Origin of the sequence: Pseudomonas sp. SJZ077 (assembly GCF_007993905.1) — a bacterium.
GTDB classification, from domain to species: Bacteria; Pseudomonadota; Gammaproteobacteria; order Pseudomonadales; family Pseudomonadaceae; genus Aquipseudomonas; species Aquipseudomonas mandelii.
Window position 1 is genome coordinate 285,946 of record NZ_VIUJ01000003.1, and the last position, 47,590, is coordinate 333,535.

General features: G+C 57.6%; 40 protein-coding genes and 1 pseudogene (1 of these 41 cut by a window edge). 22 read left to right on the forward strand and 19 right to left on the reverse strand.

Annotated features, from left to right (window positions below; all coding sequences use genetic code 11):
• Together FBY01_RS08300 and FBY01_RS08305 are read left to right on the forward strand one after the other, a co-directional pair.
• Nucleotides 1-601: the 3' portion of a calcium/sodium antiporter gene (locus FBY01_RS08300; protein WP_077747414.1), read on the forward strand. The gene continues 458 nt to the left of window position 1, outside the view; the window shows 601 of its 1,059 coding nt (coding positions 459-1,059); its start codon lies off the left edge, out of view; the stop codon is at nt 599-601.
• Complete coding sequence (locus tag FBY01_RS08305) at nt 598-978, forward strand: carboxymuconolactone decarboxylase family protein (RefSeq protein ID WP_010463373.1); 381 nt, start codon at nt 598-600, stop codon at nt 976-978. The genes FBY01_RS08300 and FBY01_RS08305 overlap by 4 nt, the downstream gene beginning before the upstream one ends.
• Before the next feature lie 101 nt (nt 979-1,079).
• Here the strand turns inward: FBY01_RS08305 and FBY01_RS08310 are convergent, their stop codons facing one another.
• On the reverse strand, nt 1,080-2,021 hold the full coding sequence (locus FBY01_RS08310) for an AEC family transporter (RefSeq protein ID WP_010463375.1): 942 nt from the start codon (nt 2,019-2,021) through the stop codon (nt 1,080-1,082).
• 246 nt (nt 2,022-2,267) lie between these two features.
• Here FBY01_RS08310 and FBY01_RS08315 point away from each other — a divergent pair, with 246 nt between their 5' ends.
• Nucleotides 2,268-2,774 carry a hypothetical protein gene (locus FBY01_RS08315; RefSeq protein ID WP_145306984.1) on the forward strand — a complete coding sequence of 169 codons (507 nt, stop codon included), beginning with the start codon at nt 2,268-2,270 and terminating at the stop codon, nt 2,772-2,774.
• Between the two features lie 207 nt (nt 2,775-2,981).
• On the opposite strand, the gene garD is transcribed toward FBY01_RS08315, so the two are convergent.
• The 4 genes from garD to kdgD form a co-directional block, all read right to left on the reverse strand.
• A complete protein-coding gene (gene garD / locus FBY01_RS08320) occupies nt 2,982-4,535 on the reverse strand; it encodes a galactarate dehydratase (RefSeq protein ID WP_145306986.1) in 1,554 nt (517 codons plus the stop codon).
• 11 nt (nt 4,536-4,546) lie between these two features.
• Nucleotides 4,547-6,004: an MFS transporter gene (locus FBY01_RS08325; protein ID WP_224795491.1), complete on the reverse strand. Its 1,458-nt coding sequence runs from the start codon at nt 6,002-6,004 to the stop codon at nt 4,547-4,549.
• Nucleotides 6,005-6,079: 75 nt separating this feature from the next.
• The gene (locus FBY01_RS08335) at nt 6,080-7,525 is read right to left on the reverse strand and encodes an aldehyde dehydrogenase family protein (protein ID WP_077747412.1); all 1,446 of its coding nucleotides are present in this window, start codon (nt 7,523-7,525) and stop codon (nt 6,080-6,082) included.
• Nucleotides 7,526-7,583: 58 nt separating this feature from the next.
• Nucleotides 7,584-8,495, reverse strand: a complete 912-nt coding sequence (gene kdgD, locus FBY01_RS08340) for a 5-dehydro-4-deoxyglucarate dehydratase (protein ID WP_010463384.1) — start codon at nt 8,493-8,495, stop codon at nt 7,584-7,586.
• A 236-nt stretch (nt 8,496-8,731) separates the two neighbouring features.
• On the opposite strand from kdgD, the gene FBY01_RS08345 reads away from it, so the two are divergent.
• The 3 genes from FBY01_RS08345 to FBY01_RS08355 all read left to right on the forward strand — a co-directional run bounded on the left by FBY01_RS08345 (nt 8,732) and on the right by FBY01_RS08355 (nt 10,864).
• Nucleotides 8,732-10,033 carry a phospholipase gene (locus FBY01_RS08345; RefSeq protein WP_145306988.1) on the forward strand — a complete coding sequence of 434 codons (1,302 nt, stop codon included), beginning with the start codon at nt 8,732-8,734 and terminating at the stop codon, nt 10,031-10,033.
• Between the two features lie 14 nt (nt 10,034-10,047).
• Complete coding sequence (locus tag FBY01_RS08350) at nt 10,048-10,239, forward strand: hypothetical protein (RefSeq protein ID WP_010463387.1); 192 nt, start codon at nt 10,048-10,050, stop codon at nt 10,237-10,239.
• Nucleotides 10,240-10,519: 280 nt separating this feature from the next.
• Nucleotides 10,520-10,864 (forward strand): hypothetical protein, encoded by a 345-nt coding sequence (locus FBY01_RS08355; RefSeq protein WP_145306990.1) that lies wholly within the window; start codon nt 10,520-10,522, stop codon nt 10,862-10,864.
• A 140-nt stretch (nt 10,865-11,004) separates the two neighbouring features.
• Here FBY01_RS08355 and FBY01_RS08360 read toward each other — a convergent pair.
• A pseudogene (locus FBY01_RS08360) lies at nt 11,005-11,187 on the reverse strand (FCD domain-containing protein); the annotation flags it as partial.
• A 123-nt stretch (nt 11,188-11,310) separates the two neighbouring features.
• On the opposite strand from FBY01_RS08360, the gene FBY01_RS08365 reads away from it, so the two are divergent.
• On the forward strand, nt 11,311-11,709 hold the full coding sequence (locus tag FBY01_RS08365) for a hypothetical protein (RefSeq protein ID WP_145306992.1): 399 nt from the start codon (nt 11,311-11,313) through the stop codon (nt 11,707-11,709).
• 42 nt (nt 11,710-11,751) lie between these two features.
• Here the strand turns inward: FBY01_RS08365 and FBY01_RS08370 are convergent, their stop codons facing one another.
• From FBY01_RS08370 to FBY01_RS08385, 4 genes are all read right to left on the reverse strand, one after another.
• Nucleotides 11,752-12,498: a FadR/GntR family transcriptional regulator gene (locus FBY01_RS08370; RefSeq protein ID WP_178113226.1), complete on the reverse strand. Its 747-nt coding sequence runs from the start codon at nt 12,496-12,498 to the stop codon at nt 11,752-11,754.
• 253 nt (nt 12,499-12,751) lie between these two features.
• A complete protein-coding gene (locus tag FBY01_RS08375) occupies nt 12,752-14,479 on the reverse strand; it encodes an ABC transporter ATP-binding protein/permease (protein WP_010463398.1) in 1,728 nt (575 codons plus the stop codon).
• Nucleotides 14,480-14,575: 96 nt separating this feature from the next.
• Nucleotides 14,576-15,136 (reverse strand): response regulator transcription factor, encoded by a 561-nt coding sequence (locus FBY01_RS08380; RefSeq protein WP_007901386.1) that lies wholly within the window; start codon nt 15,134-15,136, stop codon nt 14,576-14,578.
• The gene (locus FBY01_RS08385; protein WP_010463401.1) at nt 15,129-16,391 is read right to left on the reverse strand and encodes an ATP-binding protein; all 1,263 of its coding nucleotides are present in this window, start codon (nt 16,389-16,391) and stop codon (nt 15,129-15,131) included. Before FBY01_RS08385 ends, FBY01_RS08380 begins: the two co-directional genes overlap by 8 nt.
• 343 nt (nt 16,392-16,734) lie before the next feature.
• Here FBY01_RS08385 and FBY01_RS08390 point away from each other — a divergent pair, with 343 nt between their 5' ends.
• Nucleotides 16,735-17,451, forward strand: coding sequence for an SIMPL domain-containing protein (locus FBY01_RS08390; RefSeq protein ID WP_010463403.1), 717 nt, complete (start codon nt 16,735-16,737; stop codon nt 17,449-17,451).
• 219 nt (nt 17,452-17,670) lie between these two features.
• Here FBY01_RS08390 and FBY01_RS08395 read toward each other — a convergent pair whose 3' ends face one another.
• Nucleotides 17,671-18,039, reverse strand: a complete 369-nt coding sequence (locus tag FBY01_RS08395; protein WP_083375030.1) for a DUF6124 family protein — start codon at nt 18,037-18,039, stop codon at nt 17,671-17,673.
• 1,005 nt (nt 18,040-19,044) lie between these two features.
• Between FBY01_RS08395 and FBY01_RS08400 the strand changes: the two genes are divergently transcribed.
• From FBY01_RS08400 to FBY01_RS08435, 8 genes are all read left to right on the forward strand, one after another.
• Nucleotides 19,045-20,670, forward strand: a complete 1,626-nt coding sequence (locus tag FBY01_RS08400; RefSeq protein WP_010463407.1) for an ABC transporter substrate-binding protein — start codon at nt 19,045-19,047, stop codon at nt 20,668-20,670.
• 307 nt (nt 20,671-20,977) lie between these two features.
• Nucleotides 20,978-22,579: an ABC transporter substrate-binding protein gene (locus FBY01_RS08405; RefSeq protein WP_010463409.1), complete on the forward strand. Its 1,602-nt coding sequence runs from the start codon at nt 20,978-20,980 to the stop codon at nt 22,577-22,579.
• Nucleotides 22,580-22,751: 172 nt separating this feature from the next.
• Nucleotides 22,752-24,170 carry an OprD family porin gene (locus FBY01_RS08410; RefSeq protein WP_010463411.1) on the forward strand — a complete coding sequence of 473 codons (1,419 nt, stop codon included), beginning with the start codon at nt 22,752-22,754 and terminating at the stop codon, nt 24,168-24,170.
• Nucleotides 24,171-24,248: 78 nt separating this feature from the next.
• Nucleotides 24,249-25,844 (forward strand): ABC transporter substrate-binding protein, encoded by a 1,596-nt coding sequence (locus FBY01_RS08415; RefSeq protein WP_077747406.1) that lies wholly within the window; start codon nt 24,249-24,251, stop codon nt 25,842-25,844.
• Between the two features lie 72 nt (nt 25,845-25,916).
• A complete protein-coding gene (locus tag FBY01_RS08420) occupies nt 25,917-26,927 on the forward strand; it encodes an ABC transporter permease subunit (protein WP_038978933.1) in 1,011 nt (336 codons plus the stop codon).
• 7 nt (nt 26,928-26,934) lie between these two features.
• Complete coding sequence (locus FBY01_RS08425; RefSeq protein ID WP_370654429.1) at nt 26,935-27,864, forward strand: ABC transporter permease subunit; 930 nt, start codon at nt 26,935-26,937, stop codon at nt 27,862-27,864.
• Between the two features lie 10 nt (nt 27,865-27,874).
• Nucleotides 27,875-28,843, forward strand: coding sequence for an ABC transporter ATP-binding protein (locus FBY01_RS08430; protein ID WP_010463418.1), 969 nt, complete (start codon nt 27,875-27,877; stop codon nt 28,841-28,843).
• The gene (locus tag FBY01_RS08435) at nt 28,843-29,823 is read left to right on the forward strand and encodes a peptide ABC transporter ATP-binding protein (RefSeq protein ID WP_010463420.1); all 981 of its coding nucleotides are present in this window, start codon (nt 28,843-28,845) and stop codon (nt 29,821-29,823) included. The genes FBY01_RS08430 and FBY01_RS08435 overlap by 1 nt, the downstream gene beginning before the upstream one ends.
• Nucleotides 29,824-30,000: 177 nt before the next feature.
• Here the strand turns inward: FBY01_RS08435 and FBY01_RS08440 are convergent, their stop codons facing one another.
• From FBY01_RS08440 to FBY01_RS08465, 5 genes are all read right to left on the reverse strand, one after another.
• Nucleotides 30,001-30,252 carry a hypothetical protein gene (locus FBY01_RS08440; protein ID WP_145306994.1) on the reverse strand — a complete coding sequence of 84 codons (252 nt, stop codon included), beginning with the start codon at nt 30,250-30,252 and terminating at the stop codon, nt 30,001-30,003.
• 179 nt (nt 30,253-30,431) lie between these two features.
• Nucleotides 30,432-31,616 (reverse strand): MFS transporter, encoded by a 1,185-nt coding sequence (locus tag FBY01_RS08445; RefSeq protein ID WP_145306996.1) that lies wholly within the window; start codon nt 31,614-31,616, stop codon nt 30,432-30,434.
• Complete coding sequence (locus tag FBY01_RS08450; RefSeq protein WP_256664401.1) at nt 31,609-32,643, reverse strand: hypothetical protein; 1,035 nt, start codon at nt 32,641-32,643, stop codon at nt 31,609-31,611. Before FBY01_RS08450 ends, FBY01_RS08445 begins: the two co-directional genes overlap by 8 nt.
• A gap of 14 nt (nt 32,644-32,657) precedes the next feature.
• Nucleotides 32,658-34,043: a DUF6002 family protein gene (locus FBY01_RS08455; protein ID WP_145306998.1), complete on the reverse strand. Its 1,386-nt coding sequence runs from the start codon at nt 34,041-34,043 to the stop codon at nt 32,658-32,660.
• A 377-nt stretch (nt 34,044-34,420) separates the two neighbouring features.
• On the reverse strand, nt 34,421-36,004 hold the full coding sequence (locus FBY01_RS08465; protein ID WP_145307002.1) for a peptide chain release factor 3: 1,584 nt from the start codon (nt 36,002-36,004) through the stop codon (nt 34,421-34,423).
• A 364-nt stretch (nt 36,005-36,368) separates the two neighbouring features.
• Between FBY01_RS08465 and FBY01_RS08470 the strand changes: the two genes are divergently transcribed.
• From FBY01_RS08470 to FBY01_RS08485, 4 genes are read left to right on the forward strand one after another with little or no spacing between them, the layout of a single operon-like run.
• Nucleotides 36,369-37,085: an ABC transporter permease gene (locus FBY01_RS08470; protein ID WP_145307004.1), complete on the forward strand. Its 717-nt coding sequence runs from the start codon at nt 36,369-36,371 to the stop codon at nt 37,083-37,085.
• A 20-nt stretch (nt 37,086-37,105) separates the two neighbouring features.
• Nucleotides 37,106-37,999, forward strand: a complete 894-nt coding sequence (locus FBY01_RS08475) for a glycine betaine ABC transporter substrate-binding protein (RefSeq protein WP_145307006.1) — start codon at nt 37,106-37,108, stop codon at nt 37,997-37,999.
• A 12-nt stretch (nt 38,000-38,011) separates the two neighbouring features.
• Nucleotides 38,012-38,665 carry an ABC transporter permease gene (locus tag FBY01_RS08480; RefSeq protein ID WP_010463438.1) on the forward strand — a complete coding sequence of 218 codons (654 nt, stop codon included), beginning with the start codon at nt 38,012-38,014 and terminating at the stop codon, nt 38,663-38,665.
• A complete protein-coding gene (locus FBY01_RS08485; protein WP_010463440.1) occupies nt 38,662-39,819 on the forward strand; it encodes a betaine/proline/choline family ABC transporter ATP-binding protein in 1,158 nt (385 codons plus the stop codon). Before FBY01_RS08480 ends, FBY01_RS08485 begins: the two co-directional genes overlap by 4 nt.
• Nucleotides 39,820-39,880: 61 nt before the next feature.
• Here FBY01_RS08485 and FBY01_RS08490 read toward each other — a convergent pair whose 3' ends face one another.
• A complete protein-coding gene (locus FBY01_RS08490; protein ID WP_238706146.1) occupies nt 39,881-41,350 on the reverse strand; it encodes a DUF2599 domain-containing protein in 1,470 nt (489 codons plus the stop codon).
• An 854-nt stretch (nt 41,351-42,204) separates the two neighbouring features.
• Here FBY01_RS08490 and FBY01_RS08500 point away from each other — a divergent pair.
• The gene (locus tag FBY01_RS08500) at nt 42,205-43,368 is read left to right on the forward strand and encodes a type III PLP-dependent enzyme (protein ID WP_010463443.1); all 1,164 of its coding nucleotides are present in this window, start codon (nt 42,205-42,207) and stop codon (nt 43,366-43,368) included.
• A gap of 75 nt (nt 43,369-43,443) precedes the next feature.
• Here FBY01_RS08500 and FBY01_RS08505 read toward each other — a convergent pair whose 3' ends face one another.
• Nucleotides 43,444-44,220, reverse strand: a complete 777-nt coding sequence (locus FBY01_RS08505) for a tetratricopeptide repeat protein (protein WP_145307008.1) — start codon at nt 44,218-44,220, stop codon at nt 43,444-43,446.
• Nucleotides 44,217-44,897, reverse strand: coding sequence for a Fe2+-dependent dioxygenase (locus FBY01_RS08510; protein ID WP_010463447.1), 681 nt, complete (start codon nt 44,895-44,897; stop codon nt 44,217-44,219). Before FBY01_RS08510 ends, FBY01_RS08505 begins: the two co-directional genes overlap by 4 nt.
• Nucleotides 44,898-45,102: 205 nt before the next feature.
• On the opposite strand from FBY01_RS08510, the gene FBY01_RS08515 reads away from it, so the two are divergent.
• A complete protein-coding gene (locus FBY01_RS08515) occupies nt 45,103-47,418 on the forward strand; it encodes a TonB-dependent siderophore receptor (protein WP_083375039.1) in 2,316 nt (771 codons plus the stop codon).
• The last annotated feature ends 172 nt before the right edge of the window (nt 47,419-47,590 follow it).

Below are 47,590 nucleotides of genomic sequence, written 5' to 3' on the forward strand. Positions count from 1 at the left end.
CGGAACGCCCCAGGCACCGTGGTTCAGCAGCGTACTGATGATCGTCGCCGGACTGGCGATGCTGGTCTACGCCGGCCATTTGTTGCTGGGCGCCGCCGTGGCGGTTGCGACCGATCTGGGTCTGTCGGAGCGGGTCATCGGCCTGACCATCGTCGCCATCAGCACCTCCCTGCCGGAACTGGCCACCTCATTGATCGCGGCCTTGCGCGGTCAGCGGGACATTGCCGTGGGTAACGTGATCGGCAGCAACCTGTTCAACCTCCTGGGCGTACTCGGCCTGACCGCGCTTGTCGCCCCCTCGCCGCTGTCGGTCTCGCCCAATGCCCTGGATTTCGACCTGCCGGTGATGCTCGGTGTGGCGGTGCTGTGCCTGCCGCTGTTCTACACCGGTTACCGGGTGACCCGCGCCGAAGGTCTGCTGTTTTTGGGGTTGTATCTCGCTTACGGTCTGCACGTGGTGTCGTTCACCACCGGCATGCCCCTGGCCGGCAAGCTTGAACACTTGATGCTGTTTTTTGTCCTGCCGGCGCTGGTGGCGTTTCTGCTGTTCACATCGCTGCGCGCCTGGCGTCGCCAACACCACAAGAGGGAAATGCCATGACTGACAACAAAAAGCCTGGTGTAGAAGTCCGCCGCCAGGTGATGGGCGATGCGTTCGTCGACCGCGCACTGGGCAATGCCACTGAGTTCACCCAGCCGCTGCAGGACTTCGTCAATGAACACGCCTGGGGCGCCGTGTGGAACCGCGAAGGCCTGCCGCTGAAAACCCGCAGCCTGATCACCCTCGCCGCGCTGACAGCGTTGAAGTGCCCGCAGGAGTTGAAAGGCCACGTCCGCGGCGCGCTGAACAACGGCTGCACCGTGGAAGAGATTCGCGAGGCGTTGCTGCATTGCGCGGTGTACGCCGGTGTGCCGGCGGCGATTGATGCGTTTCGGGCGGCGCAGGAAGTGATCGACAGCTATCAGAAGCCTGAGTGAGTCTTCAAAAGTTGTGGTGACAGGACTGGCGCCTTCGCGGGCAAGCCTCGCTCCTACAGGGCGAGGCTTGCCAGCCCTGGACACCAGCGAAAATCCCGACGCTAGATCCACTCCCCCCACTGCAACAAAAAGATTCCGACATTGGTGGTGACCGCCGCCATCAACGTGGTGATCACGATGATCGCCGCCGCCAGTTCATGATTGCCGTTGGCCTGGCGGGCCATGACAAAACTGGCCGCGGCGGTCGGGCTGCCGAAGTACAGAAACAGAATCCCCAACTCAGCCCCGCGAAATCCCCAAAGCCATGCCCCCAACGTCGCCAACACTGGCAAGCCGATCATCTTCACCAGACTTGAGCTGAGCGCCATCTTGCCGCTTTTGCGCAATGCTGCCAGTGATAGCGTGCCGCCGATGCAGATCAACGCCAACGGCAACGTGGTTTGCGCCAGGTACTGGCCAGACGTTTCCAGCCACCCCGGCAAGCCGATCTTGAAATAGGCAAAGGGCGCCGCCGCCAACACGCTGATGATCAGCGGGTTGACCATCACGCTTTTGCAGATGCTCCACGGATCGGACTTGATCACCGGGCTGTACACCGCCAGCACAATGGTCGAGAGCGTGTTGTAAAACAGGATCACCAGCGCCGCGAGAATCGCCCCGAGAGAAATCCCGTAATCGCCGTACATGCTGGCCGCCAACGCAAGGCCGATGACTCCGTTGTTGCCGCGAAAAGCGCCTTGGGTATAAATCCCTCGATCTTCACGCGGGCACTTCCAGATCGCCCAGCCCCAGGCGATGGCAAAACACGCCAGGGTGGCCAGCGAGAAGTAGATCAGCAGCGCCGGTTGCAACGCGGCGTGCAGGTCGGCATGCAGGATGCCTAGAAACAGCAGCGCCGGCATGGTGACGTTGAACACCAGGGCCGACGCGGTGTGGATGAAGTTGTCGTTGATCCAGTCGATGCGCTTGAGCAACACCCCTAGAAACAGCATGGCAAACACCGGCGCGGTGATGTTCAGGGTTTCGAGGAAGATAGCCAGCATGCCGGGGGGAACCTTGGGTGGGCGTCGTTAGGGGGCTAATGATAAGCGACTGGGGACCTTTGCGTGTGAGAGAACGACTTCGCTGACATGGTCACGTCCTGCACTGATTTTCTATAAATCCCACTGATTTCGAGCTGATATTTATGTGGACCGTTCGTCGCTACTGTCAGATCTGACAGTAGCCAATGCTTAGTCATCGGGCACTTAATAATCCCGCAAATAAAACAAATTACAGGAGTAAAAAATATGTCAGTTAAATCAACAGGCGATAAATTTTCAGGCGCTTCAAAAACCGGTACTGTCTCAGAGAACAAGGAGGACTGGGAAAGAGAACCCCTCCAGTCTTTTTTGTTGCAACTACCCGTGCAATTCAGTAACAATTTAATCGTTACTGTCGAAGATCAACCGGACGATAAAACGTCAGGAATAGTAAAAGCTCCCGATGGGGCGGGCTTCGGCGATAAAAGTCTATATTTGCCAAGTGGTTCCAGATTGAAATTTTCATTTGGAAACTATGTGAATAGCCTGAGGTTCCAGATCAAGGCAGCTGGCGGCAATGAAAGTGGTACTGCCTATATTATTGCAATGAAGAAAGAAGAAGTCGTATACGGCGCCCCTATCAGTTCCGAAGACAAAGCGTTCGAAATTGCAGAAATACCCTTTGACGTACTATTGATCGCCGGCTTTTCTGGCAAATTATCCGTGACCGCTGGCAACCTTTATCTGGATAATCTGGCGTGGTCATTGGTTTAGTCTGAGGCATCCATAAAAAGCTAAAAGCACCGCATTAACACTTGATCGACAAGGTATTTAGGGTGCTGATCGAAAGCCATCCTCCATTGCTACTGACGATCAGTAATCGCTGTAGCGATGGAGAGGCGGCGCGCCTTATCTGCCGGTGAATTCTACTTGGGTGATCGCATTCCGAGTCGAATCCAGCATAGTTCACCCAGCGCTATCTCATGTTATCGGCGCCGGGTTGAACAGGGTGATGTCGTTATGCAGTTTGTGCTGCTCGGCCCACGTCTGCTTCTTGCCGCTCGCCACGTCCAGGTAGTAGTGGAACAACTCCCACCCAAGGTCTTCAATCGAAGCGCGTCCGGTCGCAATCCGCCCGGCATCGATGTCGATCAGGTCCGGCCAGCGCTGTGCCAATTCGGTCCGGGTCGATACCTTGACCACCGGCGCCATCGCCAAACCATAAGGCGTGCCGCGCCCGGTGGTGAACACATGCAGGTTCATCCCCGCCGCCAACTGCAACGTCCCGCAGACAAAATCACTGGCCGGGGTCGCGCAGAAGATCAGCCCTTTGCGCTTGAAGCGCTCGCCAGGGCCGAGCACGCCATTGATCGCACTGCTACCGGATTTGACGATCGAGCCCAAGGACTTTTCGACAATGTTCGACAACCCGCCCTTCTTGTTGCCCGGCGTGGTGTTGGCGCTGCGGTCCGCCTCACCCTTGGCCAGGTAACGGTCGTACCAGTCCATTTCCCGCACCAGCTCCTGAGCAACCCCCTCAGTTTCCGCGCGGGAGGTCAGCAGATAAATCGCGTCGCGCACCTCGGTGACTTCGGAAAACATCACCGTCGCGCCAGCGCGCAACAACAAATCAGAGGCATAACCCAGCGCAGGGTTGGCGGTGATGCCGGAAAACGCATCGCTGCCGCCGCACTGCATGCCCAGGATCAGCTCGGACGCCGGCACAGTTTCCCGGCGACGCTGATCGAGCTTCTTCAAACGGGTCTCGGCCAGCGCCATGATCTGCTCGATCATCTCAGTGAAACCGTGACTCGAATCCTGCAAGCGGTACAACCACGGCTCGCTCAAATCCACCGAGCTGTCGCCCTCGTGCATCACCTGCCCGGCCTGCAATTTCTCGCAGCCCAGGCTGATGACCAAGGCTTCGCCACCCAGGTTCGGGTTGCGCGCCAGATTGCGTACGGTGCGGATCGGGATGTACGCGTCAGTGGCAGTGATCGCCACCCCGCAGCCGTAGCTGTGGGTCAGCGCCACCACGTCATCGACGTTCGGGTACTTGGGCAGCAATTCATCCTTGATGCGCTTGACCGCATGGTCGAGCACGCCGGTCACGCACTGGACGGTCGTCGTAATCCCGAGAATATTGCGCGTGCCAACGGTACCGTCGGCGTTGCGATACCCCTCGAAGGTGTAACCGTCCAGCGGTGCCTGGGCCGCCGGTACTTCGGTGGACAGCGGCAGGCTGTCCAGCGGTGGCGCGGTGGGCATGCGCAGTTGATCTTCCTTGACCCAGCTGCCGCGCGGGATCGGCTGCAACGCATAGCCAATGGTCTGGCCGTAACGAATCACCTGGCCGCCTTCGGGAATGTCCTCGAGGGTGACTTTATGGCTCTGCGGCACGAAGTCCACCGTCACCAGGCCATCTGGAAACTCGGTACCGGCCGGTACGCCTTGGTCGTTGACCACGATCACGACGTTGTCCCGCTCGTGCAGGCGGATGTAGCGCGGCGAGTCGGAATGTTCAATCAACTGCATGACGCCGCTCCTCAGGAATGCGCTTGAGACAATTTGTTATTGGTTTCAGGACCGCTGACTGGCGGCTCTTTCAGCACCACACGTTTGATCGGACCGACGATCACCAGGTAGCTGAACACTGCAACCAGTGCGTTGCAACCGACAAACACCAGCGCCCATTTGAACGAACCGGTGGAGCTGATGATGTAGCCGATCACGATCGGGGTGGTGATCGAAGCGATGTTGCCGAAGGTGTTGAACAGGCCACCGCTCAGGCCGGCAATCTGTTTCGGCGAGGTGTCGGACACCACCGCCCAACCCAGCGCACCCACGCCTTTGCCGAAGAAGGCCAGGGCCATGAAGCCGACGACCATCCACTCGACATCAACATAGTTGCACGCCACGATGCTGCTGGAGACCAGCAAACCCGCGATGATCGGTGCCTTGCGAGCGAAGGTCAGGGAATGGCCCTTGCGCAGCAGGTAATCGGAAATCACTCCGCCAAGCACCCCCCCGATAAAGCCGCAGATCGCCGGCAACGAAGCAATGAAACCGGCCTTGAGGATGGTCATGCCGCGTTCTTGCACCAGGTACACCGGGAACCAGGTCAGGAAGAAGTACGTGATGCCGTTGATGCAGTACTGGCCCAGATACACGCCGAGCATCATGCGGTTGGTCAGCAACTGGCGGATGTAGTCCCACTTCGGACCGTCGCCTTTTTTGCCTTTGCCTTTGTCCTGGTCCATGTCGACCATGCCGCCGTTGTCGGCGATGTGCTTGAACTCGGCGTCGTTGATCATCGGGTGCTGGCGCGGGCTGTAGATCACCTTCAGCCAGATCCCCGAGAAGATGATGCCGATCACGCCCATGACGATAAACACGTGCTGCCAGCCGAAGCTGTAGACGATCCAGCCCATCAGCGGTGCGAACAACACGGTGGCGAAGTACTGCGCCGAGTTGAAGATCGCCGAGGCCGTGCCGCGTTCAGCCGTCGGAAACCAGGCCGCGACGATACGGGCGTTACCCGGGAAGGATGGCGCTTCGGCCAGGCCCACCAGGAAGCGCAGCATGAACAGCGCAACCACTGCGGTGGACATGCCGAATTCGCCGACATAGCCCTGCAGAACGGTGAACAGCGACCAGGTGAAAATGCTTAGCGCGTAGATCTTTTTCGAGCCGAAACGGTCCAGCAGCCAGCCACCGGGAATTTGCCCGGCCACGTAAGCCCAACCGAATGCAGAGAAGATGTAACCGAGGGTGACCGCGTCGATGCCGAGGTCTTTTTGCAGGCTGGAGCCCGCAATGGCGATAGTGGCCCGGTCGGCGTAGTTGATCGTGGTCACCAGGAAAAGCATGAGCAAAATCAAATAGCGGACGTGAGTCGGCTTGGTCGCTTGCATGTACATGTACTCCCACTGATTATTTTTATGCGCGGGTGAATCTTTGGTTTTTCTGTGGGAGCAAGCCTGCTCACGATGGTGGTCAACGATGACGCGGGGCATCAGGTTTACCGCCGCGTCCTCAAGACCTTCGCGAGCAGGCTCGCTCCCACAGAGGGTGTTGCGTTACGAACCGATGTAGCTGGTCTTCACGACCGTGTAGAACTCTTGCGCGTAGCGACCTTGCTCGCGGGAACCATAGGATGAACCTTTACGCCCGCCGAATGGAACGTGGTAATCCACGCCCGCCGTCGGCAGGTTGACCATCACCATCCCGGCCTGGGAGTGGCGCTTGAAGTGGTTGGCGTACTTCAGCGACGTGGTGGCGATGCCCGCCGACAGACCGAATTCGGTGTCGTTGGCCATGGCCAGTGCGGCCTCGTAATCGGCGACGCGAACGATGTTCGCCACCGGGCCAAAGATCTCTTCACGGTTGATGCGCATCGCAGCTGTGCTGTCGGCAAACAGCGTTGGCGCGAGGTAGTAGCCTTCGGTGTCGCAAGTCACCAAGCCACCGCCGCTGACCAGACGAGCACCTTCGGACTGGCCAATGTCGATGTACTTCATGTCCTGTTCAAGCTGCGCTTGCGAGACGACCGGACCGATGTCGGTGCCGGTTTTCAACGCGTGACCGACCTTGATCGACTTCATGCGCTCGGCCATGGCTTCGACGAACTTGTCGTGAATCCCGGCGGTGACGATGAAGCGGCTCGACGCCGTGCAACGCTGACCGGTGGAATAGAACGCGCTCTGCACCGACAGCTCGACCGCTTGCTTCAGGTCGGCATCGTCGAGAATGATCTGCGGGTTCTTGCCACCCATTTCCAGCTGAACCTTGGCCTGACGCGAGACGCAGCTGACGGCGATCTGACGACCGACACCGACAGAACCGGTGAAGCTGATGCCGTCGACTTTCGGGCTCTGCACCAGCGCATCGCCAACCACGCGACCGCTGCCCATCACCAGGTTGAAGACGCCGGCCGGGAAGCCTGCGCGGGAGATGATTTCCGCCAGCGCCCAGGCGCAACCCGGCACCAGATCGGCCGGTTTCAGCACGACGCAGTTGCCGTAGGCCAAGGCCGGGGCGATTTTCCACGAAGGGATCGCGATCGGGAAGTTCCACGGGGTGATCAGGCCAACGACGCCCAAGGCTTCGCGAGTGACTTCGACGTTCACACCCGGGCGCACCGACGGCAAGTAGTCGCCGGACAGACGCAGGCACTCACCGGCGAAGAACTTGAAGATGTTACCGGCGCGGGTCACTTCGCCGATGGCTTCAGGCAGGGTCTTGCCCTCTTCCCGGGCCAGCAAGGTGCCAAGCTCTTCGCGGCGGGCGAGGATTTCGGTGCCGACTTTATCCAGTGAATCATGGCGAGCCTGAATGCCCGAAGTCGACCAGGCCGGAAACGCAGCGCGAGCGGCGTCGATGGCGGCGTGGACCTGGGCCAGATCAGCCTTGGCGTAGTCGCCGATAGTGTCGGTCAGTTCGGACGGGTTGATGTTGGCGCAGTAATCACTGCCCGCCACCCATTCACCGTTGATGTAGTTATCGAAACGCTTTGTATCAGCCACAACAATCTCCTCACGCAAAAGGCCGCTGATTGCTCAGCGGCCTTATTAATCGGGTGTGTTACTGCGCACCTTGCTTGTCGATCAGCGCGGCCAGAGCTTCGTACTCTTCTGGCAGCAGATCGGTCAGCGGTGCACGCACAGGACCTGCGTCATAACCGGCAATTTTTGCCCCGGCCTTGACGATGCTCACCGCGTAACCGGCTTTGCGGTTACGGATGTCCAGGTACGGCAGGAAGAAGTCGTCGATGATCTTGCCAACAGTGGCGTGATCTTCGCGGGCAATGGCGTGGTAAAAATCCATCGCCGTTTTCGGGATGAAGTTGAACACCGCCGAGGAGTAGACCGGTACGCCCAATGCCTTGTAAGCAGCGGCATAGACTTCAGCGGTCGGCAAACCGCCCAGGTAGCTGAAGCGATCACCGAGGCGGCGACGGATCGATACCATCAACTCGATATCGCCCAGGCCATCCTTGTAGCCGATCAGGTTCGGGCAGCGCTCGGCCAGGCGTTCCAGCAATGGCGCGGTCAGGCGGCAGACGTTGCGGTTGTAAACCACCACGCCGATGTTCACCGATTTGCACACGGCTTCAACGTGGGCGGCAACGCCGTCCTGGCTGGCTTCGGTCAGGTAGTGCGGCAGCAGCAACAAGCCTTTGGCGCCCAGGCGCTCGGCTTCCTGTGCGTATTCGATGGCCTGGCGAGTGGAACCGCCCACACCAGCCAGAATCGGCACGCTGTTTTCGCAGGTGTCGACGGCGGTCTTGATGATTTCCGAATATTCGCTGGCCGCCAGAGAGAAGAACTCACCGGTGCCGCCTGCGGCGAACAACGCCGTGGCGCCGTATGGGGCCAGCCATTCGAGACGCTTGATATAGCCCGCGCGATGGAAGTCGCCCTGAGCATTGAAATCGGTGACCGGGAAAGACAGCAGGCCAGAAGAGAGGATGGACTTCAGTTCTTGTGGATTCATTATTCGAACACCCTGGGTAGCAACGTTTGTGTGAGAAAAGCGTTCAGCCTGTGGCCGAGTTGTAGGTCATCGTACAACTTAAATAATAACCGTCAACTGCATTTCATCGTCGCGCCTGGAAATTTGTGTCGGAAGAAGATTTTCTTGACGTAGGAAGTTTCTCACCTAAGCTCTGATTGGCTGTATATACATACAGTCATCTTGAATCATACCGACGACATATCAAGGAGCCAGAAATGTCAGGTCTACACGCTCAACCGCAGGAAAAACCAGAACAGATCATCGCGAACCTGGACGATCTTTTTACTGAAGACGGTATCGCCGTCACCGCCAACAGTTCGCTTATGCTGCAGCTCGGCGAACATCACGACGCACCTCAAACAACTAACGCTACGCCTGGCAAAGCCTTGAAAGGCAAGCCACAGCTGAGGTTTGAGGGCGGCGAGCACACGGCCATCGGTGACGGTACGTTGCTGCGTTTTATCAAGGACGCGCCCGCTGTGCCCGCCTCGCAGGTAGCGCTGCATTTACCCAATGGACTGGCGCTGACATATGGTCAGATCGTCGCCCTGGGCGGTGACTTTTATGGCATTCCCGATCAACCAGTCAGCGAAGGCGCCACGCCTGCCGACCGCGTCCAGCGCTTTACCAATGCCTTCAACTCGCTGGCGGTGCTGCCGGCGTCCAATGCCGAAGCCAAGCTGATCCTCGGCGTCATGCAGAAGGAAATCGCCGCCGTTAAACAGGCAATCAAAGACGGCAAACAGCCTCACGAGGCGTATGACGCACTCGGAGATACGTTGTCAGAAGAGTGGAACAGAATCACGGGCGGCGGCAGTTTCGTCTCGGCGCTGTTTCCCTTGGGGCGCTATCTGAAACTGGCCGCCAATAATGCTGACCACTTTGCCGAATGGGCGCTGCTGGCCTATATCTCCGGGCACACGGCAGCCCTGCAACAAGCGGTGAAGGCTCACAGCAGCAACGATGAAAAGCAGCTGGAACTGGCATACGCGATGAACGCGTTTGCCGATCACTACCTGACCGACCTGTATTCTGCCGGCCATTTGCGCGTGCCGCGTAAACAGTTGGCTGCGGTGGTCACGCCCAGTGATCTGGGCTCACTGATTACCCGCTTCATGCACGACGAAGACAGCAAGTTCGGCCTCAATGTGCGCAACGGCACCGGCGATCACTGGCGTGGGTACGGTGACAAACGCTACTTCGACGCCATCGACAGCGCCAATCGTGTCCAGGTGAATCAGGCGGTGCAGGTGTCGGCGGATGAAGTGTTTGCGGCGTATCTCAGCGGCACCGTCACGGTTCCCGATAATTTTGGCGCCTTGAAAAAGACCCCGGATCTGCAATCCGTATTGAATCCTGCGAACAACTTTTCACCGTTGTTCCGGGTTGAAGGCAGCAAAGTGCTGCGGCGCAAGGACGTCAACAACCTGAACGACACCGCCACCGTCGATGACTGGTGGGGCTGGAGTACTTACTTGCTGCTCAAGGATTACAACCCCACTGGCAACGTGGCTTGATAAGGAGATTGATGATGACGATTAAATTGAAACTGGAACTGGCTTCAGGGCAATCGCTGGAGGGTGCGCCGTTGGAGTTGTTGTCCAAGGGTGTGCCCATTGCCCGCGGAGTTGTGGATAAGCAGGGGGGTGTGACCTTCGAGGTTAAATCGGCGAAGACTGAATTGGCGGTACGGGTGGATCGTTCAGTTCTGAAAACCGGCTGAGGCGATTGCCCCATCACGAGCAGGCTCGCACCCATTAGTCTTTGGTATTCCACTGATTAGATCCCAAATGGAAGCGAGCCAGCCTTTGAACGCAAATCTCGGGACAAGTAAACACACGACACAAAACACTGACCGTTCGTCTGAACTGTAAATTCTGACAGTAGCACGACATCAACTGCGGTGACTTAATCACCTCAGGAGTTAACGAACCGGCCCCTTAGAACGCTTATAAAAGAGCGTTTATCAAAATGGTTCGACTTATTGTTGAAGGACTTTATTCATGACAGTACAAAAGAACGACTTGGCGCCCCCAAAAGTTAAAAATGTTAAAGAAGGTGTTTTGAGCGTTAGCCAAATTATTGGATCAGTCTCAATAACAGTGGAACCCATCGCAGATGCGAACAAGGGGGATGAATTAGCATTTATTGTAAAAACCTCTACAGGCAAATCCATCGTGTATTCAGTGACTATAGAAATTCCATCAGATGCATACGGATACGGAGCCGAAAAAAACTTCTTCGAAACAGGTTTGGCAGAAGGCGCCAGTGTTGAAGTGCAATACACTGTGACAAGAGATGGGGAAGTGAGACACTCCCCTAAGGTGGAATTTAGGCTCGTACAATAAGAGACGCGGACAGTTCTGTTAAATAGATTACTGTCCGCTATGGCCACTGAGATCTTCTACAGCGCACGCACCACCTGATTAACCCGGCGCTTTGGAATATTGCGACTTATACAAAACTCAGCTATCGGCGATAAAAAGCATTAACGCTGCGCCTCAGCCTCTTCATGCGCATGGCGCAGCCGCTCGCGGCTATTGGTCAAATGCAAACGCATCGCCGCCCGCGCCGCATCTGAATCCTGGCGCACAATCGCGTCGTAAATCTCTTCGTGCTCACGGCTCAGGCGACTCATGCGCTGTTGATCGTCATGGGCTACGCGTGCGGTCCAGCGCGTAACGACCCCTGGTCGCAACTGTCATTTCTGACAGTAGCCAACATTAAAAGCATCTGATGAACTGATGTCGCGGATAAGTTATCGCAAAATTACTTTTTATAATGGAGATTCGCCATGAGCACTGTCGAACTAACAAAAGTGGAAAAACCTGTAAAATCGCCAGTATCACCAAAACTAGCCGCGCCCACTGCCCCTGAAACAGACGGAACTACCCTCTACCTAAAGAACTTCGGAGAAATTCAGCAATTTAGATTTAAGCTTGCCGTTAAATATAAAGGTCAAGCTAGCGGACAACGATGCAAATACTTTATAAAATTTCACAATGAGAGCGGTTACGAAGAATTATGGCGCGGCGGAATTGATATTAAAGACACCGAGCAGCACATCTCAAAAATCACCACGTATACACTCGAGCCCATCGTTAACAAAAGTACGGCTGAGTTTTGGTATGAGGTAGAAATTGACGGGATCAAAAAAGAATCACACCCCCTTCGTCTCATCGTGGTGCGTTAGCAAAAGCGCTACAAAAAAACTGGGTCCCACCAACCGCAACTCTCAGCGCTGCGCCTCAGCCTCTTCATGCGCGTGGCGCAGCCGCTCCCGACTGTTCGTCAAATGCAAACGCATTGCCGCCCGCGCCGCATCCGAATCCTGGCGCGCAATCGCGTCGTAAATCTCTTCGTGTTCGCGGCTCAGGCGACTCATGTAGTGCTGCTGATCATCATGGGCCAGGCGCGCGGAGTTCAGGCGGGTGCGCGGAATGATGCTGGTGCCCAGGTGGGTCATGATGTCGGTGAAGTAGCGGTTACCAGTCGACAGGGCGATTTGCAGGTGGAACTGGAAGTCGGACGCCACGGCATCACTGGCGTGGGCGGCGCTTTCATTCAAGGCGTCCAGCGCGGCGCGCATCAAGGCCAACTGTTCCGGGCTGCGGCGCTGTGCAGCGAGGCCGGCGGACTCCACTTCGAGGCTGATGCGCAGTTCCAGAATCGCCAATACGTCACGCAGGGTGACCACGGTCGCCGGGTCGATGCGAAAACCGCTCGGGCTCGGGGTGTCGAGCACGAAGGTGCCGATGCCGTGACGGGTTTCCACCTGGCCAGCGGCCTGCAAACGTGAAATTGCTTCGCGAACCACGGTTCGGCTGACGCCATGGGCATCCATGATCGCCGACTCGGTGGGCAATTTGTCGCCACGTTTGAGGTGGCCGTCGCGGATCTGCTCGGACAGCACCGTCACCAATTCCTCTGCGAGGCTGCGGCGCTTGCGAGGGAGGCGTGGTGCGTCGATCGGGTTTTCCATGGTGAACGTCTGTCTCGAAAATTGCGGCTGAAACCGCATCATAGCTCAACGCGGTTGTACGATCACCACCACCCACTTTTGTAAGAGCAACCAGTGGCGAGGGGATTTATCCCCGCTGGATGGCGCAGCCATCCCAAAACCCACAGCCTCGGTGCATCAGGTATGCCGAGTGCAGTGGTTTTGCGACGGCTGCGTCGCCGAGCGGGGATAAATCCCCTCGCCACAAAAGCTCGTTCCCACACGGATTGTGGTGTTATGCGATCACGGTCTGGTCCACCAGATGACCATTTTCAATGCGCACATGCCGTGGGTGGAAACGCTTCAGACTGCTGCGATGCCCGACGCTGACGATGCTCAACCCCGGTATTTCATCGATCAAGGCCTGATACAGCGACGCCTCATCCTCTTCGTCCATCGCCGACGTCGCCTCGTCCATGTACAACCACTGTGGTGCATAGAGCAGCGCACGAGCGAAGGCCAGCCGTTGCTGTTCACCCGGCGACAGCATGCGCTGCCAGTGATTGGCCTCGTCCAGGCGCGCAACAAGGTGCGGCAAGCGGCAAGTTTCCAGCACATGCACATACCGCTCGTGCGGATAAGTCCCGCCGGCCTGTGGATAACTCAGTGCCTCGCGCAACGTGCCAATCGGCAGATACGGCTTTTGTGGCAGGAACAGGTAACGCGCCGTCGGCAGACGAATGCTGCCATGACCCGCCGGCCACAGGTGCCCCATCGCCCGCAGCAAGGTCGACTTGCCGCTGCCGGAACGACCGCTGAGCATGACGCGCTCGCCCTCCTCCACGGTCATGTCGGCGTTGGTCAGCAAGTGACGACCGTCGGCCAGATCGAGGCCCAGGTTGTGCACCTTCAAGGCTGTACCCGAATTCTGCACATCAATCGCCGGCGCTCGCTCTTCGTTGTCGGTCATCGCCTGGCGGAAACTCAGCAGACGATCACAGGTGGCTCGCCAAGCGGCCAAGTCCTGGTAGGCGCTGATGAACCAGCTGAAGTTCTCCTGCACGTTGCCGAACGCGGAGTTGATTTGCATCAGCTCGCCAAGCTCGATCTTGCCGGCGAAGTAACGCGGCGCGGCGACCATAAACGGGAAAATGATTGCGATCTGGCCATAACCGGAGGTGAAGAAGGTCAGGCGCTTGGACACTTTCATGATGTCCCAGAAGTTATGCCAGACCAGCCCGAAGCGCCCGCTCAGACGGCGGTTTTCATTGGGTTCGCCGTTGTACAGAGCGATGCTTTCCGCGTTCTCGCGAACCCGCACCATGGAAAAACGCAGGTCAGCTTCGAAGCGTTGTTGATTGTTGTTGAGGCCAATCAAACGACGGCCAATCAAGTGCGTCAGCCAGCTGCCGACGGCGGCATAAACCAGAGCGCACCAGAACATGTAGCCGGGGATGGTGAAACCGAACACTTCGATGCTGCCCGACACGCCCCACAGAATGATCGAAAACGACACCAGACTGACGACGTTGCGGATCAGGCCCAGCCCCAGGCCCAGCGTATTGGAGGTGAAGCTATTGAGGTCTTCGGAAATCCGCTGGTCAGGGTTATCGGTGTAACCGCCCTGCTCCAGTTGGTAGTAGTTTTTATGACCGAGCCAACGGGCGAAGTGCTGCTCGGTGAGCCAGGCCCGCCAGCGAATCGTCAGCATCTGCGTCAGGTAGAGCCGATACACCGCACCGAGAATCGCCACCGCAGCAATCCCGCAGAAGTACAGAATCAGTTGCCAGAAAGCCGCTTCGTCCTTCTTTTGCAGGGCGTTGTAAAAATCCTTGTACCAACTGTTGACCCACACCGAAATCGCCACGCTGAACAGTGACAGCGCAATCACCGCGATCAGCAACGTCCAGGCCTTGCCCTTCTCTTCGCTGCGCCAATACGGCGTGGTCATCGCCCAGACTTTGCGAAAAAACTGCCCGCGCACAGCATCGTTGACCGCGGAATACTCAGCGTTCTGATTCATGGAAAAGGCTCGATAAAGAAAAGAACACACCCGAACCGATCATAGATGATCGGTTCGGGTTATCGCGAGGGCTGGCGTTAATCGTTCAGCGTCCGTTCAGCGGCGGACCGGACGCTTTTGCAGTTTGCGCTGCAGCGTGCGGCGGTGCATGCCCAAGGCGCGGGCAGTGGCGGAGATGTTGCCTTCGTGTTCGGTCAGTACGCGCTGGATGTGCTCCCATTGCAGGCGGTCCACCGACATCGGGTTTTCTGGCACCAGGGTGTCGAGGTCGGCATGCTCGGAAAGCAGCGCGGCCAGCACGTCGTCAGCGTCAGCCGGCTTGCACAGATAGTTGCAAGCGCCGCGCTTGATGGCCTCGACGGCGGTGGCAATGCTCGAGTAGCCGGTGAGGATCACCACGCGCATTTCCGGGTCAAGTTCGAGCAGTTTGGGCAGCAACACCAGGCCTGAGTCGCCGTCCATTTTCAGGTCCAGCGCGGCGTAATCCGGGATGTCGGCCTGGGCGATGGTCAGCCCTTCTTCGGCGGAACCGGCGGTGCTGACGCGAAAACCACGGCGGGCCATGGCGCGGGCCATCACACGGGTAAAGGTTGCATCGTCGTCTACCAGCAGCAAATGCGGCAGTTCTTCGCCTTCAACTTGGATCTCGTCACTCATGTTCGTCTCCTCGGGCGACACGGGGCAGGCGCAGCTCGGTGAGCGTGCCGCCTTCCTCATGACTGTAGAGTTTCACTGAGCCGCCGGCGCGTGTCACGCTGGCCTTGCTCAAAAACAGGCCGAGGCCGAAACCTTTGCCCTTGGTGGTAAAAAACGGCTTGCCAATCTGTTCGGCAATGGCCAGCGGCACGCCGGCGCCATGGTCGCGAATGCTGATGGTCAGGTCCTCGGCATTCCAGTCCAGCGTCACTTGCAGCCCTTCGGGGCACGCATCGGCGGCGTTGTTGAGCAAATTCAGCAAGGCTTGCGTCAGGTCTGGCGGCGGTGCCATGCGTGGCACCGTGCCCTGGCCCAGCCGTTGGAAACGGTAACTGGCTTCCGGGCGCATCAAGTGCCAGCGGTTCAGCGCTTCGTCGAGCCAGTCGGTGACGTCCTGCATTTCCACCGCCAGGCGTCGATTGGCCTCGGCGGCGCGCACCAGTTGCTGCAAGGTCTCTTTGCAGAGTTTGACCTGATCTTGCAACACGCTTAAATCATCCTGCAACAGCGGGTCGGGATGGTCCTGGCGCATTTCCTTGAGCAACACGCTCATGGTGGCCAACGGCGTGCCCAACTCATGGGCGGCGCCGGCCGCCTGGGTCGCGACGGCCAGCAATTGCTGGTCGCGCAGGCCTTCTTCACGACGGATGGCGCGCAGTTCTTCCTGGCGGCGCAGCTCTTCGGCCATGCGCGCGGCAAAGAATGTGATGACGGCGGCGGCAAGGGCGAAACTCAGCCACATGCCGTAGATCTGCAAGTTTTCCCGGGCGATGGGGAAGGTTTCCAGCGGATAGAACCGCGCCAGCAACAACGTATAAAGCGCCAGCGCGATACCGGACAGAATCACCGAATAGCGCCACGGCAACGTCACGGCGGCGATGGTCAGCGGCACCAGGTAATAGGAAACGAACGGGTTGGTCGAACCGCCCGAGAAATACAGCAGGGCACTGTGGATAAACAGATCACAGGCCAGTTGCAGGGCATATTCCAGCTCGGTGACCGGCCACGAGGTGCGCAGGCGAACCGCCGTGAACGCGCACAGCAGCGTCGAGCAGCCGAGGGTCATCGCCAGTTGCACCCACGGCAACGGCAGCAGATCGAACCAGTAGGCCAGGCCTACGGAACCGGCCTGAGCGGCGAGTACCAAGGTTCGGATGAAGGTCAGCCGCCAAAGGTTTTGGCGAGTGGCGGAAGTGATTTGAACGGGGGCGAGCATGAGCTCTCCTGATGAGCGCTCCAGGCGGATCGCACGGAGTATAACCAAGCACGGGGGCTGGCAGGCAAAAGTGCGGCAAACAGCCACATGGCAGGAAGTCCTGCTGCGTCTATAAGGACGCCTTCGCGGGCAAGCCTCGCTCCTACAGGAATGTGTCGTTCAAAGGATTGGCGTACGACACATTCCTGTAGGAGCGAGGCTTGCCCGCGAATGGCCTCGACACGGTCTCCCCCATTCCATCTGTATGGAAGTTGTAACTGTGCGAACCGGATCAATAAAGTTAGAGTCTGATGGTTTCACGCAGGCTCGGACCTTAACCCCTGCGCACCTCCAAGGAGTTTTCATGCACAGTTTCCGCCGCAGCGCCGCCCTTCTTGCCCTTAGCGTTGGCACCGTCGCCAGCCTCCCGGCCCTGGCCGCCGACGAACTTCATTACAACCAGATCGCCCTGCGTGCCGAAGTCAGCCAGGAAGTGGCCCGCGATCAGATGATCGTGACCCTCTACACCGAAGAACAGAACACCGACCCGGCCAAACTCGCCGCCGACGTCAGCACCACCATGAACAAAGCGCTGGCCCAGGCCAAACAAGTCAAGGAAGTCACCCTGCGCCAGGGCAGCCGCAACAGCTACCCGATCTACGACACCAAGGGCCAGAAAATCACCGGCTGGCGTGAACGCGCCGAGCTGCGCATGGAAAGCTCCGACTTCGCCGCACTGTCGAAGCTGACCGGCGAACTGCTGACCGACCTGAAAATGGGTGGCATGGACTTCGCCATCGCCACGCCAACGCGCAAGGCCAGCGAAGATGCGCTGCTTAAAGAAGCTGTCACCGCCTTCAAGGCCCGCGCGCAGCTGGCAACCGATGCGTTGGGTGGCAAGGGTTACAAAATCGTCAGCCTGAACCTGAACAGCAACGGTTATCCACAGCCGTACATGCGTGGGCCGATGATGATGAAAGCGGCCGGCATGGATGGCGCTCCGGTGACGCCAGAGGTTGAGGCCGGCACCAGCCAGGTGAGCATGACGGCAGATGGTGCGATTGAAGTGTTGATGCCTTGATTCGATAACCCGTACACAGAAACGGCGGTCACTGAAGTGATCGCCGTTTTTTGTTGCCTGGCGGAAAGCCGGCAGGTTTGTCTGATGATTTTGTGGTGATTGATCCACCGTCATCGCGTGCAGGCTCACTCCTACATGGGATCAGAGTCGTACACAAAACCCATGTACACACTCGCCCCCAGTGGGAGCGAGCCTGCTCGCGAAAAACGATAACGCGGTCTACGCCGGATCGACGTTATCCAGCGCCCGATTCACTGCCAACTCCGCCAGCATGATGATCTGCTGAATCGCCAATACCGTATTTCTCTGCGGGCCGATCAGGTTTGCTGCGAAATCACTGGCCATGACACTGGCGGACGCCAATGACTCGCAAGCTTGTGCCAGGAGACTTTCGCTGTCCATGTCCGGGGCGACCATGAACATGGTGCTGGGACGGCGGGGTTTGGGGGCGTATTGATCGGGGGGATCGAGGTAGTAATCGAGGGCGCGTTTTATGGCTTCGCGGTCTTTGAGGAGCGTTTCGGCTTCGGTGGCTTCGGCGGTGGGGGTTGTGGTGTTGAAGGGTGGATCGGGGACAATTTTGCTCATTTGCTTTCCCTGTTCATTTTTGGAGCCATCACTTTTCGTTTCTCACACGGAAAGTGGTGGCAGCTATGTGCAGGGTGAGAAAGCCGGGAACAGAGAACCGGCCGGACCGAAGTCCGCCCGCACACAGCCGCCATAGAGCATTACAGGCAGCGTATAGCTGGCGGCAATTATGGTGATGCTGGCGCTAGATTCATACATATCTGTTCCCGGGTTCTCACACCCGTTCGCTGAGTTCTTCAGCGACAGTCAGAGGTTAGAGACACTGCTTCCTACCCGGCAACCTGAAAAATGCGTGGGAAATCGCTGTGTTTTTTACACATCTTTCAACACACAAAAATGGAACGCGGAGCCTCCCGGGCGGCATTCCCACGCGGAGCATGGGAACGATCAATCGGGAGCAACAGAAAGAGACAGGTCGGCTGTCAGGCCGCCTTCGCGGGCAAGCCTCGCTCCTACAGAGGACTGGGGTCATCTGGAAGTAAGGATCAAAACAGCCAATAGTGCTACCGCAAGCAGCAGACAGGTTGCACCCTTGGTACTACCCACCACTCCCACGTAGCCTCCATCACCTTCCGGATCCAAATCATCCCCACAGATGTCCACTGCCAGACAGTAACGCAACAATCTGCCCCCACAGACACAACAACCCTTTAAACAACAAACACCTACCCACCCAACTACAACTCAATCTCATTCACGCCCACACCTCTCATCCACGCCCCTCAAAGATGGGTATAAATAAGTAACACCTCGCTCCAACCGGGTGCGAAAGTCGTGCCGATTGCCCCGTCGCGGTGCGCCAGATGCACCGAAAAAACCCTGCGCAAACGGTCAAATGCGCATGAATTTATACATATGCGACATTAAGGTACGTTCGTGCCACCGTTTAACGCCTGTGGTCGCTCCGGATCTTGCAATGGGTATGGCCCCTGCATAAGTATCCGCAGGCACGACTCACGAGGTCGTCCTCTAATTCCAAAAATGACAACAAATCATGAGGCCAACATGCTTAAACACGCGGTCATTCCGTTTTTAGTCGGCGCAGGCTTGTTAGCCTCCGCACCTTTCGCCCAAGCGGCGACTAACCTGGTGTTTTGCTCCGAAGGGAGCCCGGCCGGTTTTGATCCTGGTCAGTACACCACCGGAACCGACTTCGACGCCTCTGCAGAAACCATGTTCAACCGCCTGACCCAGTTCGAGCGCGGCGGCACCGCCGTGATTCCTGGTCTGGCAACCAAGTGGGACATCTCCGATGATGGCCTGACTTACACCTTCCACCTGCGTGAAGGCGTGAAGTTCCACACCACCCCGTATTTCAAGCCGACTCGTGAGTTCAACGCCGACGACGTGCTGTTCACCTTCAATCGCATGATTGACAAGAACGACCCGTTCCGCAAAGCGTACCCGACCGAATTCCCGTACTTCACCGACATGGGGATGGATACCAACATCACCAAGATCGATAAAGTCGACGACCACACCGTCAAGTTCACCCTTAAAGAAGTTGATGCCGCGTTCATCCAGAACATGGCCATGAGCTTCGCCTCCGTCCAGTCCGCCGAGTACGCTGCCCAGCTGCTCAAAGAAGGCAAGGCCGCCGACATCAACCAGAAGCCGGTCGGCACCGGTCCGTTCGTGTTCAAGAGCTACCAGAAAGACTCCAACATCCGCTACACCGGGAACAAGGACTACTGGAAGCCTGACGACGTCAAGATCGACAACCTGATCTTCGCCATCACCACCGACCCGTCGGTGCGTATTCAGAAGCTGAAGAAGAACGAGTGCCAGATCACTCTGTTCCCACGTCCGGCCGACCTGAAGGCGCTGCAAGAAGACAAGACCTTGAAGGTGCCTAACCAGGCTGGTTTCAACCTGGGTTACATCGCCTACAACGTGATGGACAAGATCAAGGGCAGCGATCAGCCGAACCCGATGGCGCAATTGAAAGTGCGTCAGGCACTGGACATGGCCGTCAACAAGCAGCAGATCATCGACTCCGTTTATCAGGGTGCTGGTCAACTGGCCGTCAACGCCATGCCGCCAACCCAGTGGTCTTACGACACCACCATCAAGGATGCGCCGTACAACCCTGAGAAAGCCAAAGAGCTGCTCAAGGAAGCCGGCGTCAAGGAAGGCACCGAGATCAACCTGTGGGCGATGCCGGTACAGCGTCCTTACAACCCGAACGCCAAACTGATGGCTGAAATGCTGCAGTCCGACTGGGCCAAGATCGGTATCAAGGCCAAGATCGTGACCTACGAGTGGGGCGAGTACATCAAGCGTTCCAAAGGCGGCGAAAACGGCGCGATGCTGATTGGCTGGAGCGGCGACAACGGTGACCCGGACAACTGGCTGAACGTGCTGTTCGGCTGCGACTCGCTGCAGGGCAACAACTTCTCCAAGTGGTGCGACAAGAAGTTCGACGGCATCGTCAAAGAGGCCAAGCGCACGACCGATCAGGGCAAGCGCACCGAACTGTACAAACAGGCGCAACACGTCCTCAAAGACGCTGTTCCAATGACACCTATCGCTCACTCGACGGTGTTCCAACCCATGCGCGACAACGTGCAGGACTTCAAGATCAGCCCGTTTGGCTTGAACTCCTTCTACGGCGTCAGCGTCAGCAAATAAGGTTTTGCAACGGCGACGTATTTAACGTCGCCGTTGTTTTATCTACCGAGAAAGTAGGAAAACGGCTACATCCAATTCCGTCACGGATGACCATCGTGATGTCGGATGCGTTGCCTTTTCCCACAAGTCTTTCGGACTCTACGCATTTACTGCCGGACCCACGGCTCATACCGTCGGGATCTGACCAGTTCATGCGTGGGCTCTCGGTTTTGCTGCATGGCATGGTTTGAACTCAGTGATGCCTCCACGTCCGCGGACGGGACGGCGGTTCATTGAAGACACTTAGAGAACAAGAAAAGGGAGCGTCATGCGCCATACCTTGGTTTTATCCGCATTGCTGGGCACCGGCCTGTTGGCCGCCACTTCCATCAGCCAGGCCGCCAATAACAGCCTGGTGTTCTGTTCCGAAGGCAGCCCGGCTGGCTTCGACACTGCGCAGTACACGACATCGACCGACAACGATGCCGCCGAGCCGTTGTACAACCGATTGGCAGAGTTTGAAAAAGGCGCCACCAACGTCGTACCCGGCCTGGCCACTCGCTGGGATATTTCCGAGGACGGCCTCAAGTACACCTTTCACCTACGCGAAGGTGTGAAATTTCACACGACCAAGTACTTCACGCCGACCCGAGATTTCAACGCCGATGACGTGCTGTTCACGTTCAATCGCATGCTCGATCCGCAGCAACCTTTCCGTAAGGCTTATCCGACCGAGTTCCCTTATTTCAACGGGATGAGCCTGAACAAAAACATCGCCAAGGTCGAGAAGACCGGGCCGCTGACCGTGGTCATGACGCTCAACAGCGTCGACGCCGCGTTCATCCAGAACATCGCCATGAGCTTCGCCGCTATTCTGTCCGCCGAATACGCCGACAAACTGCTGGCCGAAGGCAAGCCGAGCGACATCAACCAGAAGCCGATCGGCACTGGCCCGTTCGCCTTCAAGAGCTACCAGAAAGACTCCAACATCCGCTACACCGGCAACAAGCAGTACTGGGACCCGAGCCGGGTCAAGCTCGACAACCTGATCTTCTCGATCAACACCGACGCGTCGGTGCGGGTGCAGAAGCTCAAGGCCAATGAGTGCCAGATCACATTGAGCCCGCGCCCCGCCGACGTTCCCGCGTTGAAGAACGACCCGGCACTCAAGCTCATCGAGAAACCCGGCTTCAACCTGGGCTACATCGCCTACAACGTGCGCCACAAGCCTTTCGACCAGCTCGAAGTGCGTCAGGCGCTGGACATGGCGGTGAACAAGCAGGGCATTCTCAACGCCGTTTACCAGGGCGCCGGTCAATTGGCCGTCAACGCCATGCCACCGACTCAATGGTCCTACGACGACACAATCAAGGACGTTGCCTACAACCCGGAAAAAGCCAAGGAACTGCTCAAGGCTGCCGGCGTGAAAGAAGGCACCGAAATCACCTTGTGGGCGATGCCCGTGCAGCGCCCTTACAACCCGAACGCCAAGTTGATGGCCGAAATGCTCCAGGCTGACTGGGCAAAAATCGGCCTCAAAGTGAAGATCGTCAGCTATGAATGGGGCGAGTACATCAAGCGCACCAAGAATGGCGAACACGACGTCAGCCTGATTGGCTGGACCGGCGACAATGGGGACCCGGACAACTGGCTCGGCACGCTTTACAGCTGCGACGCCATTGGTGGCAACAACTACTCCATGTGGTGCGATCCGGCTTACGACAAGTTCATCAAGCAGGCCAAGGTCGTCACCGACCGCGACCAGCGCACCGTGCTCTACAAACAGGCGCAGCACTACCTCAAGCAACAAGTGCCGATCACGCCTATCGCCCATTCGACGGTTAACCAGCCGTTGAGCGCCAAAATCGAAGGATTCAAGGTGAGTCCATTCGGTCGTAACGTGTTCTCGGGCGTCAGTATCGACCAATAACCGATTAGCCAGAACGCTGGGGGCGCATTGCGCCCTCACGCAAACGTATTGCCGTAATTCGCCAATCCGGCATTAAGCAAACGTTTGCGAAGCCTTGTATGTGTTCTAAACCAAATAGCCGGATCACCAAAAAAGACCGGCATTAAAAAAAAGAAAGTAAGGAGCTTCACCCATGAAACTGAGCAGCACCGCGTTATTGGCCCTGGCCATCAGCAGCGTAACCGCCTCGGCTTACGCAGAAACCCAAAGCCAGGCTTTCACCCCGGTTACCGTGAAAGAGAAAAGCGCCCAAAGCGAAGCCACCGGCTTTGTTGAAGGCCAATCGATCACCGGTTCCACGCGTAACTGGTATGCGAATGAGTCGTTCAAGCGGGGCGCGACGCTCAACTATCGTAAAAATGGTGAGACTCGTACGACTGACCGTCGAATCAACTGGGTTCAAGGCACGATCATCAAGTACAACTCGGGCTTCACCGAGGGTACTGTCGGTTTCAGCACCGAAGTGGCGGCGTACAACGCCATTGCTCTGGACCGCGATCGCAAAGACCTCGCATCCGGCAACGGTGGTGCTCCCGAGCCAGGTCGTGGCGGCCGTGGCAACAACCGTACTTTGACTGAAAATGGCGGTGACGCTGTTGATCAGTGGAGCAAACTGGGCCTGGCCAACGTCAAGGCGCGTTTCTCCAATACCACACTGACTGCCGGTCGCCAGAACTTCAGCAGCCCGCAAGTAGATGTCATCGGTAACCGTCCACTGCCTTCGAGCTTCGAGGGTGTCAGTCTGCACAGCGAAGAGTTGGAAAACCTGACTTTCGACATCGCCACCTTTGACCGTAACTCGCCGCGTACCGAACAGAGCCAGCGCAAATTCCGTTCCGAATACGGCGACGGTACCGCTGAAGCCGATCACGTCAACACCGCCGGTATCACCTACACGCCGTTCGCCAGCCTGACCACCAGCCTGTGGGGCACCCAGGCCGAAGACCTGTGGAACCAGTACTACTTCGGCGCCACCCACGTTCTGGGTGACAGCTCGGTACTGAGCCTGACCACCGGCCTGAATTACTACAAAACCGTCGACGAAGGCAAAAAGCTGCTGGGCGAAATCGACAACGACACCTACTCCCTGTCGTTGGGCCTGACTCACCAGGCCCACAGCCTGACCTTCTCGTACCAGGAAGTGAACGGTAACGAGTACTTCGACTACCTGCACGAAACCAACGGCATCTACCTGGCCAACTCCCTGCTGTCGGACTTCAACGGCCCGAACGAAAAATCCTTCCAGATTGCATATGGTCTGAACATGGCTGAATACGGCATTCCAGGCCTGAAGTTCAACATCTACCAGGCTCGTGGCTGGGGCATCGACGGTACTCACTATGCCGGCGGCGGTTACGACGGCGTGCAGTCGATGGACGGCGAAACCCACTATGAATACGGCATTGGTACTTCGTACGCCGTACAGAGCGGCCCGCTCAAGGCCACAGCTATCCGCGCGACCTACACCGCGCACCGCGCCAGTGATAACCAGGCGGATGGCAGCCTCAACGAGTTCCGTCTCGTGACCACCATCCCGTTCAACATTCTGTAATACACCTGCCGAACGGCTGATTCAGTGACGAATCGGCCGTTCGGCTTTTGTCCTTTAACCGATTGCAGAGGGTTCTTGATGAAAATGCTTCCCCTACGTGCGGCCATTGCAGCCGCGTTGCTGAGTGTCGCTGTTGGCGTCTCGGCCAAACCCCTGGTGGTCTGCACCGAAGCCAGTCCGGAAGGCTTCGACATGGTCCAGTACACGACTGCAGTCACAGCCGATGCGGTGGCCGAAACCATCTTCAATCGTCTGGCCGACTTCAAGCCCGGCACCACTGAAGTGATTCCGGCACTGGCCGACTCCTGGGAGATCAGCGAGGACGGTCTGACTTACACGTTCCACCTGCGTAAAGGCGTCAAGTTTCACACCACCGAATACTTCAAGCCGACCCGCGACATGAACGCCGACGACGTAGTCTGGAGTTTCCAGCGTCAGCTGGACCCGAACCACCCATGGCACAAACTGTCGAGCGTGGGCTTCCCGTACTTTGAAAGCATGGGCTTCAAGGAACTGCTGAAAAGCGTCGAGAAAGTTGACGACAACACCGTCAAATTCACCCTGACCCGTCGCGAAGCGCCGTTCCTGGCGGACGTCGCCATGGCCTTCTCCTCGATCTACTCAGCCGAGTACGCCGACCAGTTGCTCAAGGCCAACAAGACCGGCGACCTGAACAACAAACCGGTCGGCACCGGCCCGTTCGTTTTCCAGCGCTACAACAAAGATGCCCAGGTTCGCTTCAAGGCCAACCCGGACTACTTCCGTGGCAAGCCACCGGCTGATGCGCTGATCCTGGCCATCGCCACCGATAACAACGTGCGCCTGCAAAAACTCAAGGCCAACGAGTGCCAGGTCGCGCTGTATCCGAAACCGGATGACATCCCGAGCATCAAGAAAGACACCAACCTGAAGGTTGATGAGATGAACGCGATGACCGTTTCCTACATCGCCATGAACACCTCGCACAAATACATGAGCGATGTGCGTGTGCGTAAGGCCATCGACATCGCGTTCGACAAGGCGGCTTATGTCAACGCGCTGTTCGGCAAAGGAAACGCAACGGTGGCGGTCAACCCTTACCCGGACACCCTGCTGGGTTACAACCACGAGCTGAAAAACCCGCCACGTGATCTGGACAAGGCTCGCGCCCTGCTCAAGGAAGCGGGCGTGCCGGAGGGCACTGTTTTCACGCTGTTCACCCGGAACGGCGGCGGGCCGACCAACCCGAACCCGATGCTCGGCGCGCAGATGATGCAGGCTGACCTGGCCCAGGTCGGGATCAAGGTCGACATTCGCGTCATGGAATGGGGCGAAATGCTCAAACGCGCCAAAAACGGCGAGCACGACATGGTTTCCGCCGGCTGGGCGGGTGACAACGGCGACCCGGACAACTTCCTGACGCCTAATCTGAGTTGCGAAGCCGCCAAGAACGGCGAAAACTACGCGCGCTGGTGCAATGAGAAATTCCAGACCCTGATTGACCAGGCACGGGCTAAAGTGAACCCGGCGGAACGTGCAGCGCTCTACGAGCAAGCCCAGGAGGTTTTCAATCAGGACCAGCCATGGATCAACATGGCGCACACCCGTATGTTTACCGCAATGCGCAACAACGTAGAGGGCTATCACATTAGCCCCCTCACCACTAATAACTTCGCCACCACCCAGGTGAAGTAGATAAGAAACTACCGGCATTCCTGACCCAGGAATGCCGGGCACGCCTAACCGGCTGATGAGGTACCACACAAGATGTTTAGTTTTATTGCCCGCCGATTGGGGTTATTGATCCCCACATTCTTCGGCATCACCTTGCTGACTTTCGCGTTGATTCGCATGATTCCTGGCGACCCCGTGGAAGTGATGATGGGCGAACGTCGGGTCGACCCCGAAATGCACGCTCAGGCAATGGAACGCCTTGGCCTGAACAAACCGCTGTATGCCCAGTACCTGGACTACATCGGCAAGTTGGCCCACGGCGACCTTGGCGAATCCCTGCGTACCCGTGAAAGTGTCTGGACCGAGTTCAGCTCTCTATTCCCCGCGACCCTGGAACTGTCCATGGCCGCGCTGTTGTTCGCCGGCATCCTGGGCCTCCTGGCCGGGGTGATCGCGGCACTCAAGCGAGGATCCCTGTTCGACCATGGGGTGATGGGCATCTCCCTGGCGGGATACTCGATGCCGATCTTCTGGTGGGGCCTGATCCTGATCATGTTCTTCTCGGTATCCCTGGGCTGGACCCCGGTGTCCGGGCGGATCGACCTGCTCTATGACATCGAGCCGCGGACCGGCTTCATGCTGATCGACACGCTGCTGGCCGATGACGTCGGTGCGTTCTTTGATGCCCTGCATCACCTGATCCTGCCGGCCATCGTGCTGGGTACCATCCCGCTGGCCGTTATTGCGCGGATGACCCGTTCGTCGATGCTCGAAGTGCTGCGTGAAGACTACATCCGTACCGCCCGCGCCAAAGGCCTGTCGCCGTCGCGCGTGGTCTTTGTTCACGGCCTGCGCAACGCGCTGATTCCGGTACTGACCGTGGTCGGCCTGCAAGTCGGCACATTGCTGGCCGGTGCGGTTCTGACCGAAACCATCTTCTCCTGGCCCGGCATCGGCAAATGGCTGATCGAAGCCATTGGCGCACGGGACTATCCCGTGGTGCAGAACGGCATCCTGTTAATCGCCTGCCTGGTGATTCTGGTGAACTTCGTCGTGGACGTCCTCTACGGCTTTGCCAACCCACGCATTCGTCACCAGCGCTGAGATCATCATGACCATGACCACTCCAGCTTCAACTCAAAATCAAGCGGTAACAGTCGATCAAAGCCTGCTGTACCCGTCCCCTTACAAAGAATTCTGGCAAGCGTTTTCCAAGAACAAAGGCGCCGTTGCCGGCCTGATGTTCATGCTGCTGGTGATTTTCTGCGCGATTTTCGCGCCGTGGGTTGCTCCGCATAACCCGAGCGAGCAATACCGTGACTTCCTGTTGACCCCGCCGTCCTGGCTGGAGGGCGGGCAGATCCAGTTCCTGCTCGGCACCGATGAACTGGGTCGCGACCTGCTGTCGCGCCTGATCAACGGTTCGCGCCTGTCCCTGCTGATCGGCTTGTCGTCGGTGGTGATGTCGCTGATTCCGGGCATCCTTCTGGGCCTGTTCGCCGGCTTCTTCCCGAAACTGCTCGGCCCGACCATCATGCGTCTGATGGACATCATGCTGGCCCTGCCGTCCCTGCTGCTGGCGGTGGCGATTGTCGCCATCCTCGGCCCTGGCCTGATCAACACCATTATTGCCATCGCCGTGGTTTCGTTGCCGTCCTACGTTCGTCTGACCCGCGCTGCGGTGATGGGCGAATTGAACCGCGACTATGTGACCGCCGCGCGTCTGGCCGGTGCCGGTCTGCCGCGCCTGATGTTCGTCACCGTGCTGCCCAACTGCATGGCGCCGCTGATCGTTCAGGCCACCCTGAGTTTCTCTTCGGCGATTCTCGATGCCGCGGCACTGGGCTTCCTCGGCCTTGGCGTACAACCGCCAACCCCTGAGTGGGGCACCATGCTGGCTTCGGCTCGCGACTACATCGAACGCGCCTGGTGGGTGGTAAGTCTGCCTGGTTTGACCATTTTGCTCAGCGTGCTGGCAATCAACTTGATGGGCGACGGTCTGCGCGATGCGCTGGACCCGAAACTCAAGAACGCCGCCTGAGGAGATTCAAATGTCACTGTTAGAAATCAAGAATCTCAACGTTCGCTTCGGCGACAAGAACGCGGTTCCGGTGGTCGACGGGCTCGACATTACCGTGGACAAGGGCGAAGTCCTGGCCATCGTTGGCGAGTCGGGTTCCGGTAAATCCGTGACCATGATGGCGCTGATGGGCTTGATCGAGCACCCGGGGATCGTCACCGCCGACGCGCTGAATTTCGACGGCAAGAACATGCTCAAGCTCAGCAACCGTCAGCGTCGGCAAATCGTCGGCAAAGACCTGGCCATGGTCTTCCAGGACCCGATGACCGCGCTGAACCCGAGCTACACCGTCGGCTTCCAGATTGAAGAAGTGCTGCGCCTGCACCTGAAAATGTCCGGCAAGCAGGCCCGCGCACGCGCCATCGAACTGCTGGAAAAAGTGGAAATCCCGGGTGCCGCCAGTCGTATGGACGCCTACCCGCATCAGCTTTCCGGCGGTATGAGCCAGCGTGTTGCAATCGCCATGGCGATTGCCGGCGAACCGAAACTGCTGATCGCCGACGAACCGACCACGGCATTGGACGTAACGATCCAGGCGCAGATCATGGACCTGCTGCTGGCGTTGCAGAAAGAGCAGAACATGGGCCTGGTGCTGATCACGCACGACCTCGCGGTCGTGGCCGAAACCGCTCAGCGTGTGTGCGTGATGTACGCCGGCCAGGCGGTTGAAGTGGGTCAGGTTCCTCAGTTGTTCGACATTCCGGCACACCCTTACAGCGAAGCGCTGCTCAAGGCGATTCCGGAGCACAGCCTGGGTGCCACGCGCCTGGCCACGTTGCCGGGCATTGTTCCCGGTCGCTATGACCGTCCGCAGGGTTGCCTGCTGTCGCCACGCTGCCCGTATGTGCAAGACAGCTGCCGCGCCCAGCGTCCAGCCCTGGACCCGAAAAGCAACAGCCTCGCCCGCTGCTTCTACCCGCTGAATCAGGAGGTGGCGTAATGGCCGTCGTACTTACCGCCCGCGACCTGACCCGTCACTACGAAGTGTCCCGTGGCCTGTTCAAGGGCCATGCGACCGTGCGCGCCCTGAACGGTGTGTCGTTCGAACTGGAAGCCGGCAAGACCCTCGCCGTTGTAGGTGAGTCGGGCTGCGGCAAATCCACCCTGGCCCGCGCCCTGACGCTGATCGAAGAGCCCTCCTCCGGCTCCTTGAAAATCGCCGGGCAGGAAGTCGCCGGCGCCGACAAGGCTCAGCGCAAACAACTGCGCAAAGACGTGCAGATGGTGTTCCAGAGCCCTTACGCCTCGTTGAACCCTCGGCAGAAAGTCGGTGATCAACTCGCCGAGCCGCTGCTGATCAACACCAGCCTGAGCGCCTCGGAACGTCGCGAGAAAGTACAGGCGATGATGAAGCAGGTAGGCTTGCGTCCTGAGCACTATCAGCGTTATCCGCACATGTTCTCCGGCGGTCAGCGCCAGCGGATCGCCCTCGCTCGCGCGATGATGCTGCAACCGAAAGTGCTGGTCGCGGACGAACCGACCTCGGCGCTGGACGTATCGATTCAGGCGCAGGTGCTCAACCTGTTCATGGATTTGCAGCAAGAGTTCAACACCGCCTACGTGTTCATCTCCCACAACCTGGCAGTGGTGCAACACGTCGCCGATGACGTGATGGTGATGTACCTCGGCCGCCCGGTGGAAATGGGTCCGAAGAACGACATCTACGAGCGTCCTCTGCACCCGTACACCCAGGCGTTGCTGTCGGCCACCCCGACCATTCACCCGGACCCGAACAAGCCGAAGATCAAGATCGTCGGCGAACTGCCCAACCCGCTGAACCCGCCGTCCGGCTGCGCATTCCACAAGCGCTGCCCTTACGCGACCGAGCGCTGCAGCACCGAAGAGCCGGCCCTGCGCCTGCTCGACAGCCGTCAGGTGGCTTGCCACTACGCCGAGCAGTTCCTCGACGGCGCGGCATAAAAAAATGTGAGAGCGAGCCTGCTCGCGAAGGCGTTAACCCGGTCAACATCAATGTCGACTGACACGCCGCTTTCGCGAGCAGGCTCGCTCCCACAGCAATAGGTGAGCTGTTCAATAACCCCTTCTGCCCCGGCTGCGCATCAGCCGGGACAGAAGGGGTTTTCATTTGCCTGCGGTTTATGTCTGGCTGTCGCCTTCATCATCGCTGTCCGGTTCATCAGTGGTCGAATCATCGTCGTCCGCACTGCCGCCCTGCCCTTTGTCGCCTGGCTCCGACTCGGACGCGGCGATCATCAGCCCAGTGTGCGTCACCTGCCCACTCGAAGCCTGCTCACCATGGTCCGGGCATTCCGCCCAGGCCGCTGACATGCCAACCAACAGCAGTACCCAAACTTTCAGCAACAACACAATGCGTTGAAAAATGCTCATGGCTGATTCCATCCTTATCGCAGGTGAAACGTGGTGGCCCGACGGCACTGGTAGACATCCGGTCCCGATGGGGCGGGTTGGGTTCTCCAGATAGGACTCTAACGATGCGCGGGAAATGCCGTGGGTGGGGAGAACGGATTTGAATAATGCCTATAACCAGATCAGCTAAATTACGCGAGCTATCTGCGAGTTGCCTGGCAAACCAGTGGCATGGACAAGATCGCCAAGGCCGCACACCCAAGCCAGACACTATGCCCACCAAAGTGGCCATAAAGGTGGCCTCCAAGCGTCGGAGAAAGCAGCACACTCGCGCTCCAGCACATTGAGAAAAGACCAAAGTAGTGCCCGCTTTTACCCGCTTGTGCGCGCTTCATGACCATCACGTTCAAAGTGGGCATGAAGAGAATTTCGCCAAGCGTCCAGATAGCGGTCGAGAGGCAGAGATAAAACACACCGGCGCCCAAGGGCAACATGCCAAGCCCGCAGGCCAGCAAAATGCTGCCTGCCAGCAGCCGCCAGCGTGCGTTCCATTGCTCGCTCCAATGAGATATCGGGATTTGCAGTACCACCACCAGCACTGCGTTGAGCGCAAATTGCCAACCAATGACTTCAGCACCCAACCGATAGTAATCAAGTAAATAGTTGCCCAACATGCTGTAGACCGGCTCAAAGGCAAGACCGAGCAAGACTGAGGCCCCCAACAGCCAGAGGAAAGGCTTGTCGCGATACGGTACGCAAGAACCTGAAGCCCCCTCAGAGTCCTCATCCTGCCTCAGAATATCTCGCTGATGTGTCGCCCGAACAAACCAGACCAAGGCCAGCAGAGACATGGCGGCACTGAGAAAAAATACCCAACGAAAATCCGTCTGCGCCAGGACGCCACCCACCACTCCGGCAACTGCCATGCCCAAATTGCTGGCAACACGGTTCAATGACTGCGAGCGAGTCCGCTGTGCAACCTCGCAATACTCCATGATCAACCGCTGATGAAGGGTGCGAATCGCACCATCAAGTACCCCGCTGAACAGAAGCAGACCTGCCAACAAAAGCACATCTGTAACCAGTCCCAACAAGACCAAAATCCACGCTGAAACAAAAAACAGCGCGGCAGTGAGTCGAGCCGTCGGGAAATGCTCACTCAGCAGTCCTCCCCCCATCGACCCTATCAACAAGCCGGCTCCGTACCCGGACAACAACCATCCAACGGTTTCAATCGGCAACGCCAACGCCTGACGCAGGTACAACGCCATGAACAGCTTCACCATGGCGCTCAAACGGCTGATAAAAATCAACGCAGCAAGCACCCAGGCCATTGGGCAGAAATAGCCACTGAGCCGAATCGGGTAAATGTACCGATCAGTCATCCCATTGATCCAGGTTGCGCCTTACTTCGCTTTGGATGCCCTTTGAAGCGAAAGGAATATCCGAGCGAACCTCATGCTCTGCATCAAAAAAATATTGCGCTTGTAACCGCCCCTCGGCATCCAGACCCAGTAAAGGGTTATTGATCAGAAAGTGTCTGGTGGACACACAAAGCGCCCTTGTTCGAATCAACAACCGCCATTGACCGAATGCGTTTTCAGGAACAACTGCCGTCGTCCCAAAGCGTTTCTTGTACTGGAATGTTCCTTTGCTCAGAAATGGCTCGCAGCCCTGGAAGTCGACACAGTCAATCGCTGGATGGTCGGATGCCCACTCAAGGATCGCGTGGTAGACATAATTCTGCGCTCCATTGGCCCGGTAGACGGCGGCTCCCTCCTTCACTCCGATCAACCGCGCATTCAAGGTGCGTGTCGATTCATTAATCTGGGAAATACTGCCCGCCACCCACTCACCCTTTAAATGAACTCGAAACAACACGCCTTGTTTAAATAAGTCGAGATAAGCCGCTTGCTCCGGCACGCTTCGCGCAAAACACCCGTAACGGGCGCTCATTGTCGGGACGTGCATCGACCGATAGAACGCAAAGAAGTCTTTATCTTCAAACGACACATCGAAATCAAAACCTTGTCCGGCCAATTGAGTGCGACGCTTGTTTTCTCGATGGGAGAATTGGCTCAGTACCTGCTGCCATCCAGCTGAAACATCAACTTGCTGGTGAATCCTGCTCACGCCGACAATATCGCCAGGCTGCCGGTATTGCTGAATGACCTCCAAGGGAGCCATCAACAAGTACAAGTCGGTTCGATCCTGCTTTATGAAACCCTCAAGCTGGTGCCACTCCAGAGTTCCTTCCTGCTCTATATACGACTTTTCAAAAAAACACTGCGCCACAAACGGTGCGATATAAACCAAACCTTCCGCCACTCCTGCATAAACCAGGCATGCCGATTCTCCAGCTCTGGAGTCGCCCCGATAAACGCGAAAATGGCAGAGCGCTTTGCTGATCATGTGAGGATCAAAGCTCATGGATTACAAGGACTGCGAAGGATCTCCATCATCTCTTCAGCACTATCAATAAAAGACAAACCCTCTGTGGGAATGCCTTCAAAATCCCCCCCGCAATAGGTGCCCGACGCGTGGATGGTGCAACCGTCCATACCCTCAAGTAGTTGTCGATCAATTGCATTCAGGCAACCTGTCATGGCCATCACCAATGACCACTCTTTCAGATCACGAGGATCGGCTGGCAAGCTGACGGGCGTATTCGCGAGAAATTGAGCGCATTCACTGTAGCGCTGCATGCACTCATGAAGCGAAACGACTATTCCCGAGCCGCCATTGGCCCTGACCCGCGCAGTCATTTCCACTGCGGTAGGTGGCAGGTGTGTATAAAAAGTGTGTTCGAGTACTTCGTCTGGACTCCATGTTGTGGCAGGAAAGTGCGCAGACTCCGACTGCACCCATAAACCGTCGGCCCCCTGCTTATAGCGTGGAGCAGAAGCACCCTCAAAATTTCCGTCGAGCAAGTGCAGAACCATGTCGCTGGTTGCGAGGTGTTGAACCAACAAAAATGACGGAGTGGAAACCTGTGTCCCGTGACGCTTCATCACATCCACACCTGAGCAATATCCCAGAAGGCCATAAGCACTCGACACAGCATGCACATGCACGGTCTTGCGGTCAGTGTCCCAGGCGTCACCATACTCAAAATCAAAAAAAGCCCGGGCTTGATCAGAAAACCGGTAGTTCTCGAGTCGGAGGGAATGCCACAACTTCGAATCACCCAATGGACGACGATTGAAGAGATCCTTGAACTGTTGTCCAACAACCTTTACTGCTTCCGGCGACTCAGTATCCAGCACGAACACAGGATTCAAAGCACGCAATCGAGGATCGTCGTAAAGTTCGGATCTACGCAACTTTTCAGTCGTCAGGGCAGGCGTCAGCGTGACAATGCGTAACTGCTCTGGGTGGACCAGCTTGTTTTTAAGTGCCCGTAGAACCGCATCACGTAGAGCGATGGCTTTGTTTCCAGATGAGGGGGAAAACAACACAATACTGTCGCCGGTATCCTGAATATGGCGAATGGCGCGCGCAACGATCAGCGTCGAGGCAAAGGTCTTTGTGGTTTGAGTACTTGCGTTTTGCCTCAGGTCGAACAAACGCAACGGCATACCTCGGTAACGGCCCACCTCAAAAAATTGCGCAGTGGCGACAGAAAGAAAGGCCTGCATTCGCGGCTCCATTTCGGGCAGCTTCATGGAAGGCTCAAAAGCGTCGTCACGGATGCTGACTTCGAAACAGGGAGCACTGCTGACGATCAGATCGTAGTAACGTTCGATGACAGAAATGGGAGTCAGAGGTCGTTGGGTTGTCAGTGCAGCCGCATCGGTTTTCATTACGTCCATTTGTCTTGTGCTCCTGCTCGTGGAAAGTCGCTACTTGCGAAATGTCCACCGAAAGCTAGACGTCAACGACTTCCATGTCTCGCGTAAAAGACTAGAGAAGTAAAAAGCAGAGCCCAGCTACAGAACTCCGTAAAAACGCCTACAGAAATGCCTGACATACGCGTACTGACTCATCGCTTGATGACGTTCGCCCGCCTTGCGGAATTTCACGTCCTGCCAGCACTCGCGAAAGACGTCAACGATAATGCGGGCCGCCTGATAAACCGTGACGTCCTGACCACCATCGCGAGCTGGCTCGCCCCCACAGGGAATTGTGTCGGGCATGAAAAAGCCCCGGTGCTTTCACGACCGGGGCTTTTTATTTTGCGACTCAGCGCTTAGTGATGCTCACGCGTCGCACGGAATTTCACGTCCGGCCAGCGCTCTTCCATCAACGCCAGGTTGACCCGGGTCGGCGCCAGGTACGTCAGGTGACCACCGCCATCGACCGCCAGGTTTTCCACGGCCTTGACCCGGAACTCCTCGAATTTCTTCTTATCGTCGCAATCGATCCAGCGAGCGGAATAGACGGTGATCGGCTCGTAAGAGCACTCGACCTTGTATTCCTCTTTCAAGCGGCTGGCCACCACATCGAACTGCAGCACACCGACGGCGCCGAGGATGATGTCGTTGCTGCGCTCAGGGAAGAACACCTGGGTGGCGCCCTCTTCCGCCAATTGCTGCAAGCCTTGACGCAGTTGCTTGGATTTCAGCGGATCACGCAGGCGCACGCGACGGAACAGTTCCGGGGCGAAGTGCGGGATACCGGTAAAGCTCAGGGCTTCGCCTTCGGTGAAGGTGTCGCCGATCTGGATGGTGCCGTGGTTGTGCAGGCCGATGATATCGCCGGCAAACGCTTCTTCCAGTTGCTCGCGCTCGGAGGAGAAGAAGGTCAGCGCGTCGCCGATCCGCACGTCCTTGCCGGTGCGCACGTGGCGCATCTTCATGCCTTTTTCGTACTTGCCGGAGCAGATACGCATGAAGGCGATACGGTCGCGGTGTTTAGGGTCCATGTTCGCCTGGATCTTGAACACGAAGCCGGTGAATTTCTCTTCGACTGGCTCGACGGTACGCTCGTTGGCAACACGGGCCAACGGTTTCGGCGCCCAGTTGACCACGGCATCGAGCACGTGATCGACACCGAAGTTGCCCAGGGCAGTACCGAAGAACACCGGCGTCAGCTGGCCGTCGAGGAATTCCTGTTGATTGAATTCGTGACAGGCGCCCTGCACCAGTTCCAGCTGATCGACAAAGCGATCGTATTCATCGCCCAAGTGCGCGCGAGCTTCGTCGGAATCGAGCTTCTCGATAATTTTGACATCGGTGCGCTCGTGGCCGTGGCCCGCGGTGTACACGATGATGTAATCTTCGGCGAGGTGATAAACGCCCTTGAAGTCACGGTAGCAACCGATCGGCCAGGTGATCGGCGCTGCCTTGATCTTCAGGACCGCTTCGATTTCGTCGAGCAGTTCGATCGGGTCGCGGATGTCACGGTCGAGTTTGTTGATGAAGCTGACGATCGGCGTGTCACGCAGACGGCAGACGTCCATCAGCGCGATGGTCCGAGGCTCTACACCCTTACCGCCGTCGAGGACCATCAAGGCCGAGTCCACCGCCGTCAGGGTGCGGTAGGTATCTTCGGAGAAGTCTTCGTGGCCCGGGGTGTCGAGCAGGTTGATCATGTGGTCGCGATATGGGAACTGCATGACCGACGTGGTAATCGAGATACCACGCTGCTTTTCCATTTCCATCCAGTCGGAGGTGGCATGGCGGTCGGATTTACGGGATTTCACCGTGCCAGCAATCGCAATCGCCTTGCCCATCAGCAAGAGCTTCTCGGTGATGGTGGTTTTACCGGCATCGGGGTGGGAAATAATGGCGAAAGTGCGGCGTTTCGCGACTTCGGCGGCCTGTTTGGTCATGGGAAATCGCCTGGCAGGTGATTCAAAAAAGGGCGGCGAGTATAGCGCAAACCGACCGTCACGGACCACCGTTCGCCCTCTCGCCCATGGCGATCGACAGGTCCAACGGGAGATCCAGGGTGGCTAATTGCTGCTAACTATGGAACCTTTTAAAAGGTGCAGACGTCCACTCCCCTGTTACAGCTCTCGTAGCAGGGTTTGAAAAACCTGCAAGTTAGCCTGACGAGGCTGCGCTTATGGCTCGATCTCATGCGGTTGCATCAGCATGAAGAGCTGCTTCTCGCGAACGTTGTTTTTCCCGGCAGCCAGGAATGGCATGCCACACGGGACTGCGTTCGCCGACAAAGAAAAAAGGAGTCCGCCTGTGGCTATTCGCTATGGCAAGGGGCTGATAGGAGGTGCGGTTGTCGTCGCTCTCCTGGCCCTGCTGGTCCATTGGATTGGCATCAACACGATCGAACATTACCGCGACGATTTGTTGTTTTACCTGCAAGCTCACTTGATCCTTGTCCTTGTCTCCATGCTGGCCGCCCTCGTTGTGGGCATCCCCGCCGGTATCTTCCTTAGCCGCCCGAGCATGGTGGGCCGCGCTGAACGCTTAATGCAGATCTTCAACATCGGCAACACCGTGCCGCCTCTTGCCGTACTGGCCATCGCCCTGGGGATCCTCGGCATCGGCAGCGGCCCCGCGATCTTCGCGCTGTTCCTCGCCTCGCTGTTGCCGATTGTGCGCAACACCTATGAAGGCCTGAAAAACGTTCAGGGTTCCCTCAAGGAAGCGGCCGTCGGGATCGGCATGACACCGACGCAAGTGCTGTGGCGGGTCGAACTGCCGAACGCCGTGCCGATCATCATCGGCGGCGTGCGTGTGGCCTTGGCGATCAACGTCGGGACGGCACCGCTGGCGTTCCTGATCGGCGCCAACAGCCTGGGCAGCCTGATTTTCCCTGGCATCGCCCTGAACAATCAGCCGCAACTGCTGCTCGGCGCGGCCTGCACCGCCCTGCTGGCCTTGCTGCTCGACGGCCTGGTGACACTCGCCAGCCGCCTCTGGCTCGAACGCGGCTTGCGCCCGTCTTAAGCCTCGGCAAAGGAAATCTCATGAAAAAAATATGCTTGTTTCTAGGCTGCGCCCTGCTGTTCGCAGGAATCGCCCAAGCCGCAGAAAAACCGGTCATCCGCATCGGCGCCCGGGTGTTCACCGAACAAACCCTGCTGGCGGAAATCACCTCCCAATACCTGCGCACCAAGGGTTACGACACTCAGGTGACCGGCGGTCTGGGCAGCAACCTGGCCCGAAGCGCCCAAGAAAGTGGTCAGCTGGATTTGATGTGGGAATACACCGGCGTCTCGCTGGTGGCTTACAACCACATCACCGAGAAGCTCGACAGTGCGCAGTCCTACGCCAAGGTGAAGGAACTCGACGCGAAAAAAGGCCTGATCTGGCTGACTCCGTCGAAATTCAGCAACACCTACGCCCTGGCCCTGCCGGAAACCACCGCGAAGGCTTACCCGCAGATCAACACCATCAGCGAGCTGAACACGGTGCTGCAGGCTGAGGCCAAGACCAATCATCTGGTGGCGCTGGATACCGAGTTCGCCAACCGTTCCGACGGTCTGGACGGCATGGTCGATCTCTACGGCATGAACCTGTCCCGCAAGAACATTCGGCAGATGGATGCCGGTTTGGTCTACACCGCCCTGCGCAATGGCCAGGTGTTTGCCGGTCTGGTCTACACCACCGACGGTCGCTTGAACGCCTTCAAGCTCAAACTGCTCGAAGACGACAAGCACTACTTCCCGGACTACACCGCCGCGCCAGTTGTGCGTCAGGACTACCTCGACGCCCATCCAAAACTGGCGGAAGAAATAAAGCCGCTGGCTGAACTGTTCGACGACGCCACCATGCGCCAGCTCAACGCGCGGGTCGATGTCGATCACGAAAGCCCTTCATCCGTTGCCGCAGACTTTCTGCGCCAGCATCCCTTGAACTGAGGAGGAAAAGACATGGAATTTCTGAACGCCTTTTCCCATCTCGACTGGCCGCTGGTGCTGCACCTGACCTGGCAGCACATCACCCTGGTCGGCATCGCCGTGACATTGGCGATCCTCGTGGGCGTGCCGTTGGGCGTGCTGATGACGCGCTTCCCGACCCTCGCCGGCCCGCTGCAAGCCAGCGCCACGGTGCTGCTGACCGTGCCGTCGATTGCGCTGTTTGGCCTGTTGCTGCCGTTCTACTCGAAATTCGGCCAGGGCCTCGGTCCGATGCCGGCAATCACGGCGGTGTTTTTGTACTCGCTGCTGCCGATCATGCGTAACACCTACCTGGCGCTGACCGGCGTCGAACCGGGCATTCGCGAAGCCGCTCGCGGCATCGGCATGACCTTCGGCCAGCGCCTGCGCATGGTCGAACTGCCCATCGCCGTGCCGGTGATCCTCGCCGGTGTGCGCACCGCCGTGGTCATGAACATTGGTGTCATGACCATCGCCGCGACCATCGGTGCCGGTGGCCTCGGTGTACTTATTCTCGCTTCAATCAGCCGCAGCGATATGTCGATGCTGATCGTCGGCGCCGTGCTGGTCAGTCTCCTGGCCATCTTCGCCGACCTGCTTCTGCAATGGCTGCAACGCACGCTGACTCCAAAAGGACTGCTCAAATGATCGAACTTCAAAACCTCAGCAAGACCTTCCAAAGCAACGGCAAAGATGTGAAAGCCGTGGACTCGGTAAGCCTGACCGTCAATGAAGGCGAAATCTGCGTATTCCTCGGGCCATCGGGCTGCGGCAAAAGCACCACGCTGAAAATGATCAACCGCTTGATCAAGCCGACCTCGGGCAAGATCCTGATCAACGGCGAAGACACCACCGACCTCGACGCCGTGACCTTGCGCCGTAACATCGGTTATGTGATCCAGCAGATCGGCTTGTTCCCGAACATGACCATCGAGGAAAACATCACCATCGTTCCGCGCCTGTTGGGCTGGGACAAACAGAAATGCCACGACCGCGCCCGCGAGTTGATGAGCATGATCAAGCTGGAACCCAAGCAGTACCTGAATCGCTACCCGCGTGAGTTGTCCGGCGGTCAGCAGCAGCGGATCGGTGTGATTCGGGCACTGGCGGCCGACGCGCCGTTGTTGCTGATGGACGAACCCTTCGGCGCGGTCGACCCGATCAATCGCGAGATGATCCAGAACGAGTTCTTCGAGATGCAACGGGCGCTGAACAAGACCGTGATCATGGTCAGCCACGACATCGACGAAGCGATCAAGCTGGGCGACAAGATTGCAATCTTCCGCGCTGGCAAGCTGCTGCAGATCGATCACCCGGACACGCTGCTGGCGCACCCGGCGGATGACTTTGTCAGCAACTTCGTTGGCCAGGACAGCACCCTCAAGCGTCTGTTGTTGGTGAAAGCCGAGGACGCGGCGGATAACGCACCGTCGGTGAGTCCGGAAACCCCAGTGGCCGAGGCCCTGGAGTTGATGGACGAACTGGACCGTCGCTATGTGGTGGTCACCGATGGTGAGAACAAGGCGCTGGGTTATGTACGACGTCGCGACCTGCACCGTCAGACAGGGACTTGCGCGCAGTACTTGCGTGAGTTCAACGCCACGGCGGCGTTTGACGAGCATTTGCGCATCCTGCTGTCGCGCATGTACGAGTTCAACCGCTCGTGGTTGCCGGTGATGGATGCGGAGCGGGTGTTCCTGGGGGAAGTGACTCAGGAATCGATTGCCGAGTACCTCAGTTCCGGCAAGTCCCGTGGGGGCAAGACCAGTATCGTTTCGCCGGCCGAGACTGCGCTGGCCTGACCCTAATCTGTCGCCGCCTGTTTGATAACCAGGCGGCGATATGGACGCCGCTTTCAACGTCTTAGTGAGGGTTGCATTTATTGTCACCCTGCAGCTCCATTATTACCTCATGAGCGACGTACGGGCGACGCGGTTCAAGGCTCCAGGTCGCCTTGTTCGCGGCGATGTCAGGGGAATCAAGATGACAGGCGAGTTGACGGCGCATGGTGCTGCCGATGTGATCGAAATTCCATTCCTTACTGGAATTGTTAGCCGCCAGATTGGCTAATTCCGCAAATACCACATTTGTTTTCCCCACTCCGGCTTTCCTTCCGCACTCGGTTGGTGTCACCGTCAGTGATGAGATGGTTCCCAGCACTGGCTCTTTGTAGTCGTCAATCCACACAGCCTTCTCGATGTATTTGTCACAGGACCGATTGTCGACCGGCGGTGCAACGACCTGATCGCCCGGGTAATAGGCAAATTTGGCATCCTCGACGATCGTGCGCGGCATTTGTACTTTTATGACTGGTTTCCAGCCGCCTTTACCAGATGGAATCTCCTCGTTCCATCTACGCTGGTCATCCTGAGCGAGCGCGCGACCCGCGAAGCTTTTGCCATTCGTCTCAACGAAGTCGATGCCACCGATATACGTAAATGCTGCGATAGGCAGTGCCTTAAATACCTGATTTGCAACTGTCGCCGGGTTTGTATCATCTGGGTCGGGAGAATCAAAATGGGTCCTGCTGAGGTTCCAGTCTCTTTTCCAAAAATTATCGTCAGGCCAAACGCGCAGTCGCAACTCCGTCTGAGTGGTTTGAGCTCTGATTTTTTCTTCAGGATCATGGGCTATCAATTTCCGCCCTTCAATAAAGGCATTAAAAGCATCCGCCTTATTGAACGTTCCAAAATAATCTGCGGTCGTATCGAACCCACATTGAAATCGATGAGCCTTGATAGGATCCGGATCCTTGGTCTGACGATCAAAATAAGCCATCCAGCCCGAGGCGCTACTGATCTTAAGCTTTTGACAATAATCCTCTTGAACACCAACGGTATTGTTGATGTCGCCATCCTGAAAATAATCACCACAACCGTTATTGTTTCGATTATAAGTCCAGGCATCAATAGGAAACGCACAAAGCACTGTGACTTTGAATTGGTCATTTTCATTTATAAAATCATTAGGTATCAAAGCAAAACCATTAAACTTAAGCAAACCCAGACCATCGTATTCCGCGTCCTTGCGCAGATAGGAAGCAGACACGCCTCCATTGGAAACAACACCGTTGCCACCCGCCTCAGCGTTATGCGAGTTCGGACCAGCATTCCATGGACGGAATACTTTTTTGCTGTCCGTCCCCCGAAGAATCAATCCGGAACAGTCAGATGCAAGCCTTCCGCTGCCACAATCCCTGGCGGTGAGACGATACCAATACTCCATCAGCGTTGCCGTATCTGTGCCGGGACTTGCTTGCAAGAGAGGAGAGCCAGCGGCAACTCCTACCATCAAAGTGACGCGCGCCGCTTTTAACAATACATTATTAAACACATTAGTCTCCCATTGCGTTATTTAGGAAAACGCATGACACGTGCGAAATCCGACACACTAAAACGCGCAGGGAAGTACTCACCCTAATAATGGCAATGCATCTATGACCGTACGAGCGAATTCCATTCGACCAAAATTTTCAACTCGCTTTCGATCTGGAGTATCGGATAGATGAGGAGAGCGATCTACTGACACAAACAACAGGTTACAGCAGGTTTTAATATCATTTTTGAAACACCCGGAAAGTTTAAATAACCTTTTCGACTATAGAGAGATATTCAAACGATCATTACTTATGCGGTGCTCAATTTGTTTCCGTGGAGGGGATCCGCATGAAGATAACTCAACAATTAGAGAGTTACCGGTGTTTGGGCAAGTACCTAAGGGTCGGCCAACCCTGCTGTCGCCGGATCTAGTGCCTTCGCGAGCAGAATCGTGATGGCGCACCACAAATCCCGCTGCCCCCCTCAAATTTCCCTACCAAGGGAACATCACACTGTCATGCAGGTCGGTTACATCAGTAGCTATCCAGGGCCGCACGACGGAAGCGTGCAAAAACGCGACATTTTTTGTTGATCTCAAGCCCCTCACGCCCTAAAGTTCGCGCCGAACGTCCATGCTGGAAACGATCCATCCGGCTCAAGTACTGACGACGAGACAGCAAGGCCAAGGGAAAGCACCGCCTCCCGTGGCCTTTTTGCTTTCGGCGACATGCCTTGGGAAGTAGGCGAACCAAAGTGGGGATACGGAGGACGTTCAGGAGGGTGTGTCATCAATGAAATCACGAGTGATTTCATTGATGACACACCCTCGCACCCATTGTTAATTACAGTTTGCCAGTAGGAGTTCCCAGCATGTCGATCAACGTCGAAGACTATTTCGCGCGCGATACCTTCAACAAAATGAAGGCGTTTGCCGACAAACAAGAAACCCCGTTCGTGGTGATCGACACCGCGATGATCAGCCAGGCCTATGACGACCTGCGCGCCGGTTTCGAATTCGCCAAGGTCTACTACGCGGTCAAGGCCAACCCGGCCGTCGAAATCATCGACCTGCTCAAAGAGAAAGGCTCGAACTTCGACATCGCGTCGATCTACGAGCTCGACAAAGTGATGAACCAGGGCGTTGGCCCGGATCGCATCAGCTACGGCAACACCATCAAGAAATCCAAGGACATCCGCTACTTCTACGACAAGGGCGTGCGTCTGTATGCCACCGACTCCGAAGCAGACCTGCGCAACATTGCCAAGGCTGCGCCGGGTTCGAAAGTCTACGTGCGCATCCTCACCGAAGGCTCGACCACGGCTGACTGGCCTTTGTCGCGCAAATTCGGCTGCCAGACCGACATGGCCATGGACCTGCTGATCCTCGCCCGCGACCTGGGCCTGGTGCCTTACGGCATCTCGTTCCACGTCGGTTCACAACAGCGCGACATCAGCGTCTGGGACGCGGCGATCGCCAAGGTCAAAGTGATCTTCGAACGCCTGAAAGAAGAAGACGGCATCCACCTCAAGCTGATCAACATGGGCGGCGGCTTCCCGGCCAACTACATCACTCGCACCAACAGCCTGGAAACCTACGCCGAAGAAATCATCCGTTTCCTCAAGGAAGACTTCGGTGATGACCTGCCGGAAATCATCCTGGAGCCAGGCCGTTCGTTGATCGCCAACGCCGGCATCCTGGTCAGTGAAGTGGTGCTGGTGGCGCGTAAATCCCGTACCGCCGTCGAGCGTTGGGTTTATACGGATGTGGGCAAGTTCTCCGGCCTGATCGAAACCATGGACGAAGCGATCAAGTTCCCGATCTGGACCGAGAAGAAAGGCGAGATGGAAGAAGTGGTCATCGCCGGCCCAACCTGCGACAGCGCCGACATCATGTATGAGAACTACAAGTACGGTCTGCCGCTGAACCTGGCCATCGGTGATCGTCTGTACTGGCTGTCGACCGGTGCCTACACCACCAGTTACAGCGCGGTTGAATTCAATGGCTTCCCGCCGTTGAAATCGTTTTACCTGTAAGCGCTAAAGCGACAATCAAAAAGCCCATGACGTGTCATGGGCTTTTTTGTGTCTGAAATCCTCTCCCCCGGCACTCTACAGCGCTTGCAGGGGGACGAGCTCCCGCTCAAGGTCGGCGCAGCGCTGAGCGTAATCGGTAGCCAATTCGCGAACTTGCCCGTTCTGCGCAGTCAACAACGTCTGACTCGCCACCCGCAGGAAATTTATATTTCCGCCGTCCCGCGCCTTGCGTAACCAACCCAGCGCTTCTTCGATATGCCCCTCGTCGGCCAGCACAGCGGCATGACTGAACTGCCCACGAAAATCACCACCGACCGCCGAGCGTCGATACCACTCACGCGCAGCTTGCGGATCCGCCGGACAGCCCCGTCCTTCTTCCAGATAACGACCGAACAGGTTCATCGACTTCGCATGGCCCAGTTCTGCGGCGCGACGATAAAAACTCAGCGCTTGCACCTGATCCTCCATCACACCTCGCCCGGTCGCCAGCAGATTGGCGTAGTTGTACATCGCCCAATCCAGCCCGGCGTCGGCGGCGATTCGATAATGCTGCGCGGCAACCGAAGCGTCTGCCGCACACCCCCAGCCATGTTCATGACAACGACCGAGCATGTTGCGCGCCATCAGATGCCCGCGCCGGGCGGCAATCCCGAACCAGCGCACGGCCAGCGGCTGGTCCTGCCCGATGCCATTCCCGTCCAGCAGAATCTGCCCGAGCAAGGCTTGAGCATCGAGAATGTTTTCACGGGCAGCGATCAGAATCGCCTGGGCTGCACGAGCGGGGCTTTCTTCCAGCATGGCTTTGAGCGAATCACCGTCGAGGACTTCCTCGCGGCGCAATTGGAAACTCATACGTCGACCCAACGACGCAACAGGTTGTGATATGTGCCCGTGAGGCGGATCAACGACGGGTGATCGGGCATGTCCTGAGTCAATTGCTGGATCGCCCCGTCCATCTCGAACAGCAATGCGCGCTGACTGTCTTCGCGCACCAGGCTTTGGGTCCAGAAGAACGACGCATAGCGGGTGCCGCGGGTGACGGCGTTGACCTTGTGCAGACTGGTGCCGGGATACAAAACCATGTCGCCGGCCGGCAATTTCACGCGCTGGGTGCCGAAGGTGTCCTGGATTTCCAGTTCGCCGCCGTCATAGTCCTCCGGTTCGCTGAAAAACAGCGTCGCCGACAGGTCGGTGCGGACCCGCTCGATACCGCCCTTGGGCTGACGCACGGCGTTGTCGATATGGAAGTCGAAACTGCCGCCCGCCGTGTAACAGTTCAGCAACGGAGGAAACACTTTGTGCGGTAAAGCCGCGGACATGAACAGCGGATTTTTCCACAGCCGCTCAAGCATCGCCGCCCCCACTTCCTTGGCCAGCGGATGACCTTCAGGCAACTGCAGGTTGTGCTTGGCTTTGGCCGACTGGTAGCCGGCGGTGATTTTGCCATCGGCCCAATCCGCCTGCTCCAGAGCCTCGCGAATGCGCTGCACTTCTTCTTTCGCGAACACGCCGGGAATGTGCAGCAGCATGGGAGGACACCTGGAGGTAAAGAGGCGGCAATGGTATTGATTCTTATTGACTGTGTAAAACCCCGCGACGAACGAATCATCAAAAACCGTAAGGTCAAATTGTAAAGAATGTAAATTCCTCGCGAATAGTAACGTTTCGCAATTGATACAAATACGCGTCTACCCTATATTCCGCGGCCTCAAATCCTTGGGGAGGGGAATTCACATGTCACGCCAACACTCACATTTACCGGTCAGTTCACCGCGTTTGCTCGCGTCTGCAATTGGCGTGGCGATCACGGCCGGTTCTGCCGGCCACATGGTTTTCGCAGCCGAAAAGGCCGACGAAAAAGCGCCGGGCAATGCGATTTCCCTGGGGGCGACCTCCATCACTGGCGAAGCCCAGGATGCGACTTCCTACAACGTTGAAAAAGCCTCCTCGCCCAAGTACACCGCACCGCTGGTGGACACACCGCGCTCGGTCACCGTCATCCCGCAGCAAGTGCTCAAGGACACCGGCGCCCTCAATATGCAGGATGCGCTGCGCACCGTTCCGGGCATCACCTTTGGTGCCGGTGAAGGTGGAAACCCACAAGGCGACCGTCCGTTCATTCGTGGTTTCGACGCTCAGGGCGACACCTATCTGGACGGCGTGCGTGACACCGGTTCGCAGAGCCGCGAGATCTTCGCCGTAGAGTCCATCGAAGTCAGCAAAGGTCCGAACTCGGCCATTGGCGGCCGTGGCGCGGCGGGCGGCAGCATTAACCTGGTGAGCAAAAAGGCCCACTTGGGCGACTCGTTCGACGGTGGTTTTACCTGGGGTTCGGACCAGACCCAGCGTTACACCCTGGACGGCAACTACCAGTTCACCGACACCGCCGCTGGCCGTCTGAACCTGATGAGCCACGAAAGCAATGTCGCCGGCCGTGACAGCGTCGATTACGACCGCTGGGGCATCGCGCCGTCGCTGGCATTCGGCCTGGGCACCGACACCCGGGTCAACCTCGATTACTACCATCTGGAAAGCAACGACACGCCAGACTCGGGCATTCCGTACACCATCCCTGTCGCAGGTTCCGCCGCCCGCACCAAGTCGAATCCGGACAAGCCGTTCGCCGGCGGCGATCACAGCAACTTCTACGGGCTGGATCGCGATTTCCGCAAGGGCCGCACCGACACGGCAACCTTTGCCATCGAGCACGACCTGAGCGATGCGCTGACCGTCAAGAACACCCTGCGCCACGGCAGCAGCATGCAGGATTACATCCTGACCCAGCCGGACGACAGCAAGGGCAACGTGAACAACGGCAGCGTCTGGCGCCGGGCCAACACCCGCGTGAGCAACACCGAGACCACCACGAACCAGACCGATCTGTTTGGTGACGTCTACATTGCGGGCTTCAAGAACAGCTTCGCCACCGGCATCGAGCTGAGCCGCGAGGAAAGCCAGAAATCCTCGTACAACGTCAACGTCGACACCACCCCGAGAACCGCGGCGTCGACCACCAACTGCTCGCCGGCACTGATCGGCGCGCCAAGCGGCTACAACTGCACCTCGCTGGCCAACCCGAACCCGAATGACCCATGGAACGGTGCGATCTCGCGGAACTACGCCGGCACTGATACCGAGTCCGATACCTACGCGTTGTATGTGTTCGACACCCTAGAGTTGTCCGAGCAATGGCTGGTGAACATGGGCCTGCGTTACGACCATTTCGACACCAAATACAAAACCTACAACGCATCCAGCGTGACCACGTCCAAAGGGGATGACGTCAGCGAGTTCGTGACCGGCCAGTTCGGCGTGGTTTACAAACCGGCCGAAAACGGCAGCATCTACGCGTCCTACGCCACCTCCGCCACGCCACCGGGCAACACGCTGGGCGAAGGTCAGGAAGGCAACCCGTTGGGCGGCACGCCGGATCGCAACGGCAATCTGCTGAGCAGCGACATGGAGCCGGAAACCACCAAGAACTACGAAATCGGCACCAAGTGGGACTTGCTGAACGATCGCCTGTCGTTGACCGCCGATATCTTCCGCACCGAGAAAGACAACGCCCGCGTCCAGGTCGACACCACGTCCTATGAAAACGCCGGTAAAACCCGCGTGCAGGGCATCGAATTGTCGGCCAGCGGCAAGATCACCGAAAAATGGCAAGTCTTCGCCGGTTACGCCTACATGGACAGCGAGCAAGTCGACGGCGGCCCGCTGGGTAAAGCCAACGATGGCAACGAACTGCCGAACACCCCGAAAAACAGTGCCAGCCTGTGGACGACCTATCAGGTCACGCCGAAGCTGACCATCGGTGGTGGTGCGTTCTATGTCGACGACGTCTTCGGCAGCGTGGCCAACACCACCATGGTCGAGTCCTATGTTCGTTACGACGCAATGGCTGCCTACAAGTTGAGCAAAAACGTCGATCTGCAACTGAACGTGCAGAACCTGACCGACGAAACCTACTACGACAAAGCCTTCTCGACCCACTTCGCCAACCAGGCGGCTGGCCGCACGGCATTGCTGAGCACCAACTTCCACTTCTGATCAATGTAGGAGCGAGCCTGCTCGCGAATGGATGGTTGCCGCACCTCATCTGTGGCGACGGCTACAGCCTTCGCGAGCAGGCTCGCTTGTATGGTAGGACTTGAAGGGAGGAGGAGGGACAAGGCTCGATTCTGACTGTTGACGCAGTACAGACTGTGGGAGATTTCGCCTC

Bases quoted from the DNA above. Each gene is read 5' to 3' on its own strand.
- FBY01_RS08305 (WP_010463373.1), top strand. From the start codon at position 598: ATGACTGACAACAAAAAGCCTGGTGTAGAAGTCCGCCGCCAGGTGATG.
- FBY01_RS08310 (WP_010463375.1), bottom strand. From the start codon at position 2,021: ATGCTGGCTATCTTCCTCGAAACCCTGAACATCACCGCGCCGGTGTTT.
- FBY01_RS08315 (WP_145306984.1), top strand. From the start codon at position 2,268: ATGTCAGTTAAATCAACAGGCGATAAATTTTCAGGCGCTTCAAAAACC.
- garD (WP_145306986.1), bottom strand. From the start codon at position 4,535: ATGCAGTTGATTGAACATTCCGACTCGCCGCGCTACATCCGCCTGCAC.
- kdgD (WP_010463384.1), bottom strand. From the start codon at position 8,495: ATGAATCCACAAGAACTGAAGTCCATCCTCTCTTCTGGCCTGCTGTCT.
- FBY01_RS08345 (WP_145306988.1), top strand. From the start codon at position 8,732: ATGTCAGGTCTACACGCTCAACCGCAGGAAAAACCAGAACAGATCATC.
- FBY01_RS08350 (WP_010463387.1), top strand. From the start codon at position 10,048: ATGACGATTAAATTGAAACTGGAACTGGCTTCAGGGCAATCGCTGGAG.
- FBY01_RS08355 (WP_145306990.1), top strand. From the start codon at position 10,520: ATGACAGTACAAAAGAACGACTTGGCGCCCCCAAAAGTTAAAAATGTT.
- FBY01_RS08365 (WP_145306992.1), top strand. From the start codon at position 11,311: ATGAGCACTGTCGAACTAACAAAAGTGGAAAAACCTGTAAAATCGCCA.
- FBY01_RS08370 (WP_178113226.1), bottom strand. From the start codon at position 12,498: ATGGAAAACCCGATCGACGCACCACGCCTCCCTCGCAAGCGCCGCAGC.
- FBY01_RS08375 (WP_010463398.1), bottom strand. From the start codon at position 14,479: ATGAATCAGAACGCTGAGTATTCCGCGGTCAACGATGCTGTGCGCGGG.
- FBY01_RS08380 (WP_007901386.1), bottom strand. From the start codon at position 15,136: ATGAGTGACGAGATCCAAGTTGAAGGCGAAGAACTGCCGCATTTGCTG.
- FBY01_RS08385 (WP_010463401.1), bottom strand. From the start codon at position 16,391: ATGCTCGCCCCCGTTCAAATCACTTCCGCCACTCGCCAAAACCTTTGG.
- FBY01_RS08390 (WP_010463403.1), top strand. From the start codon at position 16,735: ATGCACAGTTTCCGCCGCAGCGCCGCCCTTCTTGCCCTTAGCGTTGGC.
- FBY01_RS08395 (WP_083375030.1), bottom strand. From the start codon at position 18,039: ATGAGCAAAATTGTCCCCGATCCACCCTTCAACACCACAACCCCCACC.
- FBY01_RS08400 (WP_010463407.1), top strand. From the start codon at position 19,045: ATGCTTAAACACGCGGTCATTCCGTTTTTAGTCGGCGCAGGCTTGTTA.
- FBY01_RS08405 (WP_010463409.1), top strand. From the start codon at position 20,978: ATGCGCCATACCTTGGTTTTATCCGCATTGCTGGGCACCGGCCTGTTG.
- FBY01_RS08410 (WP_010463411.1), top strand. From the start codon at position 22,752: ATGAAACTGAGCAGCACCGCGTTATTGGCCCTGGCCATCAGCAGCGTA.
- FBY01_RS08415 (WP_077747406.1), top strand. From the start codon at position 24,249: ATGAAAATGCTTCCCCTACGTGCGGCCATTGCAGCCGCGTTGCTGAGT.
- FBY01_RS08420 (WP_038978933.1), top strand. From the start codon at position 25,917: ATGTTTAGTTTTATTGCCCGCCGATTGGGGTTATTGATCCCCACATTC.
- FBY01_RS08425 (WP_370654429.1), top strand. From the start codon at position 26,935: ATGACCATGACCACTCCAGCTTCAACTCAAAATCAAGCGGTAACAGTC.
- FBY01_RS08430 (WP_010463418.1), top strand. From the start codon at position 27,875: ATGTCACTGTTAGAAATCAAGAATCTCAACGTTCGCTTCGGCGACAAG.
- FBY01_RS08435 (WP_010463420.1), top strand. From the start codon at position 28,843: ATGGCCGTCGTACTTACCGCCCGCGACCTGACCCGTCACTACGAAGTG.
- FBY01_RS08440 (WP_145306994.1), bottom strand. From the start codon at position 30,252: ATGAGCATTTTTCAACGCATTGTGTTGTTGCTGAAAGTTTGGGTACTG.
- FBY01_RS08445 (WP_145306996.1), bottom strand. From the start codon at position 31,616: ATGACTGATCGGTACATTTACCCGATTCGGCTCAGTGGCTATTTCTGC.
- FBY01_RS08450 (WP_256664401.1), bottom strand. From the start codon at position 32,643: ATGATCAGCAAAGCGCTCTGCCATTTTCGCGTTTATCGGGGCGACTCC.
- FBY01_RS08455 (WP_145306998.1), bottom strand. From the start codon at position 34,043: ATGGACGTAATGAAAACCGATGCGGCTGCACTGACAACCCAACGACCT.
- FBY01_RS08465 (WP_145307002.1), bottom strand. From the start codon at position 36,004: ATGACCAAACAGGCCGCCGAAGTCGCGAAACGCCGCACTTTCGCCATT.
- FBY01_RS08475 (WP_145307006.1), top strand. From the start codon at position 37,106: ATGAAAAAAATATGCTTGTTTCTAGGCTGCGCCCTGCTGTTCGCAGGA.
- FBY01_RS08480 (WP_010463438.1), top strand. From the start codon at position 38,012: ATGGAATTTCTGAACGCCTTTTCCCATCTCGACTGGCCGCTGGTGCTG.
- FBY01_RS08485 (WP_010463440.1), top strand. From the start codon at position 38,662: ATGATCGAACTTCAAAACCTCAGCAAGACCTTCCAAAGCAACGGCAAA.
- FBY01_RS08500 (WP_010463443.1), top strand. From the start codon at position 42,205: ATGTCGATCAACGTCGAAGACTATTTCGCGCGCGATACCTTCAACAAA.
- FBY01_RS08505 (WP_145307008.1), bottom strand. From the start codon at position 44,220: ATGAGTTTCCAATTGCGCCGCGAGGAAGTCCTCGACGGTGATTCGCTC.
- FBY01_RS08510 (WP_010463447.1), bottom strand. From the start codon at position 44,897: ATGCTGCTGCACATTCCCGGCGTGTTCGCGAAAGAAGAAGTGCAGCGC.
- FBY01_RS08515 (WP_083375039.1), top strand. From the start codon at position 45,103: ATGTCACGCCAACACTCACATTTACCGGTCAGTTCACCGCGTTTGCTC.